The 55,953-nt window shown below is 68.2% G+C and carries 56 protein-coding genes and 1 tRNA gene (1 of these 57 only partly in view); 11 read left to right on the top strand and 46 right to left on the bottom strand.

What is annotated here, in order from left to right; genetic code table 11:
- Positions 1-325 precede the first annotated feature (325 nt).
- The 3 genes from PK606_RS02500 to PK606_RS02510 are packed head-to-tail and all read left to right on the top strand — an operon-like array spanning position 326 to position 4,674.
- Complete coding sequence (locus PK606_RS02500; RefSeq protein ID WP_324560226.1) at positions 326-1,045, top strand: ABC transporter ATP-binding protein; 720 nt, start codon at positions 326-328, stop codon at positions 1,043-1,045.
- A gap of 10 nt (positions 1,046-1,055) precedes the next feature.
- Complete coding sequence (locus PK606_RS02505; protein ID WP_324560229.1) at positions 1,056-3,419, top strand: ABC transporter permease; 2,364 nt, start codon at positions 1,056-1,058, stop codon at positions 3,417-3,419.
- 46 nt (positions 3,420-3,465) lie between these two features.
- Entirely contained in the window at positions 3,466-4,674 is a 1,209-nt protein-coding gene (locus PK606_RS02510; protein WP_324560231.1) for an efflux RND transporter periplasmic adaptor subunit, read from the top strand.
- A gap of 164 nt (positions 4,675-4,838) precedes the next feature.
- Here the strand turns inward: PK606_RS02510 and PK606_RS02515 are convergent, their stop codons facing one another.
- The 3 genes from PK606_RS02515 to PK606_RS02525 all read right to left on the bottom strand — a co-directional run bounded on the left by PK606_RS02515 (position 4,839) and on the right by PK606_RS02525 (position 8,224).
- The gene (locus PK606_RS02515) at positions 4,839-6,071 is read right to left on the bottom strand and encodes an MFS transporter (RefSeq protein WP_324560233.1); all 1,233 of its coding nucleotides are present in this window, start codon (positions 6,069-6,071) and stop codon (positions 4,839-4,841) included.
- 26 nt (positions 6,072-6,097) lie between these two features.
- Positions 6,098-6,811 (bottom strand): lipoprotein-releasing ABC transporter ATP-binding protein LolD, encoded by a 714-nt coding sequence (gene lolD, locus PK606_RS02520; RefSeq protein WP_324560235.1) that lies wholly within the window; start codon positions 6,809-6,811, stop codon positions 6,098-6,100.
- 144 nt (positions 6,812-6,955) lie between these two features.
- Positions 6,956-8,224 (bottom strand): lipoprotein-releasing ABC transporter permease subunit, encoded by a 1,269-nt coding sequence (locus tag PK606_RS02525; protein WP_502920774.1) that lies wholly within the window; start codon positions 8,222-8,224, stop codon positions 6,956-6,958.
- A gap of 80 nt (positions 8,225-8,304) precedes the next feature.
- Between PK606_RS02525 and PK606_RS02530 the strand changes: the two genes are divergently transcribed.
- Positions 8,305-9,255 (top strand): phosphoglycerate mutase, encoded by a 951-nt coding sequence (locus tag PK606_RS02530; RefSeq protein ID WP_324560237.1) that lies wholly within the window; start codon positions 8,305-8,307, stop codon positions 9,253-9,255.
- Positions 9,252-11,048 carry a single-stranded-DNA-specific exonuclease RecJ gene (locus PK606_RS02535; protein ID WP_324560239.1) on the top strand — a complete coding sequence of 599 codons (1,797 nt, stop codon included), beginning with the start codon at positions 9,252-9,254 and terminating at the stop codon, positions 11,046-11,048. The genes PK606_RS02530 and PK606_RS02535 overlap by 4 nt, the downstream gene beginning before the upstream one ends.
- A gap of 125 nt (positions 11,049-11,173) precedes the next feature.
- On the opposite strand, the gene PK606_RS02540 is transcribed toward PK606_RS02535, so the two are convergent.
- The 6 genes from PK606_RS02540 to petA form a co-directional block, all read right to left on the bottom strand.
- Positions 11,174-11,249 (bottom strand) — tRNA-Thr (locus tag PK606_RS02540).
- Positions 11,250-11,289: 40 nt separating this feature from the next.
- Complete coding sequence (locus PK606_RS02545; protein ID WP_324560241.1) at positions 11,290-11,811, bottom strand: ClpXP protease specificity-enhancing factor; 522 nt, start codon at positions 11,809-11,811, stop codon at positions 11,290-11,292.
- Positions 11,812-11,826: 15 nt separating this feature from the next.
- Entirely contained in the window at positions 11,827-12,438 is a 612-nt protein-coding gene (locus PK606_RS02550; RefSeq protein WP_324560243.1) for a glutathione S-transferase N-terminal domain-containing protein, read from the bottom strand.
- A 102-nt stretch (positions 12,439-12,540) separates the two neighbouring features.
- Positions 12,541-13,299 (bottom strand): cytochrome c1, encoded by a 759-nt coding sequence (locus PK606_RS02555; protein WP_324560588.1) that lies wholly within the window; start codon positions 13,297-13,299, stop codon positions 12,541-12,543.
- Positions 13,300-13,331: 32 nt separating this feature from the next.
- Entirely contained in the window at positions 13,332-14,777 is a 1,446-nt protein-coding gene (locus PK606_RS02560) for a cytochrome b (protein WP_324560245.1), read from the bottom strand.
- 10 nt (positions 14,778-14,787) lie between these two features.
- Positions 14,788-15,414, bottom strand: a complete 627-nt coding sequence (gene petA / locus PK606_RS02565) for a ubiquinol-cytochrome c reductase iron-sulfur subunit (protein ID WP_324560247.1) — start codon at positions 15,412-15,414, stop codon at positions 14,788-14,790.
- A 155-nt stretch (positions 15,415-15,569) separates the two neighbouring features.
- Here petA and mscL point away from each other — a divergent pair, with 155 nt between their 5' ends.
- Positions 15,570-15,989 carry a large conductance mechanosensitive channel protein MscL gene (gene mscL / locus PK606_RS02570; protein ID WP_324560250.1) on the top strand — a complete coding sequence of 140 codons (420 nt, stop codon included), beginning with the start codon at positions 15,570-15,572 and terminating at the stop codon, positions 15,987-15,989.
- Positions 15,990-16,064: 75 nt separating this feature from the next.
- Here mscL and pdxA read toward each other — a convergent pair whose 3' ends face one another.
- Together pdxA and PK606_RS02580 are read right to left on the bottom strand one after the other, a co-directional pair.
- Positions 16,065-17,108, bottom strand: a complete 1,044-nt coding sequence (gene pdxA / locus PK606_RS02575; RefSeq protein ID WP_324560252.1) for a 4-hydroxythreonine-4-phosphate dehydrogenase PdxA — start codon at positions 17,106-17,108, stop codon at positions 16,065-16,067.
- Positions 17,105-17,878, bottom strand: a complete 774-nt coding sequence (locus tag PK606_RS02580; RefSeq protein WP_324560255.1) for a Nif3-like dinuclear metal center hexameric protein — start codon at positions 17,876-17,878, stop codon at positions 17,105-17,107. Before PK606_RS02580 ends, pdxA begins: the two co-directional genes overlap by 4 nt.
- Before the next feature lie 139 nt (positions 17,879-18,017).
- Here PK606_RS02580 and PK606_RS02585 point away from each other — a divergent pair, with 139 nt between their 5' ends.
- Both PK606_RS02585 and PK606_RS02590 read left to right on the top strand, forming a co-directional pair.
- Positions 18,018-19,358, top strand: a complete 1,341-nt coding sequence (locus PK606_RS02585; protein WP_324560258.1) for a ferredoxin reductase family protein — start codon at positions 18,018-18,020, stop codon at positions 19,356-19,358.
- A 121-nt stretch (positions 19,359-19,479) separates the two neighbouring features.
- A complete protein-coding gene (locus PK606_RS02590) occupies positions 19,480-20,622 on the top strand; it encodes a S1C family serine protease (protein WP_324560261.1) in 1,143 nt (380 codons plus the stop codon).
- A gap of 127 nt (positions 20,623-20,749) precedes the next feature.
- Here the strand turns inward: PK606_RS02590 and tatC are convergent, their stop codons facing one another.
- From tatC to PK606_RS02685, 19 genes are all read right to left on the bottom strand, one after another.
- A complete protein-coding gene (gene tatC, locus PK606_RS02595) occupies positions 20,750-21,559 on the bottom strand; it encodes a twin-arginine translocase subunit TatC (RefSeq protein ID WP_324560264.1) in 810 nt (269 codons plus the stop codon).
- Positions 21,560-21,698: 139 nt separating this feature from the next.
- The gene (gene tatB / locus PK606_RS02600) at positions 21,699-22,181 is read right to left on the bottom strand and encodes a Sec-independent protein translocase protein TatB (RefSeq protein WP_324560268.1); all 483 of its coding nucleotides are present in this window, start codon (positions 22,179-22,181) and stop codon (positions 21,699-21,701) included.
- Between the two features lie 87 nt (positions 22,182-22,268).
- Positions 22,269-22,505, bottom strand: coding sequence for a Sec-independent protein translocase subunit TatA (gene tatA / locus PK606_RS02605; RefSeq protein WP_324560272.1), 237 nt, complete (start codon positions 22,503-22,505; stop codon positions 22,269-22,271).
- An 89-nt stretch (positions 22,506-22,594) separates the two neighbouring features.
- Complete coding sequence (locus tag PK606_RS02610) at positions 22,595-22,969, bottom strand: histidine triad nucleotide-binding protein (protein ID WP_324560275.1); 375 nt, start codon at positions 22,967-22,969, stop codon at positions 22,595-22,597.
- Complete coding sequence (locus PK606_RS02615) at positions 22,966-24,102, bottom strand: patatin-like phospholipase family protein (RefSeq protein WP_324560278.1); 1,137 nt, start codon at positions 24,100-24,102, stop codon at positions 22,966-22,968. Before PK606_RS02615 ends, PK606_RS02610 begins: the two co-directional genes overlap by 4 nt.
- Complete coding sequence (locus PK606_RS02620; RefSeq protein WP_324560280.1) at positions 24,086-24,499, bottom strand: DUF4870 family protein; 414 nt, start codon at positions 24,497-24,499, stop codon at positions 24,086-24,088. The genes PK606_RS02615 and PK606_RS02620 overlap by 17 nt, the downstream gene beginning before the upstream one ends.
- Before the next feature lie 37 nt (positions 24,500-24,536).
- Entirely contained in the window at positions 24,537-24,899 is a 363-nt protein-coding gene (locus PK606_RS02625) for a phosphoribosyl-ATP diphosphatase (RefSeq protein ID WP_324560283.1), read from the bottom strand.
- A gap of 4 nt (positions 24,900-24,903) precedes the next feature.
- Positions 24,904-25,293: a phosphoribosyl-AMP cyclohydrolase gene (hisI, locus tag PK606_RS02630; protein ID WP_324560286.1), complete on the bottom strand. Its 390-nt coding sequence runs from the start codon at positions 25,291-25,293 to the stop codon at positions 24,904-24,906.
- Between the two features lie 241 nt (positions 25,294-25,534).
- Positions 25,535-26,878, bottom strand: coding sequence for an NADP-specific glutamate dehydrogenase (gene gdhA / locus PK606_RS02635; RefSeq protein ID WP_324560289.1), 1,344 nt, complete (start codon positions 26,876-26,878; stop codon positions 25,535-25,537).
- Between the two features lie 186 nt (positions 26,879-27,064).
- On the bottom strand, positions 27,065-27,844 hold the full coding sequence (gene hisF / locus PK606_RS02640; protein ID WP_324560590.1) for an imidazole glycerol phosphate synthase subunit HisF: 780 nt from the start codon (positions 27,842-27,844) through the stop codon (positions 27,065-27,067).
- Positions 27,845-27,858: 14 nt separating this feature from the next.
- Positions 27,859-28,608, bottom strand: coding sequence for a 1-(5-phosphoribosyl)-5-[(5-phosphoribosylamino)methylideneamino]imidazole-4-carboxamide isomerase (hisA, locus tag PK606_RS02645; RefSeq protein WP_324560291.1), 750 nt, complete (start codon positions 28,606-28,608; stop codon positions 27,859-27,861).
- 107 nt (positions 28,609-28,715) lie between these two features.
- A complete protein-coding gene (gene hisH, locus PK606_RS02650; protein WP_324560294.1) occupies positions 28,716-29,378 on the bottom strand; it encodes an imidazole glycerol phosphate synthase subunit HisH in 663 nt (220 codons plus the stop codon).
- A 137-nt stretch (positions 29,379-29,515) separates the two neighbouring features.
- Positions 29,516-30,748: a DUF1194 domain-containing protein gene (locus tag PK606_RS02655; RefSeq protein ID WP_324560297.1), complete on the bottom strand. Its 1,233-nt coding sequence runs from the start codon at positions 30,746-30,748 to the stop codon at positions 29,516-29,518.
- A 445-nt stretch (positions 30,749-31,193) separates the two neighbouring features.
- A complete protein-coding gene (locus tag PK606_RS02660; RefSeq protein WP_324560300.1) occupies positions 31,194-33,626 on the bottom strand; it encodes a prealbumin-like fold domain-containing protein in 2,433 nt (810 codons plus the stop codon).
- 274 nt (positions 33,627-33,900) lie between these two features.
- A complete protein-coding gene (hisB, locus tag PK606_RS02665) occupies positions 33,901-34,503 on the bottom strand; it encodes an imidazoleglycerol-phosphate dehydratase HisB (protein ID WP_324560302.1) in 603 nt (200 codons plus the stop codon).
- The gene (hisC, locus tag PK606_RS02670) at positions 34,500-35,591 is read right to left on the bottom strand and encodes a histidinol-phosphate transaminase (RefSeq protein ID WP_324560305.1); all 1,092 of its coding nucleotides are present in this window, start codon (positions 35,589-35,591) and stop codon (positions 34,500-34,502) included. The genes hisB and hisC overlap by 4 nt, the downstream gene beginning before the upstream one ends.
- 1 nt (position 35,592) lies before the next feature.
- The gene (locus PK606_RS02675; protein WP_324560308.1) at positions 35,593-36,051 is read right to left on the bottom strand and encodes a PIN domain-containing protein; all 459 of its coding nucleotides are present in this window, start codon (positions 36,049-36,051) and stop codon (positions 35,593-35,595) included.
- Entirely contained in the window at positions 36,023-36,268 is a 246-nt protein-coding gene (locus tag PK606_RS02680) for a CopG family transcriptional regulator (RefSeq protein WP_324560310.1), read from the bottom strand. Before PK606_RS02680 ends, PK606_RS02675 begins: the two co-directional genes overlap by 29 nt.
- Positions 36,269-36,488: 220 nt before the next feature.
- Positions 36,489-37,676, bottom strand: a complete 1,188-nt coding sequence (locus PK606_RS02685) for an NAD(P)/FAD-dependent oxidoreductase (protein ID WP_324560312.1) — start codon at positions 37,674-37,676, stop codon at positions 36,489-36,491.
- 177 nt (positions 37,677-37,853) lie between these two features.
- Here PK606_RS02685 and PK606_RS02690 point away from each other — a divergent pair, with 177 nt between their 5' ends.
- The 3 genes from PK606_RS02690 to PK606_RS02700 are packed head-to-tail and all read left to right on the top strand — an operon-like array spanning position 37,854 to position 39,591.
- The gene (locus PK606_RS02690; protein ID WP_324560315.1) at positions 37,854-38,417 is read left to right on the top strand and encodes a lipocalin family protein; all 564 of its coding nucleotides are present in this window, start codon (positions 37,854-37,856) and stop codon (positions 38,415-38,417) included.
- Positions 38,418-38,457: 40 nt separating this feature from the next.
- Positions 38,458-39,072: a class I SAM-dependent methyltransferase gene (locus PK606_RS02695; RefSeq protein WP_324560318.1), complete on the top strand. Its 615-nt coding sequence runs from the start codon at positions 38,458-38,460 to the stop codon at positions 39,070-39,072.
- Between the two features lie 27 nt (positions 39,073-39,099).
- A complete protein-coding gene (locus PK606_RS02700) occupies positions 39,100-39,591 on the top strand; it encodes a flavodoxin family protein (RefSeq protein ID WP_324560320.1) in 492 nt (163 codons plus the stop codon).
- A 193-nt stretch (positions 39,592-39,784) separates the two neighbouring features.
- Here the strand turns inward: PK606_RS02700 and PK606_RS02705 are convergent, their stop codons facing one another.
- The 16 genes from PK606_RS02705 to PK606_RS02780 all read right to left on the bottom strand — a co-directional run.
- Complete coding sequence (locus tag PK606_RS02705) at positions 39,785-40,294, bottom strand: DUF1993 domain-containing protein (RefSeq protein WP_324560323.1); 510 nt, start codon at positions 40,292-40,294, stop codon at positions 39,785-39,787.
- A 155-nt stretch (positions 40,295-40,449) separates the two neighbouring features.
- Positions 40,450-41,877 carry a histidinol dehydrogenase gene (hisD, locus tag PK606_RS02710; RefSeq protein WP_324560326.1) on the bottom strand — a complete coding sequence of 476 codons (1,428 nt, stop codon included), beginning with the start codon at positions 41,875-41,877 and terminating at the stop codon, positions 40,450-40,452.
- A complete protein-coding gene (hisG, locus tag PK606_RS02715; RefSeq protein ID WP_324560329.1) occupies positions 41,874-42,572 on the bottom strand; it encodes an ATP phosphoribosyltransferase in 699 nt (232 codons plus the stop codon). The genes hisD and hisG overlap by 4 nt, the downstream gene beginning before the upstream one ends.
- Positions 42,573-42,635: 63 nt before the next feature.
- The gene (locus PK606_RS02720) at positions 42,636-43,334 is read right to left on the bottom strand and encodes an MOSC domain-containing protein (RefSeq protein ID WP_502920775.1); all 699 of its coding nucleotides are present in this window, start codon (positions 43,332-43,334) and stop codon (positions 42,636-42,638) included.
- An 86-nt stretch (positions 43,335-43,420) separates the two neighbouring features.
- Positions 43,421-43,663 carry a BolA family protein gene (locus PK606_RS02725; protein ID WP_324560332.1) on the bottom strand — a complete coding sequence of 81 codons (243 nt, stop codon included), beginning with the start codon at positions 43,661-43,663 and terminating at the stop codon, positions 43,421-43,423.
- 14 nt (positions 43,664-43,677) lie between these two features.
- On the bottom strand, positions 43,678-44,418 hold the full coding sequence (locus PK606_RS02730; protein ID WP_324560596.1) for an ABC transporter permease: 741 nt from the start codon (positions 44,416-44,418) through the stop codon (positions 43,678-43,680).
- Between the two features lie 68 nt (positions 44,419-44,486).
- Positions 44,487-45,461, bottom strand: a complete 975-nt coding sequence (locus PK606_RS02735; protein ID WP_324560336.1) for an ABC transporter ATP-binding protein — start codon at positions 45,459-45,461, stop codon at positions 44,487-44,489.
- Positions 45,462-45,535: 74 nt separating this feature from the next.
- Positions 45,536-45,838, bottom strand: coding sequence for an STAS domain-containing protein (locus tag PK606_RS02740; protein ID WP_324560338.1), 303 nt, complete (start codon positions 45,836-45,838; stop codon positions 45,536-45,538).
- A gap of 18 nt (positions 45,839-45,856) precedes the next feature.
- Positions 45,857-46,516 (bottom strand): MlaC/ttg2D family ABC transporter substrate-binding protein, encoded by a 660-nt coding sequence (locus tag PK606_RS02745; RefSeq protein ID WP_324560341.1) that lies wholly within the window; start codon positions 46,514-46,516, stop codon positions 45,857-45,859.
- 114 nt (positions 46,517-46,630) lie between these two features.
- The gene (locus PK606_RS02750) at positions 46,631-47,437 is read right to left on the bottom strand and encodes an MlaA family lipoprotein (RefSeq protein ID WP_324560344.1); all 807 of its coding nucleotides are present in this window, start codon (positions 47,435-47,437) and stop codon (positions 46,631-46,633) included.
- Between the two features lie 35 nt (positions 47,438-47,472).
- Positions 47,473-47,976, bottom strand: coding sequence for an outer membrane lipid asymmetry maintenance protein MlaD (gene mlaD / locus PK606_RS02755; protein WP_324560346.1), 504 nt, complete (start codon positions 47,974-47,976; stop codon positions 47,473-47,475).
- A 14-nt stretch (positions 47,977-47,990) separates the two neighbouring features.
- Positions 47,991-48,773: a lipid asymmetry maintenance ABC transporter permease subunit MlaE gene (mlaE, locus tag PK606_RS02760; RefSeq protein ID WP_324560348.1), complete on the bottom strand. Its 783-nt coding sequence runs from the start codon at positions 48,771-48,773 to the stop codon at positions 47,991-47,993.
- A complete protein-coding gene (locus tag PK606_RS02765) occupies positions 48,770-49,600 on the bottom strand; it encodes an ABC transporter ATP-binding protein (protein WP_324560352.1) in 831 nt (276 codons plus the stop codon). The genes mlaE and PK606_RS02765 overlap by 4 nt, the downstream gene beginning before the upstream one ends.
- Positions 49,601-49,790: 190 nt before the next feature.
- Complete coding sequence (locus PK606_RS02770) at positions 49,791-50,777, bottom strand: diaminopimelate dehydrogenase (RefSeq protein WP_324560355.1); 987 nt, start codon at positions 50,775-50,777, stop codon at positions 49,791-49,793.
- 85 nt (positions 50,778-50,862) lie between these two features.
- A complete protein-coding gene (locus PK606_RS02775) occupies positions 50,863-52,353 on the bottom strand; it encodes a glutamate synthase subunit beta (protein ID WP_324560358.1) in 1,491 nt (496 codons plus the stop codon).
- A 15-nt stretch (positions 52,354-52,368) separates the two neighbouring features.
- Positions 52,369-55,953: the 3' portion of a glutamate synthase-related protein gene (locus PK606_RS02780; protein WP_324560361.1), read on the bottom strand. 1,194 nt of this gene lie beyond the right edge of the window; the window shows 3,585 of its 4,779 coding nt (coding positions 1,195-4,779); the start codon falls outside the window, past its right edge; it ends in the stop codon at positions 52,369-52,371.

Below are 55,953 nucleotides of genomic sequence, written 5' to 3' on the forward strand. Positions count from 1 at the left end.
ATGCGCCGAGGAGCGCAGCGGGCGGGGTGAGCGAATGCACCGCAGGATGCATTCGCATCGTGGTCTGACTCGCCGCAGCTGTCTGAACGGAGCGCTGAAAGCGCGCAGTGAGTTCTGCGGCGCACCCCGACCGCGAGCACCGCAGGTTGCCCCGTAGCGAAGCGCAGGGGACGCAGCCAGCAGGGTCGCCTTCTTTTGCCTACTTTTCTTGGCGAGACAAGAAAAGTAGGTGCGCCGCCGGGCGCACATCCCGGCCAGCAGCGCATCCAACCCCAGAACACCAAGAGACCCTCAGACACATCCCCTCGCCATAATCCCCAATCGCATGACCACCCCCACCGAGACAGTCATCTTCAAGGCCCTGGGCCTGACCAAAGTCTACGGCATGGGCGACGTTCAGGTGCATGCCCTGCGCGGCGTCGACCTGGAACTGCGCCAAGGTGAGTTCGTGGTCATGCTCGGCCCCTCGGGCAGCGGCAAGTCGACGCTGCTCAACATCCTCGGCGGGCTTGACGTGCCCACGGACGGCCAGGTGTGGTACCACGGCGAGGACCTGACACGCGCCGGCGATGCGCGCCTGACCCGGTTTCGGCGCGAGCACGTCGGTTTCGTGTTCCAGTTCTACAACCTGATCCCCAGCCTGACGGCACGCGAGAACGTGGCCATCGTCACCGACATCGCGCCCGACCCGATGCCGCCCGAGGAGGCGCTGGCCATGGTGGGGCTGGGGGAACGGCTGGATCACTTTCCGGCCCAGCTCTCCGGTGGCGAGCAGCAGCGCGTGGCCATCGCACGGGCGATCGCCAAGCGCCCGGTGGTGATGCTGTGCGACGAGCCGACCGGCGCGCTCGATTCCAGCACCGGGGTGCGCGTGCTCGAGGCGCTGGAGCGGGTCAACGCCGAGCTGGGCACCACCACCGTCATCATCACCCACAACGCGGACATCGCCCGCATGGCCCAGCGCGTGCTGTGGATGCAGGACGGCCGCATCGTGCGCGAGCAGGTGAACCACCAGCGTGCGCAAGCCAGCGAGCTGCAGTGGTGAGGCAGCGCGCATGAGGGCGATCCACCGCAAGGCGCTGCGCGACCTGTGGCTGATGCGCGGCCAAGCGATCGCCATCGCGCTGGTGATCGCCTCGGGCATCGCCATGCTGGTGATGTCGCAGGCCACGCTCGAATCGCTGCGCGACACCAGCACCCGGCTGTTTGCCGACCACCGCTTCTCCGACGTCTGGGCGCAGGTCAAGCGCGCGCCCGAGCCGGTGGCCGCGCGCCTGGCCGAGATCGCCGGCGTGAGCGAGGTGGAAACGCGCATCGTCGCCGGCGGCAAGCTGCAGTTGCCCGATTTCGGCGAGCCGGTGGAGGCCCTGGTGCAGTCGCTGCCAGACACCGGCGCGCCGCTGCAGAACCGCCTGTACCTGCGCGCCGGCCGCATGCTGGCGCCATTCGCCCACGGCGAGGTGCTGGTGAGCGACGGCTTCGCGCAGGCGCACCGGCTGAAGCCCGGCGACCGGCTGCGCGCCACGGTGTACGGGCGCTCCCAATGGTTCACCATCGTCGGCATCGCGGTCTCGCCCGAATACCTGAACCAGATCAAGCCGGGCAGCATGTTCCCCGACTACCAGCGCTACGCCATCGTGTGGGCGCACCGGCGCGCGCTGGAAGCGGCACTGGACATGAACGGCGCCTTCAACCAGGCCACGCTCCGGCTCGCGCCAGGCACCAGCGAGCGCGATGTGATCGATACCGTCGACCGCATCCTGGCACGCTACGGCGGGCGCGGCGCCACCGGGCGCATGGACCAGCTCTCCTACCGCTTCCTGCACGAGGAGTTCAAGCAGCTCGGCACCATGGCGCGGCTGTTTCCGGCCATCTTCCTGGGCGTGGCGGCGTTCCTGCTGAACGTGGTGTTCAAGCGCCTGATCAGCATGCAGCGCGACCAGGTCGCCATCCTCAAGGCCTTCGGCTACGGCACCCACCACGTGGCGCTGCACTACGGGCTGATCGTGACGCTGATCTGCCTGCTCGGCACGCTGATCGGCGTGGCGCTGGGCGCCTGGCTGGGCACGCTGCTGGCGGGGGTGTACCAGCTGCACTTCCGCTTTCCCTTCCTCGACTTCGTGCTCGGCTGGCCGGTGGTGGCGATCGGCGCCGGCGTCAGCCTGGGCGCGGCGCTGCTGGGCACCGGCTGGGCGGTTTATGCAGCGGCCGGCGAGCCGGTGGCGCAGGCCATGCGGCCGCCGGCGCCGGAGCACTTTCGCCGCACGCTGGGCGAACGCCTTGGCCTCATGCGCTGGCTGTCGCAGCCCACGCGCATCATCTGGCGTCAGCTCGAGCGGCGGCCCGGCAAGGCGCTGATGTCGGTACTGGGCCTGGGCTTCGCCGGCGGCATCGTGATGATGGCCAACTTCCAGATCAGCGCCATCGACCGCATGATCGAGGTCGAGTTCCGGCTGGCGCGCCAGCACGACATCTCGGCCGCCTTCATCGAGGCCGCGCCGCGCCGTGCCGCCGACGAGCTGCGCGCCCTGCCGGGCGTGCGCCAGGTGGAAGGCGTGCGCAACGTGGCGGTGCGCCTGCGGCACGAGAACCACGCGGTGCTGACGGCCATCGAGGGCCTGCCCGAGGGCGGTACGCTGCGCCGCCCGGTCGACACCGAACTGCGCCACGTGCAGCTGCCGCCGCAGGGTCTGGTGCTGGGCGACTACCTGGCCCGACGCCTGCGCTTGGGCGTCGGCGACGCGGTCTGGGTCGAGGTGCTGGAAGGCCGTCAGAAGCAGCTGCAGCTGCCGGTGGTGGCGCTGACCAGGGAATACACCGGCATGTCGGCCTACATGGACCTGCAGGCGCTGAACCGTGCGCTCGGTGATGGCGACGTCATCAGCGGCGTGCTGCTGACGGTGGATCAGGACGCCCAGCGCCAGGTGCTGCACCAGCTCGATCGCCGCCCGCACGTGGTCGGCGCCGATTCCCGGCTGGCGGCGATCCGCTCGTTCTACGCCACGGTGGCCGAGATGACCGGCGTCTACACCTGGATCGCCGTGCTGATGGGCGCGGTGGTCAACTTCGGCGTGGTCTACAACTCGGCGCGCATCGCGCTGGCCGAGCGCGGACGCGAACTGGCCAGCCTGCGCGTGCTGGGCTTCACGCGCGGCGAGGTCAGCTACATTCTGCTCGGCGAACTGGCGCTGCTGGTGCTGCTGTCGATCCCGCTCGGCTTTGCCATCGGCTGGGGCCTGTCCTGGTTCCTGGCGACCGGCATGCAGTCCGACCTGTACCGCGTGCCGGTGGTGATGCACCCTTCGGCCTACGCCTTCACCGCGCTGGTCACGCTGGTCAGCGCCGTGCTGTCATCGCTGGCGGTGCACTGGCGCATCCGCCAGCTCGACCTGATCGGTGTGCTGAAAACCCGGGAATGAACATGAACGCCCCACTGCGTCGCCCATCCACCTACGAAACGACACCATGGCCGCCCCGAAGCTGATCCGCACCAGCCTCTACTGGCTGCTGGCCGCCGCCGTGTTGGCGCTGCTGGCCTGGGCCGCCATGCGCGAACCCGAGCAGCTGGCGAGCACGGCGCAGGTCACGCGCGGCCCGCTGGAAGTGACGTTCCAAGAAGAGGGCAAGACGCGGCTCAAGGCACGCTACGTGGTCACCGCGCCGGTGGCCGGCATGGTGCGCCGCATCACGCTGCAGCCGGGCGATGCGGTGCGCGCCGGCCAGCCGCTGGCCGATATCGAGCCGGCCACCAGCCAGTTGCTCGACGCCCGCACGCGCAGCCAGGCGCAGGCCGAGGTGCGCGGCGCCGAGGCGCAGCTGGCGGCCACGCACCAGCGCATCGGCGCCGCGCAGGCCGCCGAGCGCCTGGCGCAGACCGAGCTGCGCCGCGCCCAGACCCTGCAGCAGGCAGGCGCGGTCGCGCTGGAGCAGCTCGACCAGGCACGCAGCCGCGCCGACACCACGCGCGCTGAACTCGCCGCCGCCCAGGCCGACGAACGCGCCGCCGCCGAGCGCCTGGCTGCCGCACGCGCGCTGCTGGCCGACGAAGGTCGCGCCAGCGCCGCCGGCAAGCTGCTGACGGTGACGGCGCCGGTGGCCGGGCGCGTGCTCAAGCGCCCCCTGGAAAGTGCCACGCCGGTGCCCGTCGGCACCGTGCTGATGGAGATCGGCGATCCGGCGCTGCTGGAGATCGAGACCGAGGTGCTGTCCACCGACGCCGTGCGCCTGGCCCCCGGCATGGCCGCGCGCGTGCTGCGCTGGGGCGGAGAAGGCGAGCTGGCGGCGCGGGTCGCGCGCGTCGAGCCCGGCGGCTTCACCAAGGTGTCGGCACTGGGCGTGGAAGAGCAACGCACGCGCGTCATCCTCGACATCGACAGCCCACGCGAGCGGTGGGCCGCGCTGGGCGATGCCTACCGCGTCGAGGTCGAGTTCATCGTGCAGCAGGAAGCCGGCGTGCTGCAGTTGCCGGGCAGCGCGCTGTTTCGCGCCGGCGACGGCTGGGCAGTGTATCGGCTGGAGGGCGGCCGCGCGCGCCGCACGCCGGTCACGATCGGCCTGCGCTCGGCCACCGCCGCGCAGGTGCTGCAAGGCCTGGACGAGGGTGACCGGGTGGTGGTGCAGCCCGACGACCGCATCGTCGACGGCACGCGGCTGAAGACCACCGACGGCCGCTGATCCCGATTGGCGTCCAACGCCTGAAAATCCGTTCGCACTGAGCCATTCGACAAGCTCACGACAGGCTTTGTCGAAGTGCGGAGTCCAAGCACGACTTTGACCAACTCAGCCCGAACGGTTCCCGCTTGTTGAGCGCGATTTCGCACGAGCGTTGAAAACGGCGCCTACGCCGGCACCGCAGCCGGCCTGCGCATCGGCAGCTTCAGCGCCACCAGCGCGGCCGCCAGCAGCAGCAGGCCAGCGGCACCGAAGGACAGCCAGTGGGTGCCGAAGCGCTCGTAGCCCCAGCCGCCCAGCCAGGCGCTGATCATGCCGCCAACCTGGTGGCCGACATAGGCCAGGCCGTACAGCACGCCGACCAGGCGCACGCCGTACAGATCAGCCAGGATGGCCGACGACAGCGCGATGCTGCCGGCCCAGACCAGCCCGCCGATGCTGGCGGCCACGTACAGCTCCCAGTGCGTGCCGACCAGCACCAGCGCGAAGAAGCCCAGCCCGCGCACGCCGTAGATTGCCGCCAGGATGTTGCGGCGCGGCAGCCGGTCCGACCAGCGCCCAAGCACCAGGGTGCCGAAGATGGCGACGAAGCCGATCAGCCCGATGCCCATCGAGCTGGTGTGCGCGTCGAAGCCGTGGTCCATCAGCATCGGCACCCCATGGGTGCCGAGCAGGTTCATGCTGAAGCCGCAGGCGAACAGGCCGCCGCAGATCATCCAGAACGGCGTGCTGCGCAGCGCCTCGCGCAGCCGCGGCGCCGGCGCCGTTACCGCCACCGTCACCGGCGCCCCATCGGTGGCGGTAATCGGCAGCTGGTCGGTGCCGGCCGGCGCCTCGTCGCGCATCACGAACAGCGCCACCGGAATCGCCATCAGCGTCAGCACGGCGGCAAAGCCGACCAGGGTGGCGCGCCAGCCGAAGGCCTCGATCGAGGCCGTCAGCACCGGTGTCATGATGGCCAGGCCGGCCATCGAGCCGGTCGAGAGGAAGAACAGCGCCATGCCGCGCTGGCGCGTGAACCAGTGGCTGATGATGGGCGTGAAGGCCACCGGGCTGGCGAATGCCAGGCCGATCGACAGCAGCACGCCGAACGACAGCATGAAGGCGGTGGCGTCGGCCGCCACGACGCTCCACCAGGCGGCGGCGTTGATGATCACCGCGCTGGCCAGCACCACGGCGCGGGTGCCGTGGCGCGCGATCAGGTGGCCGGCCACCGGCATCGCCAGGCCATAGCAGATCATGCCGACGGCGACGATGCCCGCCAGCAGGCTGCGGCTGAAACCCAGGTCGTGCGCGATCGGCAGGAAGAACGGTCCGATCGACAGCCGCAGGCCGCTGGACAGCAGGGTCAGCAGCGCTGAAGCGGCGACGATGTTCCAGCCGAAGTACCAGCGCCCCATGGCCGTCATGGTAGATGCCGATCGGCTCAGGTGCTGGCGAGCCGGCCGCGTTCGAGCCGCAGCGTACGCCCGCAGCGCGCCGCCAGACCGTCGTCGTGCGTCACCAGCACGAAGGCGGTGCCGTGCTCGCGCGCCAGCTCCAGCATCAGCGCGAACACGCCGTCGGCGGTGGCGCGGTCGAGGTTGCCGGTCGGCTCGTCGGCCAGCACGCAGGCCGGCTGCGTGACCAGCGCGCGCGCGATCGCCACGCGCTGGCGCTCGCCACCCGACAGTTCGGCCGGTCGGTGCTGCACGCGCTCCTTGAGCCCCACCTGCGCCAGCATCCGCGCCGCGACGTCGGCTGCCTGCGTGCGCGAGCCGCGCCGGATCCACAGCGGCATGGCGACGTTCTCCAGTGCGCTGAACTCCGGCAGCAGGTGGTGGAACTGGTAGACGAAACCCAGGTGCCGGTTGCGCAGGCCGCCCTGCGCCGCTGCCGACAGGCCGCTGAAGTCCTGCCCGATCAGGCGCACGCTGCCGCTGGTGGGCGCGTCCAGCCCGCCCAGCAGGTGCAGCAGCGTGCTCTTGCCCGAGCCCGACTGGCCGACGATGGCCAGCGTCTCGCCCGGATTCACCGTGAGGTCAACGCCGTGCAGCACGGTGACGTCGAGCGGACCTTCGTGAAAGCGCTTGGTGACGGCTTCGGCCTCCAATACGGCCGCAGCCCCCGTTGAATCTGCGCGAGCAGTTTCTGAATTCATGGCGTGCCCTCATAAGGGCTGCGCAGCAAGCCCGATCTGGCGGCCGCGGAGCAGGCCACGCCGGAACGCCGTGGTCGGGGTCCCCCCGACCACCAGCGTTGTCCCCCCTCCGGGGGGAAGCCGTGTGAGCGGCTCAGGGGGGAGTCATTCATACCGCAGCGCCTCTGCCGGATTGACGCGGCTGGCGCGCCAGCTCGGGTAGATGGTGGCGACGAAGGCCAGCAGCAGCGAGATCACCGCAATCGGCACGATGTCGCTGGCCTGCGGATCGCTCGGCATCTGGCTGATCAGGTAGATGTCCTTGGGCAGGAAGCTGGCGCGGAACACGCCCTCCAGGAACGGCACGATGACATCGATGTTGAAGGCGATCGCCAGCCCCAGCACCAGCCCGGCCAGCGTGCCGATCACGCCCACCAGCGCGCCCTGCACCATGAAGATCTTCATGATGCTCGCCGGGCTCGCCCCCAGCGTGCGCAGGATGGCGATGTCGGCACGCTTGTCCTGCACCGTCATGACCAGCGTGCTGACCAGGTTGAACGCGGCCACGGCGACGATCAGCGTCAGGATGATGAACATCATGCGCTTCTCCAGTTGCACGGCGGCGAACCAGGTGCGGTTCTGGCGCGTCCAGTCGAGCAGCAGCAAGTGACCCGAGAGCGAGCCGGCAAGCTGGTCCGTCACCTCGCGCGCCTGGTGCAGGTCGCGCAGCTTGAGGCGGATGCCGGTCGGCCCCTCCAGCCGGAAGATGCGCGCCGCATCCTCCATGTGCAGCATCGCCAGCGCCGAGTCGTACTCGTAGTGGCCGCTGGAGAAGGTGCCGACCACCGTCATCTGCTTCAGCCGCGGCACCACGCCGGCCGGCGTGACCTGCCCGCTGGGCGCGATCAGCGTCACCTGGTCGCCCTCGCCCACGCCCAGCTTGCGCGCCAGGTCGCTGCCCAGCAGGATGCCGAACCCGCTCGGCACCAGCTTCGGCAGCAGCGTGTCCTTCATGTCGGCGGCGACGTCGGTGACGCCCGGCTCCAGCGCCGGATCGATGCCGCGCACGATCGCGCCCTGCATGGTCTCGCCGCGCGCCAGCAGGCCCTGCGCGCCGATGAACGGAGCGGCTCCGATCACCTCCGGGTTCTGCCGCGCCTCGCTCAGCGTGCGCTGCGGATCAGGCAGCGCACCGCCGTCGGGCGAGAACACCTCGACGTGCGAGATCACGCTCAGCATGCGTCCGGCCACGTCCTTCTGGAACCCGTTCATCACGCTCAGCACGATGATCAGCGCCGCCACGCCGAGCGCGATGCCCAGCATCGACGCTGCCGAGATGAAGGAGATGAAGCCGTTGCGCCGCGTCGCCCGGCCGGCGCGCGTGTAGCGCCAGCCGAGCAGCATTTCGTACGGCAATCGCTGGGACAAGGACATCGAGGCCTGAATCAAACCGCCCCGCTGGGGGGTTCCCGCGGCGCCAAGAGGCGATTCTCGCATCCCCGACAATCGGGCGCATGTCCACCGTCTCCCAGGCGTTCCACCTGCTGATCGCCGATGCCGCGCCGCTGCAGCCCGCAGGCGCGCCCCCACCCACGCTCCCGCCGCTGCCCCAGCTGGACGCACTGCTCAAGCGCCTGCAGCCCGCCGACACGCTGGCCTGCGAAGACGACACCCCCGACACGCCGCTCGAACGCGCACTGGCGCGTGCCCACGGCCTGCCCGGCGCCCCCGGGCAGGTGCCCTGGGCCGCGTTCGACACCGGCACCGTCGGCGTGCCATGCGCCTGGCTGCGGCCCTGCCACTGGCAGCTCGGCATGGACCACGTCAACTTGCTGCCGCCCGGGCAGCTCGACTTGAGCGAGGAGGAATCGCGCCGCCTGCTGGCCACCGCCGAGCCCCTGCTGCGCGAAGACGGCATCACCCTGCGCTACGAGCGCCCCGACGCCTGGCTGGCGCACGGCGAGCTGTTTCGCGGCCTGACCACCTGGTCGATGGCGCGCGCGGCGCAGCAATCACTGACCCGCGAGGTGCTGGCACTGGCGGCAACGCCGGCGCACAGTGCGCACCTGCGACGGCTGCAGAACGAGATCCAGATGCTGCTCTACACGCACCCGGTCAACGACGCGCGCGAGCAGGCCAGGCAGTGGCCGGTAAATGCGCTGTGGATCGAGGGCGCCGGCACGCTCGAGCACACCATCAGTCCCGGCGCCGAAGTGCGGGTCGAGTCGCGTCTGACACTACCCGCCGCCGCCGGCGACCTGGCGGCTTGGCAAGCCGCCTGGCAGACCATCGACGCCGATACTATCGCCCACGCCCGCCAGCGGCTCGCTGCCGGCGCCGAGGTGCGCCTGACCCTGTGCGGGGCGCAACGCGCGCAAACACTGCGGCCCGGCGCCGGCCTGGCATTCCGGCTGTCGAGCCTGATGCGGCCGCTGCGGCCGTCCGAACTGATCGCGCAGCTATGAAAATCGAAGTGCGTGACGTGCCGCCGCGGGCCGCCTGGGCGCTGGAGCAGGCCGGCGTGCACCCGCTGCTGGCGCGCCTGTTCGCTGCCCGTGGCGTCGCCAGCGCCGACGAACTCGACGCCGGGCTGGCGCGCCTGCTGCCGCCCGCCGGCCTGAAGGGCGCGCATGCGGCCGCCGTGCTGCTGGCCGACGCCATCGCCGCCGGCCAGCGCATCTGCTTCGTCGCCGACTACGACTGCGACGGCGCCACCGCGTGCGCCGTCGGCATCCGCGGCCTCCGACTGCTGGGCGCGCGGCAGGTGGACTACCTGGTGCCTGACCGCCTGGTCGACGGCTACGGCCTGACCGCGCCGATCGCCGAACGCGTGGCGGCGCGCGGCGCCGACCTGCTGGTCACGGTGGACAACGGGATCGCCAGCATCGACGGCGTGGCGCGCGCACGCGAGCTGGGCCTGAAGGTGCTGGTGACCGACCACCATCTGCCGGCGACCGAGCCGCCGCCGGGCCGCCCCAAGGCGGCGAGCGCCCCCCCGGGGGGCAGCGCACCATGCGAAGCAGGGAGCGTGGGGGCAGTCATCCTTCCCGCCGCCGACGTCATCGTCAACCCGAACCAGCCCGGTTGCGGGTTCGACAGCAAGTCGATGGCGGGTGTCGGCGTGATGTTCTACGTGCTGCTGGCGTTACGCGCGGAACTGCGTGAACGCGGATCTTTTGATGCAGCCAGCCAGCCGAAGCTCGATACGCTGCTGCCCTTGGTCGCCCTCGGGACCGTGGCCGACGTGGTGCGCCTAGACGCCAATAACCGCCGACTGGTAGCACAAGGCCTCAAGCGCATCCGCGCCGGGCAGATGAGCACCGGGCTGGCGGCGCTGTTCGCAGTCGCCGGCCGCAGCAGCCAGAAGGCGAGCACATTCGATTTCGGCTTTGCCCTCGGCCCGCGCATCAACGCCGCCGGCCGGCTGGCCGACATGACACTCGGCATCGAGTTGCTGCTGACGGACGATGCGGCGCGTGCCGACGAACTGGCGCGCACGCTCGACGGCATCAACCGCGAGCGGCGCGAGATCGAGGGTGGCATGCGCGAACAGGCGATGCAGATCGCCGCCGGCCTGTTCGACGTCGAGGACGAACCGCCCAGCGCGATCGCGGTGTTCGATCCGGATTTCCACGAAGGCGTGGTCGGCATCATCGCCGCGCGCCTGAAGGACCGGCTGCACCGCCCCAGCTTCGTGTTCGCGGCCAGCAGCGCACCGGGGCGCGAGCACGAGCTGAAGGGCTCGGGCCGCTCGATCCCCGGCTTTCACCTGCGCGACGCACTCGATCTGGTCGCCAAGCGACACCCCGGCGTGCTGCTCAGGTTCGGCGGCCATGCCATGGCAGCTGGCTGCACCATCGCCGAGGCGCATTTCGAGCTGTTCGAGCAGGCGCTGCAGCAGGTCGCCGCCGAATGGCTGGACGCCGCCACGCTGACCCGCCGGCTCGAGACCGACGGCCCGCTGCCGCCTGAATACCGCCGCCCCGACATGGTCGACACCCTGCACCACGAGGTCTGGGGCCAGGGCTTCGCGCCGCCGGTGTTCAGCGAGGAAGTCGAGGTGCTGAGCCAGCGCCTGGTCGGCGACAGGCACCTGGCGCTGAAGCTGCGCCACCATGGCCAGCCGGTCGACGGCATCTGGTTCGGCCGCACCGAGCCGCTGCAGCCGCGCACCCTGCTCGCCTTCCGGCTCGAGGTCGACGAGTGGCAGGGCGCGCGCCGCGTCCGGCTGCTGGTGGAAGGCGCTGCTCCCGCTTGACACCGATCCTTACGAGCCGGACAACCCAAACTGCACGCAACCCCAGGTCAAGTCGACAAAAAAAACCCGCAAACTCGAGCAGGATGCGGGTTGGATGGCTTCCGAGACTGTCCGAGTCTCCAAAATGGTGCCGCCTGTCGGATTCGAACTGACGACCTACCGCTTACAAGGCGGGTGCTCTACCAGCTGAGCTAAGGCGGCATGAGGCGCGGATTCTACCGTGCCCCCGGATTTCAGGCCCCTACTTGACCACCTTCAGCGCCGGCCGCTTGCGCCTGGGCGGCGGCGGGTCGGTGTCGGGCGCGTCGCTGTCGACGCCATCGTCGGTCGGCTGCACCAGTTGCATGCCGGCGCGCGGCGCCGGCGCGGCTTCGGGTGCGGCTGGCTCACCGGTCGCGGCTGGCGGTGCGTCGCCCTCGGCTTCGGCTTCAGCGCTCGGCACCGCGACCGGAAAGGCCATGCCCTGGCCGTTCTCGCGCGCGTAGATGGCCAGCACGCGGTCCATCGGCACCATGATCTCGCGCGCGACACCGCCGAAGCGGGCCTTGAAGCTGATGAAGTCGTTGTCGAGCTTGAGCGCGCTGGTGGCGTCGAAGCTGACGTTGAGCACGATCTCGCCGTTCTGCACGTATTCGCGCGGCACCTGCACGCTGTCGTCGGCCAGCACCGCGATGTAGGGCGTGAGGCCGTTGTCGGTACACCATTCGTGCAGCGCCCGCACCAGGTAGGGGCGGGTCGAGGTGGATTCCAGCGCGTTCATCATAGCCTGTCCCGCAGCTTATTTGCGCATCACCTTCTCGGACGGCGTCAGCGCCTCAATGTAGGCCGGGCGCGAGAAGATGCGCTCGGCGTACTTGAGCAGCGGCGCGGCGTTCTTCGACAGATCGATGCCGTAGTAGTCGAGGCGCCACAGCAGCGGCGCCAGCGCGACGTCGAGCATGGAGAAGTTCTCGCCCAGGATGTACTTGTTCTTCAGGAACACCGGCGCCATCTGGGTGAGGCGGTCACGGATGTTGGCGCGCGCCTTCTCCAGCGCGCGCTCGTTGCTGCGGGTGGAACGGTTCTCGAGCGTGCTGACGTGCGTGAACAGTTCCTTCTCGAAGTTGAGCAGGAACAGGCGCACGCGCGCGCGGTCGACCGGGTCACCGGGCATCAGCTGCGGGTGCGGGAAGCGCTCGTCGATGTACTCGTTGATGATGTTCGACTCGTACAGGATCAGGTCGCGCTCGACCAGGATCGGCACCTGGCCGTACGGGTTCATGACCGCGATGTCCTCGGGCTTGTTGTAGAGGTCGACATCGCGGATCTCGAAGTCCATGCCCTTCTCGAACAAGACAAACCGGCAACGGTGGGAGAACGGGCAGGTGGTCCCCGAGTACAGCACCATCATGGCGAATAGCTCCTTGAAAAACCAAAAGAGTGGGAAGCTCGCCGCAGGCCGGCGCACCCCCACTCCAAGACGGCACGCGCGCGGCGTGCCATGATCGATGAATTACTTGACGTCTTTCCAGTACGCCGCGTTCAGGCGCCAGGCAATCAGGGTGAACAGCAGCAGGAACAGCATCACCCAGACGCCGATCTTGACACGCTTGTTCTGCGCCGGCTCGGACATCCAGGTCAGGAAGTTGACCATGTCGCCGACCGCGGCATCGTACTGCTGCGGCGTCATGGTGCCGGGCGACACCTGCTCCCAGCGGCCGGTGAAGGACTGCACCTCGTGGCCGTGGCTTTGCACGGTCTCGAACACCGGCTTGCGCTCGCCCTGCAGTTCCCACAGCGGGTGCGGCATGCCGATGTTGGGGAAGATCAGGTTGTTCCAGCCGGTCGGCGCCACCGGGTCGCGGTAGTAGGTGCGGAACAGGGTGTAGATGTAATCGGCGCCACTGCCGCCGGCACCGGCACGCGAGCGCGCGACCAGCGTCAGGTCCGGCGGGTTGACGCCGAACCATTCCTTGGCTTCGCGCGCGCCGATCGCCGCCCGCATGGTCTCGCCGACCTTGTCGGTGGTGAACAGCAGGTTGTCCTTGATCTGCTGCTCGGTCAGGCCGATGTCCTGCAGGCGGTTGTAGCGCATGAAGGCGGCCGAGTGGCAGTTCAGGCAGTAGTTCACGACCAGCTTGGCGCCGTTCTGCAGCGAGGCCAGATCGGTGGTGTTGACGGGCGCCTTGTCCCAGGCGACGCCACCGGTGGCGGCGTGCGCGCCACCCGCCACGCCGAGCGCGAGAGCCAGCCCGCAGAGCAGTTTCTTCAGTGCATTCATGATGTTGTTCTCTCCAGCGGTGCTCAGTGCGGCTTGAAGGTCACGCGGTCGGGCACCGGCTTGGGCGTGCCCAGCTGGCTCCACCAGGGCATGAGCAGGAAGAAGCCGAAGTACACCAGCGTGCCGACCATGGCGACGCGCTCGTTGGTCAGCCAGTTGAGCGAGGGGTCGCCGAAGATCGGGCCCGGCGACATGATGCCCAGCACCGTCAGGATCAGGAACCAGATGATGAACACGGCGTAGACCCACTTGTGCCAGCCCGGGCGGTAGCGGATCGAGCGCGCCGGGCTGTGATCGAGCCAGGGCAGGAAGAACAGGATGATGACGGCGCCGCCCATCACCACCACGCCCCAGAACTTGGCGTCGAAGGTCTTCAGCAGGGCAATCGCCACCAAGCCCGCCACCGCCATGCCGATCTTCAGCATCATCGAGCACTTGCAGCGCAGGAAGGCCAGCACCACGCCGAGCGCGATGATCACCACCAGCACGTTGACCATCAGGTCGGTGGTGGCGCGGAGCATCGAGTAGAAGGGCGTGAAGTACCACACCGGCGCGATGTGCAGCGGCGTCACCAGCGGGTCGGCCGGGATGAAGTTGTTGTACTCGAGGAAGTAGCCACCCATCTCCGGCGCGAAGAACACGATCGCGAAGAAGATCATCAGGAACACGCTCACACCCAGGATGTCGTGGATGCTGTAGTACGGGTGGAACGGGATGCCGTCGGCCGGCGCGTCGGGCGACCAGCGGTTGCCCTTGGGCCCCTTCTTGATCTCGATGCCGTCGGGGTTGTTCGAACCGACGTCGTGCAGCGCCAGCAGGTGCGCCACCACCAGGCCGATCAGCACCAGCGGCACGGCAATGACGTGGAAGCTGAAGAAGCGGTTCAGCGTCGCGTCGCCGACCACGTAGTCGCCGCGGATCAGCAGCGCCAGGTCGGGCCCGATGAAGGGAATGGCGGAGAACAGGTTGACGATCACCTGCGCGCCCCAGTAGGACATCTGGCCCCAGGGCAGCAGGTAGCCCATGAAGGCCTCGGCCATCAGCGCCAGGAAGATGGCGCAGCCGAAGATCCACACCAGTTCGCGCGGCTTGCGGTAGCTGCCGTAGATCAGCCCGCGGTACATGTGCAGGTAGACCACGACGAAGAAGGCCGAGGCGCCAGTGGAGTGCATGTAGCGGATGAACCAGCCGCCGGGCACGTCGCGCATGATGTACTCGACCGACTCGAACGCCTTGGCGGCGTCGGGCTTGTAGTGCATCACCAGGAAGATGCCGGTGACGATCTGGATCACCAGCACCAGCATCGCCAGCGAGCCGAAGAAGTACCAGAAGTTGAAGTTCTTCGGCGCGTAGTACTCCGACATGTGCTTGCGGTATTCCGCAAACAGGGTCGGGAACCGGTTGTCGAACCAGTTGTGGACCTTGGCGCCGAGCGGCGCGTTGGGGGAGATTTCCTTGAATTCAGCCATGGCCGCCTCTTTATGCCTTCTTGTCTTCGCCGATCAGCAGCTTGTTGTCGGCCAGGTACACGTAGGGCGGTACCTCCAGGTTGTCCGGCGCCGGCTTGTTCTTGAACACGCGGCCCGACAGGTCGAAGGTGGAGCCATGGCAGGCGCAGAAGAAGCCACCCTTCCAGTCGTCCGGCAGCGAGGGCTGCGGGCCCGGGTTCAGGCGGTCGCCGGGCGAGCAGCCCAGGTGCGTGCAGATGCCGATCAGCACCAGCACCTCGGGGTGCTCGGCGCGGGCGCGGGCCTCGTTCTGGGCGTATTCGGGCGTCGGGTACGCGTTGCGCACCGACATCGGGTCAGCCAGTTCGCCTTCCACCTGCTTGAGCGTCGCCATCTGCTCGGGCGTGCGACGCATGATCCACACCGGCTTGCCGCGCCATTCCACGGTGATCTTCTCGCCGGGCTTGAGGGCGGCGATGTCCACCTCGACGGCGGCGCCGGCGGCCTTGGCCTTTTCGGACGGGGCGAAGCTGGTCACGAACGGAGTGGCCAGGGCCACGGTGCCGGCAGCGCCGGCAACGCCCGAGGCAATCAGCCAGGTTCGCTTGCTGGCGTCCAGGGGGACGGGGGTGAAGTTGCTGGGAGATGCGTCACTCATGACTGTCCTCTGGCGAAATTATTCTGGTACGCGGGGGCAGTCAAGGATTGTAGCGGAGCGTCAGTGGCTTCCCGGCGCGTTAAGCCGCGCGATTGACATTGCTCAAGCTGCGAGAATATGAGCACCATTTCCAACCACTCGAGGAAGTACTCCAAATGGGCATGATGCAGGAATTCAAGGAATTCGCCGTCAAGGGCAACGCCATCGACCTGGCGGTGGGCGTGATCATCGGCGCCGCCTTCGGCAAGATCGTCGATTCGATCGTCGGCGACCTGATCATGCCGATCGTCGGCAAGATCTTCGGCGGGCTCGACTTCTCCAGCTACTACATCCCGCTGGCCGGCCAGGCGGCAGGACTGGCGCTGGAAGAAGCCAAGAAAGCCGGCGCCGTGTTCGCCTACGGCAACTTCATCACCATCTTGGTCAACTTCCTGATCCTGGCCTTCATCATCTTCATGATGGTCAAGCAGATCAACCGCCTGAAGAAGGAAGAGGAAGCCGCGCCCGCTGCGCCGGCCGAGCCGACGGAAGAGGTGCAGCTGCTGCGCGAGATCCGCGACAGCCTGAAACGCTGATCCAGTCCGCCGATCAAGCTACAAGCAAGATAGCATCCAGCGCCTGTCGCCATGCGCGGCAGGCGCTTTGTTGTCTCAGGGTGCCAGTTCGCGTGCCATGCGCACCGCCGCCAGCAGGCTTGCCGCATCGGCGCGTCCGCTGCCGGCAATGTCGAAGGCGGTGCCGTGATCCGGACTGGTGCGCACGAAAGGCAGGCCGAGCGTCACGTTGACGCCCTGCTCGACACCCAGGTACTTGACCGGAATCAGCCCCTGGTCGTGGTACATCGCCACCACCACGTCGAACTCGCCCGCGCGCTCGGGCGTGCTGCGGGCCCGCATGAACACCGTGTCGGGCGCGAACGGGCCATGCGCGTCGATGCCCTCGGCGCGCGCCTGCGCGATCGCCGGGCCGATGATGTCGAGCTCCTCGCGCCCGAACAGCCCGCCCTCGCCCGCATGCGGGTTCAGGCCGGCCACCGCGATGCGGGGCGACCTGTGTAGCGCGGCGCCAACAGATTGGTGCGTAATTCGCAGTGTTTGCAGAATGTTGCGCTCGGTCACCTGCTCGATCGCCGCGCGCAAGGACAGATGGATGCTAACCAGCACGGTGCGCAGCTCGTCGTTGGCCAGCATCATGCGCACCGGCAGCTGCTCGATCGGCCGGCCGAGATACGCGGCCGCCTCGGCCTGCAGCAGCTCGGTGTGGCCCGGATAACGCGCATACGGCGCGCCCGCCGCCGCCAGCGCCTCCTTGTGCAGCGGTGCGGTGACTATGGCGGCCAGCTCGGCCCGCAGCGCGGCACGGGCGGCCCAGAACACGCAGTCGCCAGCGGCCCGCCCGGCTGCGGCACTGACCTGGCCGAACGGCACCAGGGCGTCGGCGGGCGTCGCCACCTGCAGCACCGGCACGCAACGCGGCGGCACATCCAGCGCATCGCTGGCCTGCGCCAGCTCGGCCACCGGCAGGCTGGCCTGCGAGTCGCCCTGCACGATGGCGGCGGCGCGGCGCAGCGTGGCCACGTCGCCAGCCACGAAGCAGCCGCGCAGCAGTTCCGGCTGGTCGCGGAAGGCCTTGGCAATGATTTCCGGCCCGATGCCGGCCGGATCGCCCTGCGTGATGGCAACCGGCAGGCTCATGCCGGGTTGTCGATGTCGATGAACTGGTGCTCGATGCCAAGCTGCGCCGCCACGTAGGCGGCCAGCGCCGGCGCACCGTAGCGCTCGGTGGCGTGGTGGCCGCAGGCGAAGAAGCTGACGCCGCACTCGTGCGCCAGGTGCGCCTGCGGCTCGGAGATCTCGCCGGTGATGAAGGCCTGCGCGCCGGCGGCGATGGCGGCCTCGAAATAGCCCTGCGCGCCGCCGCTGCACCACGCCACGCGCTCGATCGGCGTACCGCTGGGTCCGACCTGCAGCACCGGGCGCTGCAGGGCATGCTCGATCTGCCAGGCCAGCACGTCGGCGTCGGCGAAGGCCTCGCCGTCGACGCGGCTGCCGATGAAGCCCAGCTCCTGCTCACCGAACCGCGCGCTGGCCTGCAGGCCGAGCACGCGGCCCAGCTCGGCGTTGTTGCCCAGCGTCGGGTGCGCGTCCAGTGGCAGGTGGTAGGCCAGCAGGTTGATGTCGTGCGCCAGCAGGCGCGTGAGGCGCTGCTTCATCCAGCCGGTCACGGTGCCGTCCTGGCCGCGCCAGAACAGGCCATGGTGCACGAAGAGCGCATCGGCGCCGGCCTCGATAGCGGCGTCGATCAGCGCGCGGCTGGCGGTGACGCCGCTGACGATCTTGCGGATGCGCTCGGCGCCCTCGACCTGCAGGCCGTTGGGGCCGTAGTCCTTGAAGCGTTCAGGTTGCAGTTCGGCATTGCAGGCGGCCAGCAGGGCGGCGCGGTCGACGGTGGGCACGGAAGACATGCGGCGCATTGTCCGCCATCGGCACTTTGCTGATGCAGATCAAATCCGTTTACCTGCACTTCACACGAGTTCAGAACCGCTTAAAACCGCGGCGTTACGCTGGTTTCATATACACAAAAAGGAATCTGGAGGTCGAACAATGAAGCGCATCACCTGGGTTTTCTGGGGCTTTCTGACCCTGCTCACGGGTCTGTGGTTGATGGCGGACACGCTGCTGCCCGAGCAGCGCGGTTACTTCGACTTTCGCACCGTGTGGGTGCAGTACACCGGCGTCATCGCCATGGGCGTGATGTCGCTGGCCATGCTGCTGGCGGTGCGCCCGGTGTGGCTGGAGTCGCATCTGGACGGCCTGGACAAGATGTACCGCCTGCACAAGTGGCTGGGCATCGGCGCACTGGTGGTGGGCACCGTGCACTGGCTGTGGGCCAAGGGCACCAAGTGGGCGGTAGGCTGGGGCTGGCTGACCAAGCCGGCGCGCGGGCCCGGCGGACCCGGCGAGATGGGCCTCATCGAGGCAGCCCTGCGCAACTGGCGCGGTACCGCCGAGGTGATGGGCGAATGGGCCTTCTACGGCGCCGTGCTGCTGATCGTGCTGGCGCTCGTCAAGCGTTTTCCCTACCGCCTGTTCGCCCAAACGCACAAGCTGTTGGCGGCGATCTACCTGGTGCTGGTGTTCCACACCGTCGTGCTGACCAAGATCGACTACTGGGCGCAGCCGGTAGGCTGGGTGCAGGCCGCGCTGCTGGTCGCGGGCACGGTGTCGGCAGTGATCGTGCTGCTCGGCCGCATCGGTGCACGGCGCACCGCGCACGGCACCATTGAATCGCTGCAGCGCTTTCCCGCCCTGCAGGTGCTGGAGACCACCCTGGTGCTGGACGAGCGCTGGGCCGGCCACCAGCCGGGGCAGTTCGCCTTTCTCACCTCCAGCGCGACGGAAGGCGCGCATCCCTACACCATCGCCTCGGCCTGGAATCCGCAGGATCGGCGCATCTGCTTCGTCACCAAGGCGCTGGGCGACCACACGCGCACGCTGCACGAGCGCCTGCGCGTGGGCGACCGCGTGAAGATCGAGGGCCCCTACGGCCGCTTCACCTTCGCAGGCAACGAGCCGCAGCAGATCTGGATCGGCGCCGGCATCGGCATCACGCCCTTCATCGCCCGCATGAAGCATCTGGCGCAGGCGGGCGCGCGCGGCACCACGGAGGTCGACCTGTTCCACCCCACCGCCGTCATCGATCCCGCGGCGCTCGACAAGCTGAAGGCCGACGCGCAGGCCGCCGGCGTGCGCCTGCACCTGTTCCTTGACAAGCAGGATGGCCGCCTGACCGGTGATCGCCTGCGCGAGCGGGTGCCCGGCTGGAAGAATGCCAGCGTGTGGTTCTGCGGCCCGGCCGGCTTCGGCCAGGCGCTGCGCGCCGACTTGGTGGCGCACGGCCTGCCGGCGGATGCGTTCCACCAGGAACTGTTCCAGATGCGGTGATTGCTGCCGCGCCGGCAAGGATCACCCCAGAGCCTTGCAAACCGGCTCCGCACCCTACAATTTCAGCCCCTGGACGCCGGAAACCTGAGGAACGGCGGCCCACCACGATTCGGAACCCTTCATGAAACGCCTCTGGCTCGTCTTCGCCCAGGCCGTCACCGTGCTGCTGGCTGCCTACTTCGTCGTCGGCACGCTGAAGCCCGAGTGGCTGGGCCGCGGCGCCCTGCCGGGCGGCACGGTCTCGATCCTGGAAGCCCCCAGCACCGCCCCGAGCGTGCAGGCCGCGCCCGGCAGCCTCAGTGCCGCGGTGCGCAAGGCGGCGCCGGCGGTGGTCAGCATCAACACCTCGACTTCGGCGCGCCATCCGCTCAGCAACGACCCCTGGTTCCGCTTCTTCTTCGGCGAGCGCGGCGAACAGCAGCAGTCGGGCCTGGGCTCGGGCGTGATCATGAGCCCCGAGGGCTACGTGCTGACCAACAACCACGTGGTCGAGGGCGCCGACGCCATCGAGGTGGTGCTGGCCGACGCGCGCAGCGCATCGGCCAAGGTGATCGGCACCGACCCCGAGTCCGACCTGGCGGTGCTGCGCATCCAGCTCGACAAGCTGCCGGCGATCACGCTCGGCAATTCCGATGCGCTGCAGGTCGGCGACCAGGTGCTGGCCATCGGCAACCCGTTCGGCGTCGGCCAGACCGTGACCAGCGGCATCGTCAGCGCGCTCGGGCGCAACCAGCTCGGGATCAACACCTTCGAGAACTTCATCCAGACCGACGCCGCCATCAACCCCGGCAACTCCGGTGGTGCGCTGACCGACATCAATGGCCACCTGCTCGGCATCAACACCGCGATCTATTCGCGCTCGGGCGGCAGCATGGGCATCGGCTTCGCGATTCCGGTCAGCACCGCCAGGCAGGTGCTGGAGAGCATCGTCAAGAACGGCCAGGTGGTGCGCGGCTGGATTGGCGTCGAACCGAACGAGCTGACGCCCGAGCTGGCGCAGACCTTCGGCATCAAGACCGCGCAGGGCGTGATCGTCACCGGCGTACTCAACAACGGGCCCGCCGCCAACGCCGGCATCCGCCCGGGCGACGTCATCACGCAGGTCGACGGCCAGCCGATCCGCACGGTGTCGGAACTGCTGACGCGCATCGCCGCGCTGGCGCCCGGACAGCCCGCACCCTTCGTGCTGCAGCGGCGCGGCCAGCAGGTCGACACCAGCGTGACCCCGGCGCAGCGCCCGGCACCGCGCATGCGGCAGCGCTGACGGCAGCCCTGATCAGGGCCTTCGCCGTCGGATGAAGAAAACAAGTGGGGCGGTGGCAGGTGGGAACAAGTGCTTCGCTTCGCCCACCACAGGGACCAGTTTGCGGCCGCCACCGCTCACACGGGAATCAGGATTCGGCCGGCTTGGCCTCGTCGGCGTCCGCGTCCGGCGCCTTGGTGTGGCGCACGAACAGCTGCGCGGCCCAGATGCCGACCTCGTACAGCAGGCACATCGGAATCGCCAGCGCCAGCTGCGACACCACGTCCGGCGGCGTGACGACGGCCGCGACGACAAAGGACATGACGATGAAGTAGCCGCGGAAGCTGCGCAGCTGCTGCACCGTCACCACGCCGATGCGCACCAGCACGACCACGGCGATCGGCACCTCGAAGGCCAGGCCGAAGGCCAGGAACATGGTCAGCACGAAGCTCAGGTAGGCCTCGATGTCTGGCGCCGCCGTGATGCTCTTGGGCGCGAAGCCCTGGATGAACGAGAACACCTTGCCGAACACCAGGAAGTAGCAGAACGCCACGCCGGCGAAGAACAGGATGGTGCTTGAGATCACCAGCGGCAGCACCAACCGCTTCTCGTGCGAATAAAGACCCGGCGCGACGAAGGCCCAGACCTGGTAGAGCACCACCGGCAGCGCGATCAGGAACGCCGCCATCAGCATGATCTTCAGCGGCACCATGAATGGCGAGATCACCGAGGTGGCGATCATGGTCGAGCCCTGCGGCAGGTGCGCCACCAGCGGCGCTGCCAGCAGGTCGTAGAGCTGCCCCGGCCCCGGATACAGCGCCAGCACCGCGGCCACCAGGCCGATCGCGACCATCGACTTGATCAGCCGGTCGCGCAGCTCCATCAGGTGGGCGACGAAGGGCTGCTCGGTGCCGGCGAGCTCGTCTTCGGGATCGGGTTTGGGATTCGGGTCGGTCATGGAGACGGCAATTGTCGCAGGTGTGCCGGTGACGAATGGCGGGTTCGCTCAGGCGGCAACGGTGGCGGGACGGCCGGGACGCCGCTCCGAAACCGCGCTCGTGACGTCACCTGTGCCGCAGCGCGGCGCGTTCATGGCGTCACTTGCGCTTGGGCCTGAAGCGTGCCACCCGGGCCGCGCCCGACTGCACCTGGCGGCGCACGCCATGGCGCTGCTTGTACCACTGCGGGGTGGCTCCGCGCTTGAGGCGCCAGTTCTTGTCGGGGCGCTTGTACTGGGGCGGCGGCGGCTCCCAGCTGGAGGGCGTGGTGGCGCCAGCGTCAAGGCCGCTGCCTTCCAGCCCGGCGGTGACCTCGCTCCAGTCCTTCTCGAAGTCGGCCTTGGTGGAGTGGATGCTCTTCTCGACCTCGCGCCCAGCCTGCTCCACGGTTTCCTTCATCTTCTTGAGCTCATCCAGGTCCATGGCCCGGTTGACCTCGGCCTTGACGTCGGCCACGTAGCGCTGCGCCTTGCCCAGCAGGGTGCCTGCCATGCGCGCCACGCGCGGCAGTTTCTCCGGTCCGATGACGATCAGCGCCACGGCGCCGATCATGGCCATCTTGGAAATGCCGAGATCAAGCATCGTCAGGTTGCGCGTTCAGCGTTGGGCGTCAACAGCCGCGTTGCAGGCTCAACGCTTCAGCGCTGAACGCCCGAGCCGATTCGCGCGTCAGCTCTTTTCCTTGGCCTGCACGTCGATGGTTTCCTTGGCGCTGCTGGCGCTGTTGGTCACCTGCCCGGCCGGCTTGCCGGCGTCGGCCTCGGTGGAGCCATCCTTCATGCCGTCCTTGAAGCCCTTGACGGCGCCGCCCAGGTCGGAGCCGATGTTCTTCAGCTTCTTGGTGCCGAAGATCATGACCACGATCAGCAGGACGATCAGCCAATGCCAGATGGAAAAAGTACCCATGTTGCTACTCCTTGCGCCACTGATGGATCGGGCGCGATTGAACTGATTTTAGACGGCGGCGCGAGCCAGCGGTTCCGGCCGGGGGCAAACTAGCCCCGCAGCCAGGGCCGCGGACCACCCATGACATGCACGTGCAGATGATGCACTTCCTGCCCGCCTTCGGCACCGGTATTTACCACCACGCGGAAGCCGCCGTCCGGGTACGGATTGCAGCCCTGCTCCATGGCCAGTTTCGGCGCCAGCGTGAGGATGCGGCCCAGCAGGGCCGCATGCTCGGGCCCCGAGTGCGCCAGCGAGCGGATGTGCGCTTTCGGCACGATCATGAAGTGCACCGGCGCCCAGGGGTTGATGTCGTGGAACGCGTACAACTCGTCGTCTTCGTACACCTTGTTCGACGGGATCTGGCCGGCGATGATCTTGCAGAAGATGCAGTCGGGGTCGGTGGCGGGTACGGATGTGCTCATGGTTCGGTCTGTCTGGAAACGGTGGAACGCGCGTTCGACGGGCGCAACTGCTCGACGCTGGAGCAGACGCCGACATCGTCGAAATGCGTCTGCAGCCAGCGCTGGCCGGCCTCGCGCCCCAGCTTGAACAGGCGGTGCAGGAACGCCACGTCGGCGCGCGACTTGCTGGCGGCACCGAACTCAGCCAGCGCGCTGCCGCCGTCGACCCGGTGCAGCAGCACGTTCTTGTAGCGCTTGGGATCGAGCCTGCCCTCGGCCAGCAGGCGGCTGACGAACTCGATGGCGCGGAACTCGGCCAGCAGCGGCGCGTTGAAGGTGATCTCGTTGACGCGCTCCATGATGTCGGCGGCACTGGCGCCCGGCGTATAGGGCGATTCGATGGGATTGATCTGCACCAGCACCACGTCGGCGCAGCGCGTTTCGTAGATCAGCGGGTAGATCGCCGGGTTGCCCGAATAGCCGCCATCCCAGTAGTACTCGCCGTCGATCTGCACCGCCTTGAACACCGACGGCAGCGCGGCCGAGGCCATCACGGCGTCCGCCGACAGCCTGTCACCACTGAAGACCTCGCCGCGGCCGGTGCGGATGTTGGTTGCGGTGACGAACACCTTCATCGCCTGCTGGCGCGCCAGCAACTCGAAATCGATCTCGCGCGCCAGCAACTGGCGGAGCGGGTTGAGACCGAACGGATTGGCGTGGTAGGGCGAAACCCATGCCGACAGCCAGGCGCCCATCAGCTGCGCGCCGGCCAGCGGCAGCCCCGAGGTGAAGGCGCCCATGACGCCGACGCCTTCCCAGAAGCGCGTCAAAGCCTCGCGCGCGGCCTGGCGCGCATCGGCGTCCTTCAGCCCGTCCTCGTGCGCACGCGCCAGGCCGTGCGCGAGCACCGCCGCATTCATGGCGCCCGCGCTGGTACCGCTGGCGCCCTCGAAGCGCAGCCGGCCATCTTCCAGCAGCGCGTCCAGCACGCCCCAGGTAAAGCCGCCGTGCGAGCCACCGCCCTGCAGCGCCAGGTTGACGGTCTTACCGGCTGGCTTGCCGTTGCCCTTGCGCGCTGCCGGCCTGGCACCGCTGCTCGCGCCTTTCCTGCCGGCGTCCTTGCGTGGCTTCTTCGCTTCAGGCATCGACGGCACGGCCTGCATTCATGCGCACCATGCCCTTGACAATGCGGTAGAGGAACCAGATCGACACCAGCAGCCAGGCCGGGTTCCAGACGAACAGGAACAGCAGGCCGACCGGAATCGTGACCACGTACCAGACCGTGGCCCACAGCACCGAGCGGATGCGCCACCTGAAATGGCTTTCCTGCCAGGTGCCGGCGGCGTCGTCCTTCTTCACGAAGTCCATCACCAGCGCGATGATCAGCAACGCGATGCTGACCTGGGCGCCCGGCACCACCGCCGCCACCGCCACGATCAGGTGCAGCACGTAGCTGACCCAGCCCCAGGTCTTGAGCGAATCGTGGGCCTTGGGGCTGACGCGGCCGCGGCCGCTGATCGGTTCCACGTCGATGATGTCGTTGTTGCTCATGAGCCGGCTCCTTGTCGTGCGGGTCATCCAGTGCGGGTCATTCGGCTTCGCGCTCGTGCAGCTTGCGCAAGGCCTTTTCCTCGATGCCTGAGAGTCCTTCGCGGCGCGCCAGTTCCGCCACCACGTCGGCCGCGCTCAGGCCGTAATGCGCCAGCGCCACCATGCCGTGGAACCACAGATCAGCCATCTCGGCGACGATTTTCTCGCGCGCGCCGCCATGATCGGCGTCCTTGGCGGCCATCACCACCTCGCAGGCTTCCTCGCCGATCTTCTTCAGGAACGCGTCCGGCCCCTTGTGCAGCAGGCGCGCGACATAGCTCGTGGCAGGGTCGCCACCGGCGGCCGGCTTGCGGCTTTCGATGACGGCCGCCAGGCGTGCCAGGGTGTCGAGATCGGTCATGAGGTTATTTGTAGATCGATTCAGGATCTTTCAAGACCGGATCGACGGCCTGCCATGCGCCATTCACGAGCACGCTGAAGAAGCAGCTGTGACGCCCGGTGTGGCAGGCGATGCCGGGATCATGCCCGAGCTGCGTCACCTTCAGCAGCACCACGTCGGCATCGCAGTCGATGCGGATCTCGTGCACTGTCTGCACGTGGCCCGACTCCTCGCCCTTGAACCACAGCCTGCCGCGCGAGCGGCTGTAGTACACCGCGCGCCCCAGTTCGGCCGTCTTCGCAAGCGCCTCGCGGTTCATCCAGGCGAACATCAGCACGTCGCCGCTGCCTTGCTCCTGCGCAATCACGGGCACCAGGCCCTGCGCGTCCCACTTCACTTGATCCAGCCAGTTCATGGACGGATTGTCGGTGATCGGCTCAATTGCACACGGACACCAGGATGAGGGACTATCCAGCACCCATCAAACTCAACGCCAACGCAGCATGCTCACCGCCAGCCCGCCCACCCTTCCAAAGAGCCAAAAGGCCGCGGAGCCGGCTATCCCAGCGATCGCCACGGACGGGCTTGGCCCGGCCGTCGGCGATGTCCCTTGAGGGGGTGGCGGAACAACGCGCAGCGTGTGGAGCGCGGGGTGGTCAGAGAACTCCTTGCGCCAGCATGGCATCGGCGATCTTGACGAAGGCGGCGACGTTGGCGCCCTCGACATAGTTCACCGTGCCGTCGCTGCGCTCGCCGTGACGCACGCAGTTGCCGTGGATATCCTTCATGATCTCGTGCAGGCGCAGGTCGACCTCGCTGTGCGTCCACGACAGGCGCATGGCGTTCTGGCTCATCTCCAGGCCCGAGGTGGCGACGCCGCCGGCGTTGCTGGCCTTGCCGGGCGCGTACAGCGTGCCGGCCTCGAGGAAGCAGTCCACCGCCTCCAGCGTGCTCGGCATGTTGGCGCCCTCGGCGACGCAGACCACGCCATTGGCGATCAGGCGCCGCGCATCCTCGGCGTCGAGCTCGTTCTGCGTCGCGCACGGCAGCGCGATGTCGACCGGCACGTGCCAGGGGCGCTTGCCGGCCTCGAACTTGAGCTTGTGCTGCTGGCAGAAATCCTTCAGCCGGCCGCGCTGCACGTTCTTGAAATCCATCACGTCGTGCAGCATGCCCGCCGTCATGCCGGCCTCGCACACCAGCGTGCCGTCGGAATCGGACAGGGTCACCACCTTGGCGCCCAGCTCGATCGCCTTGTCGGCGGCGTACTGCGCCACGTTGCCCGAGCCGGAGACACTGACGCTGCGGCCGTCGAAGCCCATCTGCCGGCGGCGCAGCATCTCCTGCGCGAAGTACACGGTGCCGTAGCCGGTGGCTTCGGGGCGCATCAGACTGCCGCCGTAGGCGATGCCCTTGCCGGTGAACACGCTGCTGGCGTTGTTGGCCAGCTTCTTCATCATGCCGGCCATGAAGCCGACCTCGCGCGCACCGACGCCGATGTCGCCCGCCGGCACGTCGGTGTCGGCGCCCAGGTGGCGGTACAGCTCGGTCATCAGCGACTGGCAGAAGCGCATCACCTCGCCGTCGCTCTTACCCTTGGGGTCGAAATCGCTGCCGCCCTTGCCGCCGCCCATGGGCAGCGTGGTCAGCGCGTTCTTGAAGGTCTGCTCGAAGCCGAGGAACTTCAGGATCGACAGGTTGACCGAGGGGTGGAAGCGCATGCCGCCCTTGTACGGGCCGATCGCCATGTTGTGCTGCACCCGGAACGCGCGGTTGATCTGGGTCTGCCCCTTGTCGTCGACCCAGGCGACGCGGAACTGGATCGCCCGGTCGGGCTCGACCAGCCGCTGCAGCAGGCCGTGCTCGCGGTAATGCGGGTACTTGTCCAGGAACGGCCACAGCGACGTCATCACCTCGCGCACAGCTTGCAGGAATTCGGGCTGGTCCGGGTCGCGCCGGGCTACGGCGCGCAGGAAATCTTCAAGGCTGGAGGCAGACAAGCTAGGTTCCTTTTCGGAGGTGTGGATTCGCGGAAAAACGGCCAATGATGCACCATCCGGCCACGCGAACGGCAAGCAGCACCAAAAAAACGAGCCGAACGATTCTAATTGCCGCTGCAGGCCGGTTCAGCGATTTTTTTTCCGGCGCCGGCCTTGCGGTCCGGATCAACGCCTGCCGGTCAGCAGTTATAGCCGCACCGTGATGCCGCGCGCGGCCATGTGCTGCTTGGCCTGGGCGATGGTGTATTCACCGTAATGGAAGATGCTGGCGGCCAGCACTGCGTCGGCCAGGCCGATCTGGATGCCGTCGGCCAGGTGGTCCAGGTTGCCGACGCCGCCGGAGGCAATCACCGGCACCGTCACGGCCTCGGCCACGGCGCGTGTCAGTTCCAGATCGAAGCCGCTGCGCGTGCCGTCGCGGTCCATGCTGGTCAGCAGGATCTCGCCGGCGCCGTACCCGGCCATCCTGCGCGCCCACTCGACCACGTCCAGCCCGGTGTTGGTGCGTCCGCCATGGCTGTACACGTCCCAGCCCGGGCCGCGCGCCGCCAGTTCATCGCCGACACGGCGCTTGGCGTCGATGGCGACCACGATGCACTGCGCGCCGTACCTGTCCGAGGCGTCGCGGATCACCTGCGGGTTGGCGATCGCCGCCGAGTTGAAGCTGGTCTTGTCGGCACCCGCATTCAGCAGGCGCCGCACGTCGTCGACCGTGCGCACGCCGCCACCGACGGTGAGCGGGATGAACACCTGCGAGGCCACCGCCTCGATCACCGGCAGGATCAGGTCGCGCCCGTCGCTGGTGGCGGTGATGTCGAGAAAGGTCAGTTCGTCGGCGCCCTGCTCGTTGTAGCGCGCGGCGATCTCGACCGGATCGCCGGCATCGCGCAGCTCGACGAAGTTGACGCCCTTGACGACGCGACCACCGGTCACGTCGAGGCACGGAATGATGCGTTTGGCCAGCATGGTGGGTGCCTCGTTCATGCGGCGGCGCCGCTCAAGGCGTCCGCGCGCGCCTGCGCGGCGGCAAAGTCGAGGTCGCCGGTGTAGATGGCGCGGCCGGCGATCACGCCCTCGACGCCCTCGCCCTCGACCGCGCACAGGGCCTCGATGTCGGCCATGCCGGACAGCCCGCCCGAGGCGATCACCGGGATGCTGAGCGCCTGTGCCAGCTTCACCGTGGCATCGACGTTGATGCCGCTCAGCATGCCGTCGCGGCCGATGTCGGTGTAGACGATGCTCTCGACGCCCCAGTCCTGGAACTTCTGCGCCAGGTCGACCACCTCGTGGCCGGTCAGCTTGCTCCAGCCGTCGGTGGCGACCTTGCCGTCCTTGGCGTCCAGGCCGACGATCACGTGGCCACCGAAGGCGGCGCAGGCGTCCTTGAGGAAGCCCGGGTTCTTCACCGCCGCGGTGCCGATGATGACGTAGCTGATGCCGGCGTCGATGTACTGCTCGATGGTGTCGAGGTCGCGAATGCCGCCGCCCAGCTGCACCGGGATCCGGTCGTCCACCTCGGCCAGGATGGCCTTGATGGCGGCCAGGTTCTGCGGCTTGCCGGCGAAGGCGCCGTTCAGGTCCACCAGGTGCAGGCGGCGCGCGCCCTGCGCCAGCCAGTGGGCGGCCATGTCGGCCGGCGCCTCGCTGAAGGTGGTGACCTGGTCCATGTCGCCCTGCTTCAGGCGCACGCAGTGGCCGTCCTTGAGGTCGATGGCGGGAATCAAGAGCATATCGATCGGTTGAGCGTTGCGAAAGGGTTGAGCGTTCGGCGTTGAGCGTTGAGCGTGAATACCGGGATCCCCACGCTCAACGCCCAACGCCCAACGCCCAACCTCCTTCAGGGTTTCCAGTGCAGGAAGTTGCGGTACAGCGCCAAGCCCTGGGCGGCGCTTTTCTCGGGGTGGAACTGGGTGGCAAAAATATTATCGCGCGCGATCGCCGAGGTAAAGCGCGCGCCGTAATCGGTCTGGCCCACGCTGTGATCTGGATCAAGCGGGCAGGCATGGTAGCTGTGCACGAAGTAGAACCACTCGCCGTCCGCCACCCCGGCCCAGATGGGGTGCGCGCGGGCCTGGAAGACCCGGTTCCAGCCCATCTGCGGCACCTTGTAGCGGCTGCCGTCGGGCGCGCGGCGGCCGGCCAGCTCGAAGCGCCGCACCTCGCCCGGAATCAGCCCCAGGCCCGGCGTGCCCGCCGCCGTGCGGCCCTCGGCGCTGTGGTCCAGCAGCATCTGCATGCCGACGCAGACGCCGAACAGCGGCTTGGCCCGGGCGGCGTCGAGCACCGCCTCCAGCAGGCCGGCCGAACGCAGCTCGCGCATGCAGTCGGCCATGGCGCCCTGGCCCGGCAGCACCACGCGGTCGGCGGCGCGCACCACCCCCGGGTCGGCCGTGATGACCGCGCTGACACGCGTGTCGGCCGTCGCGTGCATCACCGCCTGCGCCACCGAGCGCAGGTTGCCCATGCCGTAATCGACCACCGCCACCGTGCCGGATGCCACTGCTTGCCACTTCTCTCAGTCAGAGCCCGCGATTGTACGGACCGCGCGCTCCTGGAAACGAAAAAGCCCGCAAGGCAATCAAGCCTGCGGGCTTGCGAGGCCGCCCGGACCGCCGCGGCCTCAAGGCATGGCGGCGCTTACTTGCCGCGCCTGCCGCCCTTGCCACGCCGGCGCGCGGCCCAGCCGGCAACCCCGACCACCATCAGCGCCAGGGCAGCCAGGCCCTCGGGCGAGGTGGTCGGCACCGGGGTCACGGCACCGGGGGTCGGCGGCGTCGGCGGCTTCGGCGTCGGCGTCGTCGGGTCGACAATGGGATCCTCGTCGACGGCCACGCACGGCGCTGTGGCTGAGCAGTTGCCGCCCGTCACGGTCGCCGTGTTCTTGGCCTTGGTGCCCGCATCGCCCGTCACGGTGGCCGTCACGGTGTAGCTCACGCTGCCGCTGCGGGCGGCCACGGTGATGTCGGTGCAGCCGGTCGGTGTGCAGTTGCCGGCATTCGAATTGGGGCTGGCGCTGCCCGTGATCCCGGTCACATCCAGACCGGTGAAGGTGTCGGTCCAACTGACGCCGGTGGCTGCGTCGCCGGTGTTGGTGATGGTCACGGTGTAGGTGAGCGATTCGCCTGGCTTGACCGAGTCACGAAGGTTGGTCTTTCTCACCTCAAGTCCCGGCGTACCCAGCTCGGCTTTCAGCTTGGCCCTCAAGGCATCCTTGAATTGGCTCCACTCATCGACGATTTTCACGAAACCAGGGCCCTCGCCCATTTGCTTGGCCGGGCCTGGCCGGGCGATCTTCTTCAGTTCGGCCTCGCCCTGCTTGACCTCGTCTCCGATGCCCAGCAGGTTGATGGCGGAGACCCTCGCTAGATTGACAGCCTCATTGGCAGCGAGTTCGGGATCCCGACCTTCGTTATTGACGCCATCCGTGCTGACGTCGATCAATCTCTTGGCGGACGAGTCGGCAGTGAACGTCCTCACACACTTGGCAATGGCATCGCCGATCGCGGTTTCAGTCGAATATGGGCGCGCAGAGCGCAACGCGGTCAGACGATCAGTTATCACACCCGCTACATTGGCAGACGTAACCTCCGTCATGGGGAGACTAACCTGCGAGAATGTCGAAAAAGGCACGATCGAGACGGCGACCGCACCGGTTTGCGGCACCACCGTTTCATCACGCAGCGCGTCCAGATAGGCATCGATCTGCTTGCGCCAGTCCTCGTCTGAAATGGAGCCAGACGAATCGACCGCCAGGCACAGTTCGACCACTGGCGCCGCCTGCACGGCCGGCGCCATCGCGAACGCCCCCGCCAGCCCCAGCAAGGATGCCGCGGACGCGTGCCGGGCCATTTTCTTCAGATATGTGCTCATGAAGCTTCCTCGCTTTCCTTAAAGAAACAAGTACGACGGCCTGTTGCCTGGCCAAGCAGGCCGAGGGCCGGCCGCCAGACACGAGTGCGGGCATGCGCTGCGCGCCTTGGCTGCGCGGGCTGCCGAATCATCCATGTCGCCCCCTTCTCCTGCTGCTCACGTATCTGCACGCCGAGCGGACCTCCCGACTCCAACAAACGCGCAAACCAGGATGGTTGTAGCACAAAGCGATGACTTCGCAAACCGATATGACAGGAAATCAAGGCCAAATACGCACCATCGTCAAACCGTGCGCAGATGCCAGTTTGCCAAGCGGGTGATGCAGAATCAGCGTTTGCCGAGGCGGGCTGTGCGCGCGCCATAAAAAAAGCCCGCAAGGTTCATGGCCTTGCGGGCTTGGCTCGAAGGCTGCCGCCGTGTCGTGCGGCAGCCCGGTCACGGATGCTTACTTGCGCTTGCCGTGCCGACGCGCGGCCCAGCCGGCGACGCCAAGCATCATCAGCGCCAGGGCGGCCAGCCCCTCGGGCGAGGTGGTGGGCACCGGCGTCACGGCGGCGGGCGCCGGCGGCGCGGGCGGGTTCGAGGCCTCCGCCTCGCACACCACCGGGTTTACGACGACATTTGCCGGCCGTTCGCGCGCCGCCTGTTGTTCCTGGGGCTCCTCGCAGCTCGTGCCTGGCGGCACCACCACCCTGGCGATGTTGGTCACCGCTGCGGTCAGGGTGTCCTTCAGCCTGGCCTTGATGGTGTAGGTGACCTCGCCGCCCACCGGCAGATTGACCGTGCCGGTGACGTCGCCGTCGCCGCTGGCCGGATTACAGGTTGCGCCGCCAGTGCCGCTGCAAGTCCAGGTCTGGCTGGCCACGTCGGCTGGCATGGGATCGCTGATCGGCTGACCGCCGAGCGCGATCTGGCCGGTGTTGCGCACCACCACCGTGTAGGTCAGCTCACTGCCCGGCGCCACCGGACCCGGAACACTGGAGCTCTTGGTGATACGCACACTGGCCCGCTTGCGGGTGTTGGTCAATGTGCAGGTGATGGTCTTGTCCTTGTCCGCCGCCGCGATGCTGATATTGCCCTCGGCACCCACCGCAACGCCGCCGCTGCAGGCATAGCTCTGCGTGTAGTTGGCCATGGTGCCGGCGCTGAAGGTCTCGATCAACTGCCCAGTCTCGCCCGCGTAGACCGTGACCTCGGCGCCGGTGGTGCCGGTGCCGGCGGTCGACTCGCCCGAACTCGCGGTGTTGATGAAGCCTGTCGTCGTCACCGTTGCCTTGTCGCCGGCCGTGAAGCCATCGGCCCAGGCCTTGGCCACCTTCAGCTTCGCGCTGATGCGGGTGTTGGTGAAGGTGCAGGTCACATCCGCATCCGGCATGTTGAACACGCCTTCGGTGTTGTCTTGGGTGATGGTGATAGGGTTGACGTTCGGGCAGCTCAGTTGCGCCGTGTAGTCAGACAGCGAACCGCTGACGGCCTGTTCGCTCACGGTCACCTCACTGCCCACAGCCACTGGGGTGCCAGCGGTGTCCGTGTAATTGCGCACTCCGCTTGCCGTTAGCGTGCCATTGAGCAGCAAGTTGAATGTGGCCGCGTTTGTCGTGACAGGATCGTTGAGCACCTTGTCGATCTTCACAAGCCGGGATTTGCGCTCGTTCTTGATGGTGCAGGTCACGCCCCCTTCCGTTGCCGGCATGGTGAAGCTTCGGCTGTCCGTGGCTTCATTGGTCAACGTGATCGGCGTGGTCCCCTGCACGCAAGAGTAGGTCCGCGTGTAGTGATTGAGGTTGATTCCAGGCGCAGCCGCCTCGCCGAACACCACTTTGGTGCCGGCCTGGAACTGTCCCGTCAGCTTGTCGCCCGACCCGCCGCTCGGTAGGCTCGTCTGCGTGCCCAGCGTATAGGTGAACTGGCCGCCATCGTCAGCGGTCAAGTCCTTCACCAAGGTCACTTGGTTGGTCGGTGGGATCCGTGCATTCGAGAACGTGCAGCTGATTTCGCTGGCGGCAAACGTCACCGGAACGGTGATGCCATTGGTGGTCGACGTTCCCACCGGCACACCGGTGGCTGTCGAGCAGGAGGCGCCAATGAATTGCCAACCGGCCGGAGGAGTCTCGGTGATCGTGTAATTGGTGCCATTCTTGGTGGCGTCAGCCTCGATCACCTTCGGAGTGCCGCCCGCCGTCAGCGAGAAGGTCTGCGTGGTACCACCGGTGACGTTGAACGTGAAGGGAAGAGTGGCCGCGTCCGCCGCGGTCTTCTTGACCGTGATCTTGCCCTTTATGGCGGCCACGTTCACCGTCGTTTCGCTCTTGGTGCATTTCGGCCTGCCTGCCGGGAATGCGTTGCAGGTATTCGGATCCTTGTTGTTGGACCAGTAGGCCAGGGTCGGGAAGGTGACCACGCCGTTGGCATCGGGGTTGCACTGGACCTTGACCCAGAAGCTCTGCGAGGCGGTCGCGGAGCCGCTCATGTCGCCGCAGGTGTCGCCATCCACATTCCTGAACTGGCCATCGACGTTGGTCGCCGTGGTCATCACGTTCTGGCACTGGCCGGCCGTCGAACTGAGAAACCAAGCGCCGATGTCCAGACGCTCGCTGTTGCCGGAAGTGGTAGCTTGAATCGTCACCGGAACATCAACCCACTCTCCGACCGTGCAGGAAGGGATATCCTCAGCCGTCACGCTGATCGCGCCCTGGGCGTCGTTGGCCACGCATTTGTACTCTTCTGGCGCGCAAGGGACCAGACTCACCTCGCCGCCCGTGGCCGCCTGCGCCAACGGCCAAGGCGCGCCGAACGCCATCGCCAGCACTCCCAGCGCCGCCAGGCGTGGCAACAATCTGCCACGCGTTCCAGAGCCATGCTCTCCCACTTGCTTCATGTGACCTCCTGCTCCAATCACGCATGCATGCCATTGCAATACCGTTGCAATCCGAAACATGCAGACTTCCGAGCGCATTTCTATCACGTTTCCTCGACACTGGACACATCGGCGGTTAGCACAGGTGCGCCGGTAAAATCCTGTAACTTGCAGGGGTTAACCCTTGGTTTCCAGGGGTTTGGCCAACAACCTCGTCTCCACGAGCCAAAAAAAAACAACAGCGCACCCTGTGCGGATGCGCTGTCCCGTCTGCCGGTCGACCCGGACCGGGGCGCTACAGGCTGCCCTTGGTCGACGGGATCTGCCCGGCGGCGCGCGCGTCTGGCGTGAGCGCCATGCGCAGGGCGCGGCCGAAGGCCTTGAAGATGGTCTCGGCCTGGTGGTGCGCATTGATGCCCTTCAGGTTGTCGATGTGCAGGGTGACGAAGGCGTGGTTGACGAAGCCCTGGAAGAATTCGTGCAGCAACTGGGTGTCGAACTGGCCGATCATGCCGCTGGTGAAGTTGACGTCGATGGCCAGGCCCGGGCGGCCCGAGAAGTCGATCACCACGCGCGACAGCGCCTCGTCCAGCGGCACGTAGCTGTGGCCGTAGCGGATGATGCCCTTCTTGTCGCCGACGGCCTGCCGCACGGCCTGGCCGATGCAGATGCCAACGTCCTCGACGGTGTGGTGGCCGTCGATGTGCAGGTCGCCGTCGCAGTGCACGTCGAGGTCGATCATGCCGTGGCGGGCGATCTGGTCCAGCATGTGGTCGAAGAAGCCGATGCCAGTGTTCAATTTGGACCGACCCATTCCATCGAGGTCGAGGCTGACCTTGATCTTGGTTTCGGCGGTGTCGCGCGCGACGGCGGCGGTGCGGGGGGCGGTGGTGGTCATAGCGACTCCTTCAGGGCGGTGAGCATTTGGGTGTTTTGGTCAGCGCTGCCGACAGTAAGGCGCACGCAGTTGGCGAGCATGGGGTGCAGGGCGGAAACGTTCTTGATCAGGACGCCGCGTGCCTTCATGCCGGCGAAGATCTTGGCTGCATCGGGCACGCGCACCAAGATCATGTTGCCCTCGCTCGGATAGGGCGTGACGCCGGGCAGCGCGCCCAGTTCGATCAGCAGACGCGCGCGCTGGGCGCGGATATCGGCCGCCTGCGCGGCGAACAGATCGGCGTGTTCGAGCGCAAACAGCGCGCATTCGGCGTTCAGCACGCTGATGTTGTAGGGCGGGCGCACCTTGTCGATCTCGGCGATCAGCGCGGCATCGCCCAGCATGTAGCCGATGCGCACGCCGGCCAGGCCGAATTTGCTGAGCGTGCGCATGACGAGCACGTGGCGGTGTTTTTCAGGCGCGGCGCGCACGCTGTCGATCCAGCTGCGGGCGGCGAAAGGCTGGTAGGCCTCGTCCATCACCACCAGGCCGCCCTGCGCGCCCTGCGCGGCGATCAGGCGCTCGATGACGGCCTGGTCCCACAGCGTGCCGGTGGGGTTGTTGGGGTAGGCCAGGTACAGGATGGCGGGCTTGTGCGCAGCGATGGCGGCCAGCATGGCGGGCTCGTCCAGCTCGAAATCGGCCGTCAACGGCACGCCATGGAAGGCCAGGCCCTGCAATTGCGCGCTCATGGCGTACATGACGAAGCCGGGCACGGGCGCCAGGATAGACGCGCCGGGCACGTCGCAGGCCAGCGCCAGCAGGCTGATCAGCTCGTCGGAGCCGTTGCCCAGCATCAGCGACCAACCAACGGGCGGGGCTGCGTGGTCGTGCAGCGCAGACTTCAGGTCGTCAAGCCGCGCGCCGGGGTAGCGGTTGATGGCGACGGCGCCGAGGCGGCGGCCCAGCTCGGCCTGCAGCTCGGGCGGCAGGCGATGCGGGTTTTCCATCGCGTCCATCTTCAGCAGGCCGGCGGAATCCTGCACCGCGTAGGCGTGCATGGACTGCACGTCCTGGCGGATGCGGGCGAGCGGGTTGGGGGTGGGCATTTCAGGTTTCATCGGCGAACAGCTCGGCGGCTGACATCTGGAACGGGTTGACGATGCGCAGCGCATCCAGCATCTGGCCGTGCTGCAAGTCCTCGGTCAGCAGCACCGAGGCGCCGCTGTGCATGGCCGCGGCCGCGATCAGCGCATCCCAGTAGTTCAGGCCATAGCGCGCCTCGACACGCCAGGCGGTTTCCACCGTCTGGTGGTCGATCTGCCAGGGCTGCCACAACTGGTAGCGGCGCACCTTGGCCCGCGCATCGCCCTGGCTCAGGGGCCGCTTGATCTTGCGCGTGGCGATCACGTAGAACTCGTTCAGCACTTGGGTCGACAGGCGCCCGGCATGACGCGACCACAGCGCGTTTAGCCAGGCGGCGGCCAGGGGCTGGCGACGCGCCTCGGAGGCGTCGTCGGCGTACACCAGCACGTTGGCGTCAACGAAGACGGTCAGTGCGCTCGGCATAGATCTCGTCGCGCGTTGGATACGGCTGGCCGTCGGAATGCATGCGCACGGTGTCGGCCTGCCATTCGCGGTAGGCGCGCTCGTAGGCGTCGTCCCGGCGCATCTTCTCGGCCAGCATCTCGCCGACCAGGCGCGACACGCTGCTGCCGCGCTTGGCGGCCTCGACGCGCACCCATTCGAGCACGCTGTCCTCGACGGTGATGGTGACGTTCTTCATGGTGTGGATTTTACACGAAATTCGTGTTGCACGAAATTCGTGTTGGTATCGATCGTTGCCGGAACGATTGCCCGCGCCGCGCCGGCCACCCTCACCCCGACCCTCTCCCGGGGGGAGAGGGAGTTTCCTTGGTGGCAGCGCGCGTGGTCATGATTCTTTGAACACGTCAACAGGAAGACAAAGCAGGCCGTCAATCGTGCGGCCGGAACACCGCAGCACATCAGATCACGTTCTGCTCTCGCAGCGGGCGGTTTTCCAGCACCCGCGTCCAGCCCAGCGGCGCCAGGTCCAGCGTGCGGTAGCCGCCGTGGACGATCCACTCGGCCACGCCGCGCCCGACGGCGGGCGACTGCTGCAGGCCGTGGCCCGAGAAGCCGTTGGCGAAGAGCAGGTTAGCGCAGGCCGGGTGCGGGCCGACGATGGCGTTGTGGTCGAAGCTGTTCATCTCGTAGTAGCCGGCCCAGGCCCGCTGCAGGCGCAGCGCCTCGAAGGCGGGGATGCGCCCGGCCAGCGTGGGCCAGACGATGTCCTCGAAGGCGGCGTGGTCGGGTTCGTCGAGCGGCAGATCGTCGCCGTCCTGGGCTTCGGCCGGCGTGAAGCCGGTGATGAAGCCCGCACCTTCCGGCCGCAGCCAGATGCCGGACGGGTCGATCAGCAAGGGGCAGCGCGGCAGCGGTTCGGGACAGCTGACGTGGAACACGGTGCGCCGCTTGGCCGTCACCGGCAGCGCGATGCCGGCCCAGGCCGCCACCCGGCGCGCCCACGGACCGGCGGCATTGACGACCACGTCGGCACGCAGCCGCTCGCCGCCCGCCAGCCGCACGGCGCCGATGCGGTCCCCGGCGAGGTCGAAGCCGACCGCCTCGGCCTGCCGGTAGCGCGCGCCCTGCGCCCGCGCCTGGGCCCGAAAGGCCTGCAGCAGGCTGTAGCCGTCGAACCAGCCCTCGCCTGACAGCCCGAGCGCGCCGAGCGCGATGCCGCTGGTGTCGAGCCACGGAAAGCGCGCCTGCAAAGCCTCGGGCGCCAGCAGCGCGATGTCGGCGCCGTGCGCGCGCTGCACCGTGTGCTGGTCGCGCAGCACGCGCTCGCCGGCCGCCGTCGCCAGGTACAGGTAGCCGCCCTCGTGCAGGCCGATGTCCGGCGGCGGCTCGCCCGGCAGCGCCAATTCCTGCGCCACCCGGCGCAGCAAGCCGATGCCGTACTGGGAGATGGCGATGTTGATGGCGCTCGAGAACTGCTGCCGGATCGAGCTGGCCGACAGCGCCGACGAGGCGCGGGCATAGCTGAAGTCGCGCTCGAGCACCGTCACCGCGCAGCGCCGTGCGGCCTGGAACCCGGGCTGCGTCAGGTAGCGCGCCACGCTGCTGCCGATGGCGCCACCGCCGATGATCACCACCTGATCCGCCATGTCCCGCCTCGCACGGCCGGCGCGCACCGTGGCGCCGGATACTACGCAAATCATAGCGGCGAGGCGGCCGCGCCGGGCAGCGATCGCCGGCGCGCGGAGCGATGTACCAGCCGACGCGGTTTGCGGCGCACGCCTACAGCATCGGCTGCTGAAGCACGCTAAGCTGCGGCGCTGACCATGAAGCTCAGAACCCTTGCCCTGCTGGCTGCCGGCGCCTATGCGCTGGTTCGCGTGTCGCAACGCCTGCAACTGCCGGCCGGCGTGCAGCCGGTGCGGTCGTTCGAGCTGGCGCGCTTTCTGGGCCGCTGGTACGAGGTGGCGCGCATCGACCAGCCGCACGAGCGCGGCATCAGCAACACCACGCTCGACTACCAGCGGCTGGCCGACGGCGGCGTGCAGCTGCTGCAGCGCGGTTTCCGGGACGGCCGCTGGCGCACCGGCCACGCCCGCGTGCAAGCGGTGGAGGGCGCCGACGCGGGGCATCTGCAGCTCAGCATCTTCTGGCCGCTGCGGGCCAGCCACGTGGTGTTCGCGCTCGACGACGACTACCAGCACGCGCTGGTCAGCGGCCCCACGCACGACCAGCTGCGGTTGCTGGCGCGCACGCCGCAGCTGCGCCCGGCCATCCGCGCCCGGCTGCTGGAGCAGGCGCGCGCGGCCGGCTTCGACGTCGAGCGCCTGCTGTGGGTCGACCAGCGGCGCAACCTGGCGGCGCGCCGGCCCAGCCTGGCGCGGCGCTGAGCCGAGCTTGCCGATGCCGGGTGCGGGCAGAATCGGACCCATGAGCACCCACCCGCCGCCCTCCTTCTGGGACCAGAACTACGGCGCCAGCACCGGCTTCAAGTACGGCGAACGGCCGAACGCCTTCCTGGTCGAGCAGGCGGTGCGCTTCACGCCCGGTTCGCGCATCCTGCTGCCGGGTGACGGCGAGGGCCGCAACGGCGTCTGGCTGGCCGAACAGGGCCACGCCGCCTTCAGCGTCGACGGCTCGGCGGTCGGCCTGGCGCGCGCCCAGGACCTGGCACGCCGCCGCGGCGTGACGCTGCACACCACCCACGCCGAGCTGGCCGACTGGTCGTCCGAGCCGGCCGGCTTCGATGCCGTGGTCGCCATCTACCTGCACCTGCCGCCGGCGCTGCGCACGGCGGTGCATCGCAAGCTGGTGCAGGCGCTGCGGCCGGGCGGCCTGCTGGTGCTGGAAGCCTTCCATCCCAGCCAGCTGCCGCTGGCCAGCGGCGGCCCCAAGGACGTCGCGATGCTGTACACGCTGGAACTGCTGCGCGCCGACTTCGCCGGCCTGCGCGAGCTGCTGGCCGAGGAGACCGACACCGTGCTCGACGAGGGGCCGGGCCACCAGGGCCCGGCCAGGGTGACGCGCTGGGTCGGCCAACGCTGATCCGCACGCAGGCCGACGATGCTCGTCATGAAGACCCTGCTGATCGTCTACCACACGATGACCGGCGGCACCGGGCAGCTGGTGCGGGCCGCCGCCGCGGGCGCGGGCGCCGAGGACGGGGTGCGGGTCCGCCTGCTGGCCGCGCCGCAAGCGGGGCCCGCCGACGTACTGGCGGCCGACGCCTACCTGTTCGGCACGCCGGAGAACCTGGCCTCGATGGCCGGTCTGATGAAGGACTTCTTCGACCGCTGCTACTACCCGGTGCTGGAGCGCATCGAGGGCCGGCCCTACGCCACGCTGATCTGCGCCGGCAGCGACGGCAGCAACGCGGCACGGCAGATCGAGCGCATCGCCACCGGCTGGCGGCTCAAGGCCGCGGCGCCGGCGCTGATCGTCTGCACGCACGCGCAGACGCCCGAGGCGATCCTGGCGCCCAAGACGATCCCCGCCGCAGAGCTGAAGCAGGCCGAGGAACTCGGCGCCGCGCTGGCGGCAGGCCTGGCGCTGGGCGTGTTCTGATTCCAATCCCACTTCAAAACGTCGACTATCGTCATCCCGGCGAAAGCCGGGATCCATGCCTGCTTGCACACGCCGTCTGGATTCCGGCCCCGTATCGCGGTACGGGACAAGCCCTCGCCGGAATGACAAGTTTGTTGTTGTGTTGATCTGGAAATGGAATGATCCGGTTCCGGCGCCCGGACGCGCCGCCGGATCAGGGATCGCCGAGGAAATCGCGCTTGCCGACCGGCACGCCGGCCTGGCGCAGCAGGTTGTAGGCGGTGACGGTGTGGAAATACACGTTGGGCAGCGAATGGCCGAGCAGCAGCTGCAAACCCTTGTAGGTGGTCGGCACGCCGGTCACCGGCAGGGTCACGTCCTTGTCGTCGGTGCCGTCGATGCGCTCGGCCGGCACGCTCTGCAGGAATTCGATGGTGCGGGCGATGCGCCCCTGCAGTTCGGCCAGCGTCTGCTCGTCATCGGGGTCGCGCGCCGGGTCCAGGTCAGCCAGCCGCGCGACCACGCTGCGCGCCTTGTCGCAGGCGATCTGCACCTGCTTGGAGAACGGGTACATGTCCTCGACCAGGCGCCGGCTCATCAGCGCCGCCTCATCGACATGGCCGGCATCGACGTGCGCCTGCGCCTTGTCGAGCATGCCCGACAGGTTGCCGAGCAGGTTCACCAGCCTCGGTACGCTGGCCTGGTACATGGAAATATGGGTCATGCTTGCTCACCTCCTTCAATGGCACGGCGCCAGGGGCCGGGCATGGTCGATCCCGGCGCCGATGACCGCGCAGTCTACGCAGGCGGGCTGCCGTGCACCGGCAGCCCCTGGATTGCCGCCGGCGCGGGAATGGCATCCAGCCAGACCCGCGCCGGTCAGGGCTTCAGGCGCAGCTCCGCCGCCCGGGCATGCGCCTGCAGACCCTCGCCGCGCGCCAGCACGCTGGCGATGCGGCCGAGCTGCTGCGCACCGGCCTCGCTGACCTCGATCAGGCTGCTGCGCTTCTGGAAGTCGTACACGGACAGCGGTCCCGAGAAACGCGCCGTGCCGCTGGTCGGCAGCACGTGGTTGGGGCCGGCGCAGTAGTCGCCCAGGCTCTCGCTGGTGTAGGCGCCGAGGAAGATCGCACCGGCGTGGCGCAGCAGCGGCTCCCACTGGTACGGGTCGCGGCTGGAAATCTCCAGGTGCTCCGGCGCGATGCGGTTGCTGATCTCGCAGGCTTCTTGCATGCTGCGCGTGTGGATCAGCGCGCCGCGGCCGTTCAGGCTCTTGGCGATGATCTCGGCGCGCGGCAGACCGGGCAGCAGGCGATCGATCTCGGCCTGCACGGCGTCGATGTAGGCCGCGTCGGGGCACAGCAGGATGGACTGCGCCAGCTCGTCGTGCTCGGCCTGGCTGAACAGGTCCATCGCCACCCACTCGGGCGGCGTGCTGCCGTCGGCCAGCACCAGGATCTCGCTCGGCCCGGCGATCATGTCGATGCCGACCTGGCCGAACACGTGCTTCTTGGCGCTGGCCACGTAGGCGTTGCCGGGGCCGGTGATCTTGTCGACCTTGGGCACCGTGGCCGTGCCGAAGGCCAGCGCCGCCACCGCCTGCGCGCCGCCGATGCTGAAGGCACGCGTGACGCCGGCCACGTGGGCGGCGGCCAGCACCAGCGGGTTGCGCGCCGCCTGAGCCGCACTCGGGCGCGGCGCGTGCAAGGTGTCATCAGGCGCACTGTGGCCGGAGGCCGATGCGTGCTGGTGCGGCACGTCCTCGGGCACGGCGGCATCGCGCCGCACCGGCGTCGGCACCACCATGATGATCTCGCCCACGCCGGCCACGTGCGCCGGGACGGCGTTCATCAGCACGCTGCTGGGGTAGGCCGCCTTGCCGCCGGGCACGTAGATGCCGACGCGGTCCAGCGGCGTGATCTTCTGGCCCAGCAGCGTGCCGTCCTCATCGCGGTAGGTCGCGGTCTCGCCGCCCTGGCGCTTTTGCCATTCGTGGTAGCGGCGAATGCGCGCGGCGGCCTGCTGCAGCGCGTCGCGCTGTTCGACCGGCAGGCTGTCGAAGGCGGCCTTCAGCTCGTCGGCACCCAGTTCCAGCGCGGCCACCGACGCGGCGTCCAGGCCGTCGAAGCGCGCCGTGTACTCCAGCACCGCCGCGTCACCGCGCGCGCGCACGTCGGCCAGGATGTCCTTCACGCGCTGTTCGATGGCCTCGTCCTGCTCGCCGCTCCAGTGCAGGCGGGCCTGGAACTGCGCCTCGAAATCAGGCTGCGCAGTGGACAGGCGCAGCGGGCGGGCGGCCCGACTCATGCCGCCTCCGGTGTCTGCACCGCGGCGGCGAACGCGTCGATGATGCGGCGGATCGGTACCGTCTTCAGCTTCAGCGCCGCCTGGTTGACCACCAGGTGCGAGCTGATGTCCATGATGTGCTCGACCTCGACCAGGTTGTTGGCCTTGAGCGTCTTGCCGGTGCTGACCAGGTCGACGATGGCGTGCGCCATGCCGGTCAGCGGGGCCAGTTCCATGCTGCCGTAGAGCTTGATCAGGTCGACGTGCACGCCCTTCTCGGCAAAGAAGTGGCGCGCGATGCCGGTGTACTTGGTCGCCACGGTGATGCGGCTGCCCTGGCGCACGGCGCGCTGGTAGTCGAAGCCGGCCGACGCCGCCACGGCCATGTGGCACCGGGCGATGCGCAGGTCGAGCGGCTGGTACAGGCCGGCGCCACCATGCTCCAGCAGCACGTCCTTGCCGGTCACGCCGAGGTCGGCGCCACCGTACTCGACATAGGTCGGCACGTCGGTGGCACGCACCAGCAGCACGCGCACCTCGGGCCGGTTGGTGGGCAGGATGAGCTTGCGCGACTTCTCGGGGTCTTCCAGCACCTCGATGCCGGCGGCGGCCAGCAGCGGCAGGGTCTCGTCGAAGATGCGGCCTTTGGACAAAGCCAGGGTGATCACGGGCAGGTTCCTTGGATTGGGCAATGACGGCGGGCGCACATGCGGCATCGGCCAGTCATCGATTCACGACACAGCGGCTATTGTCGCGCCTGAGCGGCCCGGTGATCCGGCTCAGGGCTGCCGGCCATCAAGGCGGCGCGACCAGTCCTCGGCCGCGCCCTGCGCCAGGCGCTGCTCGAACAGCCGCCGCCACGACGGCGTCAGCGGCAGCGCCAGCACCTCGCGCAGCAGCGCCGGATCGCACACGCGCTCGCGGATCAGCGAGGCGATGCGGTCCAGCGGCCAGTCGGGATGCGGGCGATGGCGCAGCCGCACCTCGTCACCGGCGCGCAGCGCACCCGGTTCGCGCACGCGCAGGTACCAGCCGCTGCGCCCGCTGTCCTGCACCCGGCGCGCCATGTCGGGCACGCCGAAGCGGTCGTTGAGCTTCCAGCAGGGCTGGCGCCCCTGGCTGACGGTGAAGCCGGCGCTGCCGATCCGCCATTCGTCGCCGATGCACACCTGGCACTCGTCCAGGCCGTCGACGCTCAGGTTCTCGCCGAACGCGCCCGGCGCCTGCAGCACCGGCAAGGCACCGAGTTCGTCCTGCCAGATCGGGTAATGCGCCCACGGGTACACATGCACCGCCTTCTCGGGGCCACCATGCACGCGCCGGTCGCCCTGTTCGTCGCCCACCAGGCCCTCGGCATGGACCTGGACCGCATCCGGCACCGGGTGCTTGTCGATGGCGCTGAAGCTGTCCGGCCGCGTGTAGGGCACGGCGCGGCCGGTGAGCACGGTGCGCACGCGGCCGATCAGCATCTCATCCATGGGCTGGGCCGGTCGGGCGTCGTTCGAGCGCGGTGATTGATCGCGCAGTGCGCCATCCATCGGCAGCACGGCAGCGCGTCAGGCCGTCAATCCTGCTGCACCGCCCATTCGGCGGGCGTGAAGGTCTTCATCGACAGCGCGTGCACCTCCTCGGTCGCCAGGCGGTCGCCCAGCGCCGCGTACACGCGCTGGTGGCGGGCGATCGGCCGCTTGCCCTCGAACTCGGTCGACACGATGACGGCGAACCAGTGGCGGCCGTCGCCCTCCACTTCGAGGTATTCGCACGGCATGCCGGCGGCCAGGAGTTGCTTGAGTTTCTCAGCGGTCATCACGATCCATCCATTCAGTTGCGCAGCTTGTAGCCGCTCCTCAGCAGGTGCAGCACCAGCGCCGAGATTGCCACAAAGCTGCCGCCCGCAACACCGAGGCTGAGCCAGGGCGAGACGTCGGAGACGCCGTAGAAGCCGTGGCGGAAGCCGTCGATCATGTAGAAGAAGGGGTTGAACTGGCTCAAGGTCTGCCAGATGCCCGGCAGCGAGTGGATGGAATAGAACACGCCGGCGAGGAAGGTCATCGGCAGCACGATGAAGTTCTGGAACGTCGCCATCTGGTCGAACTTGTCCGACCACAGGCCGGCCAGCAGGCCCAGCACGCCCATCAGGCCAGCGCCGAGCAGCGCGAACACCCCGATCCACAGCGGCGCCGCGAAGCTGGCCGGCGCGTACAGCAGCGTCACCAGGTACACGCCCAGGCCGACCAGCAGCGCGCGCACCACCGCCGCGCCGACGTAGGCAACGAACCAGTGCCAGCTCGACAGCGGCGTCAGCAGCGTGAACACCAGGTTGCCCATGATCTTGCTCTGCACCATGCTGGAGGCGCTGTTGGCAAACGCGTTCTGCAGCACCGCCATCATCACCAGCCCCGGCACCAGGAAGGCGACGTAGCTGACACCCGGATACACCTGCACCCGATCGCTTAGCACGTGGCTGAAGATCACCAGGAACAGCACTGCCGACAGCACCGGCGCGGCAATGGTCTGGAAGGCCACTCGCCAGAAGCGCAGGATTTCCTTCTTCAGCAGCATCTTCCAGCCGTCGTTGCGGGCCGGCAGCGCATGCAGCGCCGGGGCGCGGGTCGCGGTGGTGGGCTCGTTCATACAGTGGCGGCGTCGGCCAGGCCGGCCTCGGTAATGGTGGCGACCGTGCGGCTGGCAGCGGTGCCGTTCATAAGTTCGATGAACACGTCCTCCAGATCGGCCTTGCGGATCTCGACGTCCTCGACGTTCACGCCGGCCTGGCGCAGCGCCGCCAGATGCTGCTCGATCTCGGCCGGGTTGCTGGCCGGCAGCTCGACGATGCGGCCGGTGATGCGCGCCAGCGCGGCCAGCGGCCGCGGCAGCACGCTGTCGGTCTTGAAATACAGCACGTTGGCGGTCGCGTTGGCCAGCAGGGTGCTGGTGCGCTCCAGCGCGATCACCCGGCCTTTTTTCAGCATGGCGATGCGCGCGCACAGCGCCTCGGCCTCTTCCAGGTAGTGCGTGGTCAGCAGCACCGTGTGGCCGGCGCGGTTCAGGTCGGCGACGAACTGCCACAGCGTCTGGCGCAGCTCGACGTCGACCCCGGCGGTCGGCTCGTCGAGTACGATCACCGGCGGCTTGTGCACCAGCGCCTGCGCCACCAGCACGCGCCGCTTCATGCCGCCCGAGAGTTGGCGCATGTTGGCATTGGCCTTGTCGGCCAGGCCCAGGCCGGTCAGCAGTTCGTCGATCCAGTCGTCGTTGCGGAACAGGCCGAAGTAGCCGGACTGGAACACCAGCGCCTCGCGAACCGTGAAGAAGGGATCGAACGCCAGTTCCTGCGGCACGATGCCGAGGTGACGGCGCGCCTGCACGAACTCGGTCTGCACGTCGAAGCCGTGCACCTTCACGCTGCCCGAGCTGGCGCGGGCCAGGCCGGCCAGGATCGAGATCAGCGTCGTCTTGCCGGCGCCATTGGGGCCGAGCAGGCCGAAGAACTCGCCATGTTCGATATCGAAACTGACGTTGTCCAGGGCCTTGAGGGGGGATGAGCCGGGTCTGCCGAGGGCCGGATAGACCTTCGACACCGACTGAAAAGAGATGGCTGGCATGAGCAACCGGCCATTTTACGTTCGCTGCCGCCAGCGTGCTTGGCGCCGCCATTTGCCGGTCGCAGCCGGGTGCTTCAGGCCATGGCCAGCGCCGGCTCGCCCGTCACCGCCGGCTCGGTCAGCAAGTCGGCCACGCCGTACAGGTCGGCCAGCTCGCGCAGCCGGGGCGCCAGGCCGCGCACCGCAAAGCCCTTGCCGGCCTGCAGGCACTGGCGCCGGCATTCCAGCAGCACCGCCAGCGCCGACGAGTCGAAGCGCGTCAGCGCCGTGGCATCGACCAGCACCTGGGCGCCGCCTTCCGCGCGCGCGGCCTGCGCCAGCATGTTCAGGCAGACCGAGGCCTGGACGTGCGTGAGTTCGGCGGGCATCACGAGCATGGGTAGAACCGGGTCAACTCAGCTCTTGCTGCTGGCGGCGTTGGCCTTGTTGCGCTCGGACAGCGAGGCGATCAGCCCGTCGATGCCGCCGGCGTTGATCTGCTGCGCAAACTGCGGGCGGTAGTTGTCGACCAGCCAGACGCCGACCACGTTGAGGTCGTAGATCTTCCAGCCGCTGCCTTGGCCCGGGGTTTTCTCCATCCGGTAGTCGAGTTGGATCGGATCGCCGCGGCCCTTGACCAGGGTGCGCACCACCACCTCCTTATCGGCCGCGGTGGCGCCGCGCATCGGCTGCACCTCGACGGTCTGATCGCCGACCTGCTTGAGCGCACCGGCGTAGGTGCGCACCAGCAGCGACTTGAATTCCTGCTGCAGCTTCTCGCGCTGCTCGGGCGTCGCCTTGCGCCAGCCCGGGCCGGTGGCCGAGGCCGTCATGCGGCGGAAGTTGACATTGGGCATGATCTTGCTGTCGACCACCGCCATCACGCGCTCGATGTCGCCGTTCTGCACCGCGGCGTCGGTCTTGATGATCTGCAGCACCTCGCTCGACAGGCGCTGGATCATGGCATCCGGCGCCTCGTCGGCGGCCCAGGCCGCCGGCACGGCGACAGCCGTGGCCAGCAGGCCCAGCGCGCCGGCGCTGAACTTGACGAAGGATCGACGATGGACTCGGTTCATTGCTTGCTCTTTCTGACCGGCGCTCACACAGGCGGCGCCCACGGGTGGGTTGGAACCCGTCCCGGCCACCGGGTTCCCGGCGGCTGTTACAACTTGTGCCCGACTCAGGCCCAGTCAGGGCCTGGCGGGCTGCGATGCCGCGGGTGCGGGCGGCGCGCTGGCCGGCTCGTCCTCGTCCAAGTCATAGCGCTCCAGATCCTGCGGCGGATTGCCATCATGGACCAGGCTGTGGCGCATCTGCAGGTAAGCATCGCGCCTGAACGTGTAGGAATCGAGCGCAGCCGCCTCCAGCAGGTCGCCGGCTTCCAGCAGCCGGGCGCGCCGGTCGATGACGTCGGTGAAGCGCAGCGAATTGCGCCACGACACGTCGTTCACCTGGCCGAGCGGATGACCGTACCAGTCGACCGGCAGGCCGACGGTGTCGCGCACGCTGGACGAGCCCAGCAATGGCAGCACCAGGTAGGGGCCGGGCGGCACGCCCCAGCGGCCCAGCGTCTGGCCGAAATCCTCGCGCTGGCGCTGCAGCCGCATCTCGGTGGCCGGATCGAGCACGCCGCCCAGGCCCATGGTGGTGTTAATCACCACGCGCCAGAACGAATGCAGCGCGCTTTCGGGCTTGGCCTGCAGCACCTGGTTGACGAAGGACCAGACATCGCCCAGGTTGCCGAAGAAATTGCCGACACCGGTGCGCACCGGCTGCGGCAGCACCTCCTTGTAGGCCGTGGCCACCGGCTTGAGCACCGCCTTGTCGACGGCCTCGTTGAACTCGGTCATCGAGCGGTTGTAGCCCTCGAACGGATCGCGCGGATCCGGGTTGGCGACGGTGGCGCAGCCGGTCGCGAGCACCAGAACGGCCAGCGCCACGCCGCGGATCGCCAGGCGCGCCAGCTTGCCGCCCGGGCCGGTCGGTTGAGTTGACATGGAAATGATGCGCTCGGTCTTCACGGGTCGAACCCTTATTTGGCGCCGCCCGGCGCCGGTTTGCCAGCACCGCCGGAGGATGCGTCGCCGGCTGCGCTGTTGTACAGGAACTGGCCGATCAGGTTCTCCAGCACCACCGCCGACTGCGTCGCCGTGACATTATCGCCAGCGGCCAGGTTGTTCTCATCGGCGCCGGCCTCGACGCCGATGTACTGCTCGCCCAGCAGGCCGCTGGTGAGGATCTTCAGCGAGCTGTCCTTGGGGAAGTGGAAGCGCGAATCCATCTCCAGCGCGATGCGGGCCTGGAAGCGCTCGTCGTCGAAGCCGATCTCGGCCACGCGCCCGACCACCACGCCCGAACTGCGCACCGCCGCCTTCGGCTTCAGGCCGCCGATGTTGTCGAAATGCGCCGTGATGCGGTAGGTCGGCTGAAAGCTCAGCGACAGCAGATTGGCCGACTGCAGCGCCAGGAACACCAGCGCCGCCAGCCCGATCATCACGAACAGGCCAACCCATAAATCGTTCTTGGAGCGTCCCATGTGCTCGCCCTCGATCAAAAAGAAAACATCATGGCCGTGAGCAGGAAGTCCAGCCCCAGCACCATCAGCGACGCCATCACCACCGTGCGGGTGGTGGCGCGCGCCACCCCGTCGGCGGTCGGCTTGGCGGTGTAGCCCTGCAGCAGCGCGACGAAGGTCACCGTGACGCCGAACACCAGGCTCTTGATGACCCCGTTGCCGAGGTCGGCCCACCAGTCGACGCCGCCCTGCATCTGGCTCCAGAACGCGCCCGGATCGACGCCGATCATCGGCACGCTGACAATCCAGCCGCCCAGCACACCGACCGCGTTGAACACCGCCGTCAGCAAGGGCATCACGATCACGCCGGCCCAGAAGCGCGGCGCGATGATGCGCTTGATCGGGTCGACCGCCATCATCTCCATGGCGCTGAACTGCTCGCCCGACTTCATCAGGCCGATCTCGGCCGTCAGCGAGGTGCCGGCGCGACCGGCGAACAGCAGCGCCGTCACCACCGGTCCCAGCTCGCGCAGCAGCGACAGCGCCACCATCAGCCCCACCGCCTCGGCCGAGCCGTAGCGCTGCAGGATGTTGTAGCCCTGCAGCGCCAGCACGAAGCCGACGAACAGGCCCGACACCGCGATGATGGCTAGCGAATAGTTGCCCAGGAAGTGGATCTGGTCGCGCACCAGGCCGAAGCGCCGGAAGCTGTTGCCCAGCAGCATGACCAGGCGCCAGAAGAAGCGTGCCGCGTAGCCCATGTCGGCGAGCTGCGAGCGCAGCGCGAAGCCGACGTCGGAGGGGCGCCACCAGCTCACCGGGCCACCTCGATGCCGAAGTCCTGCTCGATGCTCGGGCCGGGGTAGTGGAACTGCACCGGCCCCTCGGCATCGATGCCGATGAACTGCCGGATCAGCGGATCGGTGCTGGCGCGCAGCTCGTCCGGCGTGCCCTGCGCCGCCACCTTGCCGTCGCCGAGGATGATCACCTGGTCGGCGATCAGGAAGGTCTCCTGCACATCGTGCGAGACCACGATGCTGGTGATGCCCAGCGCCGCGTTCAGCCGGCGGATCAGCCGCGCCGCCGTGGCCAGCGAGATCGGGTCCAGCCCGGCGAAGGGCTCGTCGTACATGATCAGCTCGGGGTCGAGCGCGATCGCGCGCGCCAGCGCCACGCGCCGCGCCATGCCGCCCGAGATCTGCGCCGGCATCAGCTCGCGCGCGCCGCGCAGGCCGACCGCGCCCAGCTTCATCAGCACAATGTCGCGGATCAGCGCCTCGGGCAGCCGGGTGTGCTCGCGCAAGGGGAAGGCCACGTTCTCGAACACCGACAGGTCGGTGAACAGCGCACCGAACTGGAACAGCATGCCCATGCGCCGGCGCGCCGCGTACAGCTGCGCCTCGTCCATGGCACCGACGTCCTGGCCGCCCACCAGCACCTGGCCCTGCTGCGCCCGCTGCTGACCGCCGATCAGGCGCAGCACCGTGGTCTTGCCGCCGCCGGAGGCGCCCATCAGCGCCGTCACCTGGCCGCGCGGCACGCGCAGGCTCAGCTCCGCCAGCACCGGGCGCTCCCCGTAACCGAAGGTCACGTCGCGCAGTTCGACCAGGGCATCGTTGACGGATGCAAAGTGCGGTGTGGACATGGCGGGGCCATCAAAAGAGCCGGCGGCAGCCGGCTCGCGAAAATGGGCCATTTTAGCCGTCGCCCCGCCTGTCCATCAGCTACGATCCATGTAGCATCAGAATCAACAGCGGCAACGGGTCCGCGCCGATTGAACCAGCCAGTCAAACAGTTCGATACGATTGTCCGCGCCGGCGCCCGCGGACCTCGGTCTACAACTGCTCGGCGCGCAGCTGCTCGGCGCTCCTGGGCGACAGCAGGCCGGGCGCGACGTCGAACACCGTCTTGGCGCCGTACTGGCCCTGGCCGTGCAGGCGATGCACGGCGCGCGCGTAGGCGACCAGCACGCTGGCCGTGAACTCGGGGTTGCTGTCCAGCTTCAGGCCGTACTCGATCACCTGGGCGTTGCCGACGCTGGTGTTGCCGCTGCGGATGACGAAGCCGCCGTGCGGCATGGCGCCGTGCTCGCGCCGCAACTCCTCGGCGCTGATGAAGTTCACCGTGGTGTCGTACTCGTCGAAGTAGTGCGGCATGGTCACGATGGCGCGCCGCACCGCGTCGGCGTCGGCGCCGTCCCGCAACACCACGAAGCATTCGCGCGTGTGCTTCTGCCGCGTGCTCAGGCTGGGGCGGCTGCCGCTGCGCACCTGCTCGACCGCCGCCGGCACCGGCACCGTGTACTGCACGCCGCCGGCCACGCCGGGCACGCGCCGGATGGCGTCGGAATGGCCCTGGCTCAGGCCCTTGCCCCAGAAGGTGTAGGTCGCGCCCTCGGGCAGCAGGGCCTCGCCCAGCACGCGGTTGATCGAGAACATGCCGGGATCCCAGCCGGCCGAGATCAGCGCCGTCCTGCGGTTGGCGCGCGCCGGCGCATCGACGGCGGCGAAGTACTCGGGGATGCGGGCGTGGGTGTCGAAGCTGTCCACGGTGTTGAACAGCGCCGCCAGCTGCGGGCCCTGCTGCGGCAGGTCGTCCTTGGAGCCGCCGCACAGGATCAGCACGTCGATCTGACCGGTGTGACCGGTCAGCGCTTCCATGCCGTGCACCGGCGTGCCCGCGACCAGCGGCGTGAGCTGCGCCGGCGGACGGCGGGTGTAGATGCCGACCAGCTGCATGTCGGGGTTGCGGGTCAGCGCGGCCTCGACGCCTCGGCCCAGGTTGCCGTGGCCGGCGATGGCGATTCGGATGGGGGTGCTCATGCTCGTTTCCTTGGATTGAACCGACAACGCCCCGCGCGGGGCGAGGCGTTGTCATGACAGTGAATCTTACCGGGGTGACGCGGCTTCAGCGCGGCAGCTCACTGGCGCCCATCAGGAACTCGTCCACCGCGCGCGCGGCCTGGCGACCTTCCCGGATCGCCCAGACGACCAGCGACTGCCCGCGCCGCATGTCGCCGGCGGCAAACACCTTCTTCACGTTGGTCGCGTAACCGCCTCTGACCTCGGTGCTGGCGCGGGCGTTGCCGCGCGCATCCTTGTCGACGCCGAAGGCCTCCAGCACGCTGGCCACCGGGTTGGTGAAGCCCATGGCCAGCAGCACCAGGTCAGCCGGCCATTGCTTCTCGGTGCCGGGCACCTCGGTCGGCCTGCCGTCCTTGAACACCACCTGCACGGTCTTCAGCGCCTTGACCTTGCCAGCTTTTCCGCCTTTGCCGTCACCGACGAATTCCTTGGTCGAGATCGCGAACTCGCGCTGCACACCTTCCTCGTGGCTGGAGCTGGTGCGCAGCTTGATCGGCCAGTAGGGCCAGACCAATGGCTTGTTCTCCTGCTCCGGCGGCATCGGCATGACCTCGAACTGCGTCACGCTCTTCGCGCCATGGCGGTTGCTGGTGCCGACGCAGTCGCTGCCGGTGTCGCCGCCGCCGATGACGATGACGTGCTTGCCCTTGGCGGAAATCGCGTCCTTCACCTTGTCGCCCGCGTTGACGCGGTTTTGCTGCGGCAGCCATTCCATGGCGAAGTGGATGCCCGCCAGCTCGCGCCCCGGCACGGGCAGGTCACGCGACTGCTCGGCGCCACCGGTCAGCAGCACGGCGTCGAAGTTCTGCGTCAGTTGCTCGGCGCTGCGCACGTCTTGCGCCAGGTTGGTGACCTTGGCGCCGGGGCCTTCGGTGGGCAGGGCGCCGATCAGCACGCCGGTGCGGAAGATGACGCCCTCGGCCTCCATCTGCTTGACGCGGCGGTCGATGTGCGACTTCTCAAGCTTGAAGTCGGGGATACCGTAGCGCAGCAGGCCGCCCACGCGGTCGTTCTTCTCGAACAGCGTCACGGCGTGCCCGGCGCGCGCCAGTTGCTGCGCCGCCGCCATGCCGGCCGGGCCGGCGCCGACCACGGCGACCTTCTTGCCGGTCTTGGCCTTGGGCGGACGCGGCACCACCCAGCCCTCGGCCCAGGCGCGGTCGATGATGGCGTGCTCGATCGACTTGATGCCCACCGGATCGTTGTTGATGTTCAGCACACAGGCCGCCTCGCACGGCGCCGGGCAGATGCGGCCGGTGAACTCGGGGAAGTTGTTGGTCGAATCCAGCACGTGGAAGGCGTTCTTCCAGTCGCCGCGGTACACGAGGTCGTTGAAGTCCGGGATGATGTTGTTGACCGGACAGCCGTGGCTGCAGAACGGCGTGCCGCAGTCCATGCAGCGCGCGCCCTGCTGCCTGGCCTGAGCGTCATCGAGGGCGATGACGAATTCTTTGTAGTGCTTCACGCGCTCGGCCACGGGCGCGTAGCCCTCTTCGATGCGCTCGAATTCCATGAAGCCGGTGACTTTTCCCATGATCTCGAATCCTTCTTACTTGGCGGCAGTCGCTTCTTTTTTAGGAGCTGCTTGCGCTTTCCCCTTGGGCGCTTCAGTCTCTTTTCTTGCATGAATCTCACCCAGCGCGCGCTTGTACTCGGTCGGGAAGACCTTGACGAACTTCTCGCGTGCCGTGGCCCAGTTGTCCAGCAGTTCGCGGGCGCGGCGGCTGCCGGTCCAGCGCAGGTGGTCGTCGAGCAACTTCTTCAGTTGCTCTTCATCGGTCTGGCCGCGGTGCCAGATGCCGGCGTCGACATTCGCCTTCTGCTCTGCGGCGGGCAGCACCTTCTCCAGCGTCACCATCGACAGGTTGCAGCGCTTCGCGAACTGGCCGTCCTCGTCGTACACATAGGCCACACCGCCCGACATGCCGGCGGCGAAGTTGCGGCCGGTCTTGCCGAGCACCACCACGGTGCCGCCGGTCATGTATTCGCAGCCGTGGTCGCCCGTGCCTTCGACCACCGCCGTGGCGCCCGACAGGCGCACGCCGAAGCGCTCGCCCGCCACGCCGCTGAAGAACGCCTCGCCGGTGGTGGCGCCGTACATCACGGTGTTGCCGACGATGATGTTCTGGTGCGCATGGCCGCGGAAGTCCAGACTGGGGCGGATGGCGATGCGCCCGCCCGACAGGCCCTTGCCGGTGTAGTCGTTCGCATCGCCGATCAGCTGCAGCGTGATGCCTTTGCACAGGAAGGCACCGAACGACTGGCCGCCCGTGCCTTCAAGCTGAATGCGGATGGTGTCGTCGGGCAGGCCTTCCGGGTGCGCCTTGGTCACCGCGCCCGACAGCATGGCGCCGACCGAGCGGTTGACGTTGCGGGCGGTGTCCATGATCTTGACGGCCTCGCCCTGGTCGATGGCAGGGCGCGACTTTTCGATCAGCCGGTTATCGAGCGATTTCTCCAACCCGTGCTCCTGCGCCGCGACGTGGAGGCGCGGCACATCTGCAGGCACATCGGGCTGCGCGAACAGCCGGCTGAAGTCCAGCCCCTTGGCCTTCCAGTGCGCGATGCCCTGTTTCATGTCGAGCAGGTCGCTGCGGCCGATCAGGTCGTCGAACTTGCGGATGCCCAGCTGCGCCATGATCTGGCGCACTTCCTCGGCGACGAAGAAGAAATAGTTGACCACGTGCTCCGGCTTGCCGGTGAACTTGGCACGCAGCACCGGATCCTGCGTGGCCACGCCCACCGGGCAGGTGTTGAGGTGGCACTTGCGCATCATGATGCAGCCCTCGACCACCAGCGGCGCGGTGGCGAAGCCGAATTCATCCGCGCCCAGCAACGCGCCGATGGCGACGTCGCGGCCGGTCTTCATCTGACCGTCGGCCTGCACGCGGATGCGGCCACGCAGGCGGTTGAGCACCAGGGTCTGCTGGGTTTCGGCCAGGCCGATTTCCCACGGGCTGCCCGCGTGCTTGATGCTCGACCACGGCGACGCGCCCGTGCCGCCGTCGTGCCCGGCGATCACCACATGGTCGCTCTTGCACTTGGCGACGCCGGCAGCGATGGTGCCGACGCCCACTTCCGACACCAGCTTGACGCTGATGTCGCTGTGCGGCGCGACGTTCTTCAGGTCGTGGATCAACTGCGCCAGGTCTTCGATCGAATAGATGTCGTGGTGCGGCGGCGGGCTGATCAGGCCCACGCCCGGCACGCTGTGGCGCAGCCGGCCGATGTAGTCGCTGACCTTGCCACCGGGCAGCTGACCGCCCTCGCCGGGCTTGGCACCCTGCGCCATCTTGATCTGGATCTGGTCGGCGCTGGCCAGGTATTCGGCCGTGACGCCAAAGCGGCCCGAGGCCACCTGCTTGATCTTGCTGCGCAGGCTGTCGCCGTCCTGCAGCGGCAGGTCGACCTCGACCACGTCCTCGCCGATGACGGAGGCCAGCGTCTCGCCCTGCTTGATCGGGATGCCTTTCAGTTCCTGCCGGTAGCGCGCCGCGTCCTCGCCGCCCTCGCCGGTGTTGCTCTTGCCGCCGATGCGGTTCATGGCCACGGCCAGCGTGGCATGCGCCTCGGTGGAGATCGAGCCGAGCGACATGGCGCCGGTGGCGAAGCGCTTGACGATCTCCTTGGCCGGCTCGACCTCGTCGACCGGGATCGCCTTGGCCGGGTCGACCCTGAACTCGAACAGGCCGCGCAGCGTCATGTGGCGGCGGCTCTGATCGTTGATGAGCTGGGCGTATTCCTTGTAGGTGTTCCAGTTGTTGGCACGCGTGCTGTGCTGCAGCTTGGCGATGGCGTCGGGGCTCCACATGTGCTCCTCGCCGCGCGTGCGCCAGGCGTATTCGCCACCGGCGTCCAGCATGTCGGCCATGATCGGGCTGGAACCGAAGGCGCTGCGGTGGCGGCGGAAGTTCTCCTCGGCGATCTCGAACACGCCGATGCCCTCGACCCGGCTGGCGGTGCCGGTGAAGTACTTGTGCACCGTCTCGGAGTTGATGCCGATGGCCTCGAACAGCTGGGCGCCGCAATAGCTCATGTAGGTCGACACGCCCATCTTCGACATGATCTTGGACAGGCCCTTGCCGATCGCCTTGACGTAGTTGGCGATCGCCTTGTCGGCGCTCAGTTCGCCCGGCAGATCCCGGTGGATCGCGGCCAGCGTCTCCATCGCCAGCCAGGGATGCACGGCCTCGGCGCCATAGCCGGCCAGCACGGCGAAGTGGTGCACCTCGCGCGCGCTGCCGGTCTCGACCACCAGGCCGGCCGCCGTGCGCAGGCCCTCGCGGATCAGGTGCTGGTGGATGCTGGACAGCGCCAGCAGCGCCGGGATCGCCACGCGCTCGACACCGATGCCGCGGTCGCTGACGATCAGGATGTTGTTGCCGCCCTTGATGGCATCCACCGCTTGCGCGCACAGGCTGGCTAGGCGCGCCTCGATGCCCTCAGGGCCCCAGGCCAGCGGGTAGGTGATGTCGAGCACCGCGCTCTCGAACTTGCCCTGGGTGTGCTTGCCGATCTCGCGCAGCTTGGCCATGTCGGCGGCCAGCAGCACCGGCTGGCTGATTTCGAGGCGCATCGGCGGGTTGACCTGGTTGATGTCGAGCAGGTTGGGCTTGGGGCCGATGAAGCTGACCAGGCTCATCACGATGGCTTCGCGGATCGGGTCAATCGGCGGGTTGGTGACCTGGGCAAACAACTGCTTGAAGTAGTTGAACAGCGGCTTGTGCTGGTCGCTCAGCACCGCCAGCGGGCTGTCGTTGCCCATCGAGCCGATGCCCTCCTCGCCATTGACAGCCATCGGGCTCATCAGGAACTTGATGTCTTCCTGCGTGTAGCCGAAGGCCTGCTGCAGGTCCAGCATGGCCGGCGGCGTGGCCTCGACGCCGGAGGACTGCGGCTCGGTCTCGCCGATCGGCAGCTCGCGGGCATCGGCGCCGGCCACCGGCCTCAGCACATCGTCGAGGCGGATGCGCAGATCCTCGATCCAGCGCTTGTAGGGCTTGGCGTTGGCCAGGCTCGCCTTGACCTCCTCGTCGTCGATCATGCGGCCCTGTTCCAGGTCGATCAGGAACATCTTGCCGGGCTGCAGGCGCCACTTGCGCACGATCCTGTGCTCCGGAATCGGCAGCACGCC

It is taken from the genome of Ottowia sp. (assembly GCF_035444425.1).
In the GTDB taxonomy this organism is placed as follows: domain Bacteria; phylum Pseudomonadota; class Gammaproteobacteria; order Burkholderiales; family Burkholderiaceae_C; genus Ottowia.

Coding starts and splice junctions, on each gene's coding strand:
- PK606_RS02765 (WP_324560352.1), bottom strand. CDS start 49,600: ATGTCCACACCGCACTTTGCATCCGTCAACGATGCCCTGGTCGAACTG.
- PK606_RS02695 (WP_324560318.1), top strand. CDS start 38,458: ATGAGCACCCACCCGCCGCCCTCCTTCTGGGACCAGAACTACGGCGCC.
- PK606_RS02740 (WP_324560338.1), bottom strand. CDS start 45,838: ATGCTCGTGATGCCCGCCGAACTCACGCACGTCCAGGCCTCGGTCTGC.
- PK606_RS02505 (WP_324560229.1), top strand. CDS start 1,056: ATGAGGGCGATCCACCGCAAGGCGCTGCGCGACCTGTGGCTGATGCGC.
- PK606_RS02770 (WP_324560355.1), bottom strand. CDS start 50,777: ATGAGCACCCCCATCCGAATCGCCATCGCCGGCCACGGCAACCTGGGC.
- hisC (WP_324560305.1), bottom strand. CDS start 35,591: ATGCCCACCCCCAACCCGCTCGCCCGCATCCGCCAGGACGTGCAGTCC.
- PK606_RS02730 (WP_324560596.1), bottom strand. CDS start 44,418: ATGCTGCTGAAGAAGGAAATCCTGCGCTTCTGGCGAGTGGCCTTCCAG.
- mscL (WP_324560250.1), top strand. CDS start 15,570: ATGGGCATGATGCAGGAATTCAAGGAATTCGCCGTCAAGGGCAACGCC.
- PK606_RS02500 (WP_324560226.1), top strand. CDS start 326: ATGACCACCCCCACCGAGACAGTCATCTTCAAGGCCCTGGGCCTGACC.
- PK606_RS02550 (WP_324560243.1), bottom strand. CDS start 12,438: ATGATGGTGCTGTACTCGGGGACCACCTGCCCGTTCTCCCACCGTTGC.
- PK606_RS02525 (WP_502920774.1), bottom strand. CDS start 8,224: ATGTCCTTGTCCCAGCGATTGCCGTACGAAATGCTGCTCGGCTGGCGC.
- hisD (WP_324560326.1), bottom strand. CDS start 41,877: ATGAGTCGGGCCGCCCGCCCGCTGCGCCTGTCCACTGCGCAGCCTGAT.
- hisI (WP_324560286.1), bottom strand. CDS start 25,293: ATGAACTGGCTGGATCAAGTGAAGTGGGACGCGCAGGGCCTGGTGCCC.
- hisB (WP_324560302.1), bottom strand. CDS start 34,503: ATGACCACCACCGCCCCCCGCACCGCCGCCGTCGCGCGCGACACCGCC.
- PK606_RS02750 (WP_324560344.1), bottom strand. CDS start 47,437: ATGTCAACTCAACCGACCGGCCCGGGCGGCAAGCTGGCGCGCCTGGCG.
- PK606_RS02655 (WP_324560297.1), bottom strand. CDS start 30,748: ATGAGCACATATCTGAAGAAAATGGCCCGGCACGCGTCCGCGGCATCC.
- tatA (WP_324560272.1), bottom strand. CDS start 22,505: ATGGGTACTTTTTCCATCTGGCATTGGCTGATCGTCCTGCTGATCGTG.
- PK606_RS02690 (WP_324560315.1), top strand. CDS start 37,854: ATGAAGCTCAGAACCCTTGCCCTGCTGGCTGCCGGCGCCTATGCGCTG.
- PK606_RS02725 (WP_324560332.1), bottom strand. CDS start 43,663: ATGACCGCTGAGAAACTCAAGCAACTCCTGGCCGCCGGCATGCCGTGC.
- PK606_RS02510 (WP_324560231.1), top strand. CDS start 3,466: ATGGCCGCCCCGAAGCTGATCCGCACCAGCCTCTACTGGCTGCTGGCC.
- PK606_RS02775 (WP_324560358.1), bottom strand. CDS start 52,353: ATGGGAAAAGTCACCGGCTTCATGGAATTCGAGCGCATCGAAGAGGGC.
- PK606_RS02735 (WP_324560336.1), bottom strand. CDS start 45,461: ATGCCAGCCATCTCTTTTCAGTCGGTGTCGAAGGTCTATCCGGCCCTC.
- PK606_RS02705 (WP_324560323.1), bottom strand. CDS start 40,294: ATGACCCATATTTCCATGTACCAGGCCAGCGTACCGAGGCTGGTGAAC.
- PK606_RS02610 (WP_324560275.1), bottom strand. CDS start 22,969: ATGAGCACATCCGTACCCGCCACCGACCCCGACTGCATCTTCTGCAAG.
- petA (WP_324560247.1), bottom strand. CDS start 15,414: ATGAGTGACGCATCTCCCAGCAACTTCACCCCCGTCCCCCTGGACGCC.
- hisA (WP_324560291.1), bottom strand. CDS start 28,608: ATGCTCTTGATTCCCGCCATCGACCTCAAGGACGGCCACTGCGTGCGC.
- PK606_RS02625 (WP_324560283.1), bottom strand. CDS start 24,899: ATGACCGATCTCGACACCCTGGCACGCCTGGCGGCCGTCATCGAAAGC.
- lolD (WP_324560235.1), bottom strand. CDS start 6,811: ATGAATTCAGAAACTGCTCGCGCAGATTCAACGGGGGCTGCGGCCGTA.
- PK606_RS02620 (WP_324560280.1), bottom strand. CDS start 24,499: ATGAGCAACAACGACATCATCGACGTGGAACCGATCAGCGGCCGCGGC.
- PK606_RS02580 (WP_324560255.1), bottom strand. CDS start 17,878: ATGTCTTCCGTGCCCACCGTCGACCGCGCCGCCCTGCTGGCCGCCTGC.
- PK606_RS02745 (WP_324560341.1), bottom strand. CDS start 46,516: ATGAACCGAGTCCATCGTCGATCCTTCGTCAAGTTCAGCGCCGGCGCG.
- PK606_RS02535 (WP_324560239.1), top strand. CDS start 9,252: ATGAAAATCGAAGTGCGTGACGTGCCGCCGCGGGCCGCCTGGGCGCTG.
- mlaD (WP_324560346.1), bottom strand. CDS start 47,976: ATGGGACGCTCCAAGAACGATTTATGGGTTGGCCTGTTCGTGATGATC.
- tatC (WP_324560264.1), bottom strand. CDS start 21,559: ATGACCGACCCGAATCCCAAACCCGATCCCGAAGACGAGCTCGCCGGC.
- PK606_RS02530 (WP_324560237.1), top strand. CDS start 8,305: ATGTCCACCGTCTCCCAGGCGTTCCACCTGCTGATCGCCGATGCCGCG.
- PK606_RS02660 (WP_324560300.1), bottom strand. CDS start 33,626: ATGAAGCAAGTGGGAGAGCATGGCTCTGGAACGCGTGGCAGATTGTTG.
- PK606_RS02700 (WP_324560320.1), top strand. CDS start 39,100: ATGAAGACCCTGCTGATCGTCTACCACACGATGACCGGCGGCACCGGG.
- pdxA (WP_324560252.1), bottom strand. CDS start 17,108: ATGAGCCTGCCGGTTGCCATCACGCAGGGCGATCCGGCCGGCATCGGG.
- PK606_RS02675 (WP_324560308.1), bottom strand. CDS start 36,051: ATGCCGAGCGCACTGACCGTCTTCGTTGACGCCAACGTGCTGGTGTAC.
- PK606_RS02680 (WP_324560310.1), bottom strand. CDS start 36,268: ATGAAGAACGTCACCATCACCGTCGAGGACAGCGTGCTCGAATGGGTG.
- PK606_RS02585 (WP_324560258.1), top strand. CDS start 18,018: ATGAAGCGCATCACCTGGGTTTTCTGGGGCTTTCTGACCCTGCTCACG.
- tatB (WP_324560268.1), bottom strand. CDS start 22,181: ATGCTTGATCTCGGCATTTCCAAGATGGCCATGATCGGCGCCGTGGCG.
- PK606_RS02560 (WP_324560245.1), bottom strand. CDS start 14,777: ATGGCTGAATTCAAGGAAATCTCCCCCAACGCGCCGCTCGGCGCCAAG.
- PK606_RS02720 (WP_502920775.1), bottom strand. CDS start 43,334: ATGGATGAGATGCTGATCGGCCGCGTGCGCACCGTGCTCACCGGCCGC.
- PK606_RS02515 (WP_324560233.1), bottom strand. CDS start 6,071: ATGGGGCGCTGGTACTTCGGCTGGAACATCGTCGCCGCTTCAGCGCTG.
- PK606_RS02685 (WP_324560312.1), bottom strand. CDS start 37,676: ATGGCGGATCAGGTGGTGATCATCGGCGGTGGCGCCATCGGCAGCAGC.
- PK606_RS02545 (WP_324560241.1), bottom strand. CDS start 11,811: ATGATGAACGCGCTGGAATCCACCTCGACCCGCCCCTACCTGGTGCGG.
- hisG (WP_324560329.1), bottom strand. CDS start 42,572: ATGCCGCATGTGCGCCCGCCGTCATTGCCCAATCCAAGGAACCTGCCC.
- PK606_RS02590 (WP_324560261.1), top strand. CDS start 19,480: ATGAAACGCCTCTGGCTCGTCTTCGCCCAGGCCGTCACCGTGCTGCTG.
- hisF (WP_324560590.1), bottom strand. CDS start 27,844: ATGCTGGCCAAACGCATCATTCCGTGCCTCGACGTGACCGGTGGTCGC.